This is a genomic window from Vibrio sabulosilitoris, from assembly GCF_055391395.1.
Window position 1 is genome coordinate 3,279,040 of the sequence record NZ_AP029599.1, and the last position, 57,671, is coordinate 3,336,710.

52 protein-coding genes and 1 other RNA gene (2 of these 53 only partly in view) are annotated in these 57,671 nt (G+C 49.9%); 14 read left to right on the plus strand and 39 right to left on the minus strand.

Annotated features, from left to right (window positions below; genetic code table 11):
• Positions 1-102, minus strand: the 5' portion of a protein-coding gene (gene nagZ / locus ACZ5R2_RS15370; protein ID WP_464900182.1) for a beta-N-acetylhexosaminidase. 885 nt of this gene lie to the left of the window's left edge; the window shows 102 of its 987 coding nt (coding positions 1-102); it begins with the start codon at positions 100-102; its stop codon lies beyond the left edge, outside the window.
• A gap of 99 nt (positions 103-201) precedes the next feature.
• Here nagZ and ACZ5R2_RS15375 point away from each other — a divergent pair, with 99 nt between their 5' ends.
• Together ACZ5R2_RS15375 and murQ are read left to right on the plus strand one after the other, a co-directional pair.
• Positions 202-1,323 carry an anhydro-N-acetylmuramic acid kinase gene (locus ACZ5R2_RS15375; RefSeq protein ID WP_464900183.1) on the plus strand — a complete coding sequence of 374 codons (1,122 nt, stop codon included), beginning with the start codon at positions 202-204 and terminating at the stop codon, positions 1,321-1,323.
• Positions 1,313-2,236, plus strand: a complete 924-nt coding sequence (gene murQ, locus ACZ5R2_RS15380; protein WP_464900184.1) for an N-acetylmuramic acid 6-phosphate etherase — start codon at positions 1,313-1,315, stop codon at positions 2,234-2,236. The genes ACZ5R2_RS15375 and murQ overlap by 11 nt, the downstream gene beginning before the upstream one ends.
• 88 nt (positions 2,237-2,324) lie before the next feature.
• Here murQ and ACZ5R2_RS15385 read toward each other — a convergent pair whose 3' ends face one another.
• Entirely contained in the window at positions 2,325-2,663 is a 339-nt protein-coding gene (locus tag ACZ5R2_RS15385) for a DUF2799 domain-containing protein (RefSeq protein ID WP_464900185.1), read from the minus strand.
• Between the two features lie 226 nt (positions 2,664-2,889).
• Here ACZ5R2_RS15385 and ACZ5R2_RS15390 point away from each other — a divergent pair, with 226 nt between their 5' ends.
• Both ACZ5R2_RS15390 and ACZ5R2_RS15395 read left to right on the plus strand, forming a co-directional pair.
• Positions 2,890-4,374 (plus strand): carbon starvation CstA family protein, encoded by a 1,485-nt coding sequence (locus ACZ5R2_RS15390; RefSeq protein WP_464900186.1) that lies wholly within the window; start codon positions 2,890-2,892, stop codon positions 4,372-4,374.
• Between the two features lie 123 nt (positions 4,375-4,497).
• Entirely contained in the window at positions 4,498-4,977 is a 480-nt protein-coding gene (locus ACZ5R2_RS15395) for an arsenate reductase/protein-tyrosine-phosphatase family protein (RefSeq protein WP_464900187.1), read from the plus strand.
• Positions 4,978-5,014: 37 nt separating this feature from the next.
• On the opposite strand, the gene ispH is transcribed toward ACZ5R2_RS15395, so the two are convergent.
• The 6 genes from ispH to murJ form a co-directional block, all read right to left on the minus strand.
• Positions 5,015-5,965: a 4-hydroxy-3-methylbut-2-enyl diphosphate reductase gene (gene ispH, locus ACZ5R2_RS15400; protein WP_464900188.1), complete on the minus strand. Its 951-nt coding sequence runs from the start codon at positions 5,963-5,965 to the stop codon at positions 5,015-5,017.
• A 32-nt stretch (positions 5,966-5,997) separates the two neighbouring features.
• Positions 5,998-6,429, minus strand: coding sequence for an FKBP-type peptidyl-prolyl cis-trans isomerase (gene fkpB, locus ACZ5R2_RS15405; RefSeq protein WP_464900189.1), 432 nt, complete (start codon positions 6,427-6,429; stop codon positions 5,998-6,000).
• A gap of 86 nt (positions 6,430-6,515) precedes the next feature.
• Positions 6,516-7,022 carry a signal peptidase II gene (gene lspA, locus ACZ5R2_RS15410; protein ID WP_464900190.1) on the minus strand — a complete coding sequence of 169 codons (507 nt, stop codon included), beginning with the start codon at positions 7,020-7,022 and terminating at the stop codon, positions 6,516-6,518.
• A gap of 62 nt (positions 7,023-7,084) precedes the next feature.
• Positions 7,085-9,913, minus strand: coding sequence for an isoleucine--tRNA ligase (gene ileS, locus ACZ5R2_RS15415; protein WP_464900191.1), 2,829 nt, complete (start codon positions 9,911-9,913; stop codon positions 7,085-7,087).
• 55 nt (positions 9,914-9,968) lie between these two features.
• The gene (gene ribF / locus ACZ5R2_RS15420; protein ID WP_464900192.1) at positions 9,969-10,913 is read right to left on the minus strand and encodes a bifunctional riboflavin kinase/FAD synthetase; all 945 of its coding nucleotides are present in this window, start codon (positions 10,911-10,913) and stop codon (positions 9,969-9,971) included.
• 78 nt (positions 10,914-10,991) lie between these two features.
• Positions 10,992-12,554, minus strand: a complete 1,563-nt coding sequence (gene murJ, locus ACZ5R2_RS15425) for a murein biosynthesis integral membrane protein MurJ (RefSeq protein WP_464900193.1) — start codon at positions 12,552-12,554, stop codon at positions 10,992-10,994.
• 260 nt (positions 12,555-12,814) lie between these two features.
• On the opposite strand from murJ, the gene rpsT reads away from it, so the two are divergent.
• Entirely contained in the window at positions 12,815-13,075 is a 261-nt protein-coding gene (gene rpsT, locus ACZ5R2_RS15430) for a 30S ribosomal protein S20 (protein ID WP_164647432.1), read from the plus strand.
• An 80-nt stretch (positions 13,076-13,155) separates the two neighbouring features.
• On the opposite strand, the gene ACZ5R2_RS15435 is transcribed toward rpsT, so the two are convergent.
• Together ACZ5R2_RS15435 and nhaR are read right to left on the minus strand one after the other, a co-directional pair.
• Positions 13,156-13,449, minus strand: coding sequence for an ArsR/SmtB family transcription factor (locus ACZ5R2_RS15435; RefSeq protein WP_464900194.1), 294 nt, complete (start codon positions 13,447-13,449; stop codon positions 13,156-13,158).
• 18 nt (positions 13,450-13,467) lie between these two features.
• Positions 13,468-14,358: a transcriptional activator NhaR gene (gene nhaR, locus ACZ5R2_RS15440; RefSeq protein WP_464900195.1), complete on the minus strand. Its 891-nt coding sequence runs from the start codon at positions 14,356-14,358 to the stop codon at positions 13,468-13,470.
• Between the two features lie 469 nt (positions 14,359-14,827).
• Here nhaR and ACZ5R2_RS15445 point away from each other — a divergent pair, with 469 nt between their 5' ends.
• Positions 14,828-15,976, plus strand: coding sequence for a Na/Pi symporter (locus ACZ5R2_RS15445; protein ID WP_464900196.1), 1,149 nt, complete (start codon positions 14,828-14,830; stop codon positions 15,974-15,976).
• A gap of 659 nt (positions 15,977-16,635) precedes the next feature.
• Here the strand turns inward: ACZ5R2_RS15445 and carB are convergent.
• The 5 genes from carB to secA all read right to left on the minus strand — a co-directional run bounded on the left by carB (position 16,636) and on the right by secA (position 25,700).
• Positions 16,636-19,860: a carbamoyl-phosphate synthase large subunit gene (gene carB / locus ACZ5R2_RS15450; RefSeq protein WP_464900197.1), complete on the minus strand. Its 3,225-nt coding sequence runs from the start codon at positions 19,858-19,860 to the stop codon at positions 16,636-16,638.
• Positions 19,861-19,877: 17 nt separating this feature from the next.
• On the minus strand, positions 19,878-21,035 hold the full coding sequence (gene carA, locus ACZ5R2_RS15455) for a glutamine-hydrolyzing carbamoyl-phosphate synthase small subunit (RefSeq protein ID WP_464900198.1): 1,158 nt from the start codon (positions 21,033-21,035) through the stop codon (positions 19,878-19,880).
• Between the two features lie 480 nt (positions 21,036-21,515).
• Positions 21,516-22,325 (minus strand): 4-hydroxy-tetrahydrodipicolinate reductase, encoded by an 810-nt coding sequence (gene dapB / locus ACZ5R2_RS15460; RefSeq protein WP_464900199.1) that lies wholly within the window; start codon positions 22,323-22,325, stop codon positions 21,516-21,518.
• A 173-nt stretch (positions 22,326-22,498) separates the two neighbouring features.
• The gene (gene mutT, locus ACZ5R2_RS15465; protein ID WP_464900200.1) at positions 22,499-22,906 is read right to left on the minus strand and encodes an 8-oxo-dGTP diphosphatase MutT; all 408 of its coding nucleotides are present in this window, start codon (positions 22,904-22,906) and stop codon (positions 22,499-22,501) included.
• A 64-nt stretch (positions 22,907-22,970) separates the two neighbouring features.
• Positions 22,971-25,700 carry a preprotein translocase subunit SecA gene (secA, locus tag ACZ5R2_RS15470; protein ID WP_464900201.1) on the minus strand — a complete coding sequence of 910 codons (2,730 nt, stop codon included), beginning with the start codon at positions 25,698-25,700 and terminating at the stop codon, positions 22,971-22,973.
• 373 nt (positions 25,701-26,073) lie between these two features.
• On the opposite strand from secA, the gene ACZ5R2_RS15475 reads away from it, so the two are divergent.
• Positions 26,074-26,532: a DUF721 domain-containing protein gene (locus ACZ5R2_RS15475; RefSeq protein ID WP_464900202.1), complete on the plus strand. Its 459-nt coding sequence runs from the start codon at positions 26,074-26,076 to the stop codon at positions 26,530-26,532.
• A 120-nt stretch (positions 26,533-26,652) separates the two neighbouring features.
• Here the strand turns inward: ACZ5R2_RS15475 and lpxC are convergent, their stop codons facing one another.
• The 16 genes from lpxC to rsmI form a co-directional block, all read right to left on the minus strand.
• Positions 26,653-27,570, minus strand: a complete 918-nt coding sequence (lpxC, locus tag ACZ5R2_RS15480; RefSeq protein ID WP_438460957.1) for a UDP-3-O-acyl-N-acetylglucosamine deacetylase — start codon at positions 27,568-27,570, stop codon at positions 26,653-26,655.
• Between the two features lie 118 nt (positions 27,571-27,688).
• Complete coding sequence (gene ftsZ, locus ACZ5R2_RS15485) at positions 27,689-28,939, minus strand: cell division protein FtsZ (RefSeq protein WP_464900203.1); 1,251 nt, start codon at positions 28,937-28,939, stop codon at positions 27,689-27,691.
• A 32-nt stretch (positions 28,940-28,971) separates the two neighbouring features.
• A complete protein-coding gene (ftsA, locus tag ACZ5R2_RS15490; RefSeq protein ID WP_464900204.1) occupies positions 28,972-30,234 on the minus strand; it encodes a cell division protein FtsA in 1,263 nt (420 codons plus the stop codon).
• Positions 30,227-31,009, minus strand: coding sequence for a cell division protein FtsQ/DivIB (locus tag ACZ5R2_RS15495; protein ID WP_464900205.1), 783 nt, complete (start codon positions 31,007-31,009; stop codon positions 30,227-30,229). Before ACZ5R2_RS15495 ends, ftsA begins: the two co-directional genes overlap by 8 nt.
• 137 nt (positions 31,010-31,146) lie before the next feature.
• Positions 31,147-32,610, minus strand: coding sequence for a UDP-N-acetylmuramate--L-alanine ligase (murC, locus tag ACZ5R2_RS15500; protein WP_464900206.1), 1,464 nt, complete (start codon positions 32,608-32,610; stop codon positions 31,147-31,149).
• Positions 32,611-33,684 carry an undecaprenyldiphospho-muramoylpentapeptide beta-N-acetylglucosaminyltransferase gene (gene murG / locus ACZ5R2_RS15505; RefSeq protein WP_464902387.1) on the minus strand — a complete coding sequence of 358 codons (1,074 nt, stop codon included), beginning with the start codon at positions 33,682-33,684 and terminating at the stop codon, positions 32,611-32,613.
• Entirely contained in the window at positions 33,671-34,855 is a 1,185-nt protein-coding gene (ftsW, locus tag ACZ5R2_RS15510; protein ID WP_464902388.1) for a cell division protein FtsW, read from the minus strand. The genes murG and ftsW overlap by 14 nt, the downstream gene beginning before the upstream one ends.
• Positions 34,856-34,878: 23 nt before the next feature.
• Positions 34,879-36,207: a UDP-N-acetylmuramoyl-L-alanine--D-glutamate ligase gene (murD, locus tag ACZ5R2_RS15515; protein ID WP_464900207.1), complete on the minus strand. Its 1,329-nt coding sequence runs from the start codon at positions 36,205-36,207 to the stop codon at positions 34,879-34,881.
• A 1-nt stretch (position 36,208) separates the two neighbouring features.
• Positions 36,209-37,291: a phospho-N-acetylmuramoyl-pentapeptide-transferase gene (gene mraY, locus ACZ5R2_RS15520; RefSeq protein WP_464900208.1), complete on the minus strand. Its 1,083-nt coding sequence runs from the start codon at positions 37,289-37,291 to the stop codon at positions 36,209-36,211.
• Positions 37,288-38,655, minus strand: coding sequence for a UDP-N-acetylmuramoyl-tripeptide--D-alanyl-D-alanine ligase (locus ACZ5R2_RS15525; protein ID WP_464900209.1), 1,368 nt, complete (start codon positions 38,653-38,655; stop codon positions 37,288-37,290). Before ACZ5R2_RS15525 ends, mraY begins: the two co-directional genes overlap by 4 nt.
• Positions 38,652-40,142 (minus strand): UDP-N-acetylmuramoyl-L-alanyl-D-glutamate--2,6-diaminopimelate ligase, encoded by a 1,491-nt coding sequence (murE, locus tag ACZ5R2_RS15530; protein WP_464900210.1) that lies wholly within the window; start codon positions 40,140-40,142, stop codon positions 38,652-38,654. Before murE ends, ACZ5R2_RS15525 begins: the two co-directional genes overlap by 4 nt.
• 12 nt (positions 40,143-40,154) lie before the next feature.
• Positions 40,155-41,927 carry a penicillin-binding transpeptidase domain-containing protein gene (locus ACZ5R2_RS15535; RefSeq protein ID WP_464900211.1) on the minus strand — a complete coding sequence of 591 codons (1,773 nt, stop codon included), beginning with the start codon at positions 41,925-41,927 and terminating at the stop codon, positions 40,155-40,157.
• A complete protein-coding gene (ftsL, locus tag ACZ5R2_RS15540; RefSeq protein WP_464900212.1) occupies positions 41,924-42,241 on the minus strand; it encodes a cell division protein FtsL in 318 nt (105 codons plus the stop codon). The genes ACZ5R2_RS15535 and ftsL overlap by 4 nt, the downstream gene beginning before the upstream one ends.
• A gap of 17 nt (positions 42,242-42,258) precedes the next feature.
• Positions 42,259-43,209, minus strand: coding sequence for a 16S rRNA (cytosine(1402)-N(4))-methyltransferase RsmH (gene rsmH, locus ACZ5R2_RS15545; RefSeq protein ID WP_464900213.1), 951 nt, complete (start codon positions 43,207-43,209; stop codon positions 42,259-42,261).
• A 211-nt stretch (positions 43,210-43,420) separates the two neighbouring features.
• Positions 43,421-43,812, minus strand: an RNA gene (gene rnpB / locus ACZ5R2_RS15550) — RNase P RNA component class A.
• Between the two features lie 88 nt (positions 43,813-43,900).
• Complete coding sequence (gene rsmI, locus ACZ5R2_RS15555) at positions 43,901-44,767, minus strand: 16S rRNA (cytidine(1402)-2'-O)-methyltransferase (protein WP_438460944.1); 867 nt, start codon at positions 44,765-44,767, stop codon at positions 43,901-43,903.
• Between the two features lie 62 nt (positions 44,768-44,829).
• Between rsmI and ACZ5R2_RS15560 the strand changes: the two genes are divergently transcribed.
• Genes ACZ5R2_RS15560 through ACZ5R2_RS15575 form a run of 4 tightly spaced genes read left to right on the plus strand, consistent with a single transcriptional unit; the run spans position 44,830 to position 48,229 of the window.
• Entirely contained in the window at positions 44,830-46,641 is a 1,812-nt protein-coding gene (locus ACZ5R2_RS15560) for a penicillin-binding protein activator (protein ID WP_464900214.1), read from the plus strand.
• A complete protein-coding gene (locus ACZ5R2_RS15565; protein ID WP_464900215.1) occupies positions 46,628-47,050 on the plus strand; it encodes a YraN family protein in 423 nt (140 codons plus the stop codon). Before ACZ5R2_RS15560 ends, ACZ5R2_RS15565 begins: the two co-directional genes overlap by 14 nt.
• 15 nt (positions 47,051-47,065) lie before the next feature.
• Complete coding sequence (locus ACZ5R2_RS15570; protein ID WP_438460941.1) at positions 47,066-47,656, plus strand: phosphoheptose isomerase; 591 nt, start codon at positions 47,066-47,068, stop codon at positions 47,654-47,656.
• A 3-nt stretch (positions 47,657-47,659) separates the two neighbouring features.
• The gene (locus tag ACZ5R2_RS15575) at positions 47,660-48,229 is read left to right on the plus strand and encodes a BON domain-containing protein (RefSeq protein WP_464900216.1); all 570 of its coding nucleotides are present in this window, start codon (positions 47,660-47,662) and stop codon (positions 48,227-48,229) included.
• Positions 48,230-48,617: 388 nt separating this feature from the next.
• On the opposite strand, the gene sspB is transcribed toward ACZ5R2_RS15575, so the two are convergent.
• The 8 genes from sspB to zapE all read right to left on the minus strand — a co-directional run bounded on the left by sspB (position 48,618) and on the right by zapE (position 54,962).
• Entirely contained in the window at positions 48,618-49,091 is a 474-nt protein-coding gene (gene sspB / locus ACZ5R2_RS15580) for a ClpXP protease specificity-enhancing factor (protein ID WP_464900217.1), read from the minus strand.
• An 11-nt stretch (positions 49,092-49,102) separates the two neighbouring features.
• On the minus strand, positions 49,103-49,738 hold the full coding sequence (gene sspA / locus ACZ5R2_RS15585; protein ID WP_464900218.1) for a stringent starvation protein SspA: 636 nt from the start codon (positions 49,736-49,738) through the stop codon (positions 49,103-49,105).
• Between the two features lie 111 nt (positions 49,739-49,849).
• Positions 49,850-50,587 carry a cytochrome c1 gene (locus ACZ5R2_RS15590; protein WP_464900219.1) on the minus strand — a complete coding sequence of 246 codons (738 nt, stop codon included), beginning with the start codon at positions 50,585-50,587 and terminating at the stop codon, positions 49,850-49,852.
• Positions 50,584-51,849: a cytochrome b gene (locus tag ACZ5R2_RS15595; RefSeq protein WP_438460936.1), complete on the minus strand. Its 1,266-nt coding sequence runs from the start codon at positions 51,847-51,849 to the stop codon at positions 50,584-50,586. Before ACZ5R2_RS15595 ends, ACZ5R2_RS15590 begins: the two co-directional genes overlap by 4 nt.
• On the minus strand, positions 51,849-52,442 hold the full coding sequence (petA, locus tag ACZ5R2_RS15600; protein WP_438460935.1) for a ubiquinol-cytochrome c reductase iron-sulfur subunit: 594 nt from the start codon (positions 52,440-52,442) through the stop codon (positions 51,849-51,851). Before petA ends, ACZ5R2_RS15595 begins: the two co-directional genes overlap by 1 nt.
• 309 nt (positions 52,443-52,751) lie before the next feature.
• Complete coding sequence (gene rpsI / locus ACZ5R2_RS15605; protein WP_464900220.1) at positions 52,752-53,144, minus strand: 30S ribosomal protein S9; 393 nt, start codon at positions 53,142-53,144, stop codon at positions 52,752-52,754.
• A gap of 15 nt (positions 53,145-53,159) precedes the next feature.
• Positions 53,160-53,588 carry a 50S ribosomal protein L13 gene (rplM, locus tag ACZ5R2_RS15610; protein WP_438460933.1) on the minus strand — a complete coding sequence of 143 codons (429 nt, stop codon included), beginning with the start codon at positions 53,586-53,588 and terminating at the stop codon, positions 53,160-53,162.
• Between the two features lie 255 nt (positions 53,589-53,843).
• Complete coding sequence (gene zapE / locus ACZ5R2_RS15615; RefSeq protein ID WP_464900221.1) at positions 53,844-54,962, minus strand: cell division protein ZapE; 1,119 nt, start codon at positions 54,960-54,962, stop codon at positions 53,844-53,846.
• A 126-nt stretch (positions 54,963-55,088) separates the two neighbouring features.
• On the opposite strand from zapE, the gene zapG reads away from it, so the two are divergent.
• From zapG to degS, 3 genes are all read left to right on the plus strand, one after another.
• On the plus strand, positions 55,089-55,559 hold the full coding sequence (gene zapG / locus ACZ5R2_RS15620) for a Z-ring associated protein ZapG (RefSeq protein ID WP_464900222.1): 471 nt from the start codon (positions 55,089-55,091) through the stop codon (positions 55,557-55,559).
• 134 nt (positions 55,560-55,693) lie between these two features.
• On the plus strand, positions 55,694-57,061 hold the full coding sequence (locus tag ACZ5R2_RS15625) for a DegQ family serine endoprotease (RefSeq protein WP_464900223.1): 1,368 nt from the start codon (positions 55,694-55,696) through the stop codon (positions 57,059-57,061).
• Between the two features lie 158 nt (positions 57,062-57,219).
• On the plus strand, positions 57,220-57,671 hold the beginning of the coding sequence (degS, locus tag ACZ5R2_RS15630; protein WP_464902389.1) for an outer membrane-stress sensor serine endopeptidase DegS. The gene runs 625 nt beyond the window's last position; 452 of the gene's 1,077 nt are visible here — the first part of the coding sequence; it begins with the start codon at positions 57,220-57,222; its stop codon lies beyond the right edge, outside the window.

Sequence of the window (57,671 nt, forward strand, 5' to 3'; positions counted from 1 at the left end):
GCGTGAGAAGAGAATCACCCCACCCACAGTCGGGTGTTCAATGACTTCGCGATCTTCTGCTGTCAGCTCATAGCCATCCACGTCGATCCACAATGGTCCCATTTTTTATCTCCCAGTCGGCAATTTTTCTCTGCTCAGTGAGACTATTCAGTTTAGGAATGCTTTACAATGGGTTTTTGCTTTCAGGTGGGGAAACCTAGCATGCGTGAACTCTATATCGGTCTGATGTCCGGTACCAGCCTTGACGGTATCGATGCCGCGGTAGTTGCGATTGATGATACTAGCATTGAGCTTTTGGCAAGCCACGAACATCCGATCCCGAACTCTATTCGCCAGCAAGTTCTCACCATGTGTATCGGACAGCCAACCTCACTGCCCGCCGTCGGTTTACTCGACCACCAACTTGGCCACTTGTATGCCGATGCCGTCAACGCTTTGCTCACGCGCAGCGGGCTGCACGCTGAACAGATCACGGCGATCGGCAACCATGGGCAAACCGTCTACCATCAGCCTAGCGGCGAATACCCGTTCACTATGCAACTTGGTGATGCCAACCTGATTGCCGCTATCACGGGGATCGATACCATCGCTGACTTTCGCCGCCTCGATATGGCACTCGGTGGTCAGGGCGCGCCTCTGGTGCCTGCCTTTCATCAGTTTCTATTTGGCCAACAAGACTCGACCAACATCGTGCTCAATATCGGCGGCATAGCTAATCTCTCGGTCTTACCCGCCAAGGGAGAGGTGATTGGCTTTGATACTGGGCCAGGTAATATGCTTATGGATGCCTGGTGCGAAAAGCATATAGGAGCCCCTTTTGACCAAGATGCCGCATTGGCGATGCAAGGTAGCCTCATCCCGCGCTTGCTGCGCCAGTTACTGTCGGACCCATACCTGAGCATGCCTGCGCCAAAAAGCACCGGTCGTGAGCATTACAACCTGGCTTGGCTCGAGGCGCAGCTTGAGTCTGGTGATAGCGCTGCCGATGTGCAGCGGACCTTGTGTGAATTTACCGCTCAATCAATAGCCCTACATGTCATTCCCTACCAGCAAGGCCTACAATGCAGGCTATCTTTATGTGGCGGTGGCGCGCACAATCCGTTATTAGTCGAGCGACTAAAGGCACTTCTTCCAGATTGGCAGCTCAAACTAACCTCTGATTTAGGTGTGGACGCCGACTTTATGGAGGCAATGGCCTTTGCTTGGCTAGCGCGGCAAAAAGTGCATAATCTTCCCAGTAATCTACCCGCGGTTACCGGCGCTCGATGCCCGGCCTCGCTCGGGGTGATCTATCCCGCTATTAAGGATTGTTATGAGTCATAATCCCCTACTTAGTACCCTCGCTAACTTAGTCTCTGAGGGACGCAACCCCGATACTATGGACCTTGATACATTAAGCAGTCTTGAGCTGGTCAAAGCAATCAATCATCAAGATAAGTTGGTCCCCATTGCGGTAGAGCAACAATTGCCACAGATCGCGCAAGCCGTGGATGTGATCAGCAGTGCCTTTCAATCTGGTGGCCGATTGATGTACGTTGGTGCCGGCACGAGTGGACGTCTAGGGATCCTCGATGCCTCAGAGTGCCCGCCTACTTTTGGCGTGGATGAATCCATGGTGGTTGGATTGATTGCCGGTGGCCATGAGGCCATTTTTCGCGCTCAAGAAGGGGCTGAAGATTCAGCTCAATTAGGTCAACAGGATCTCATTGATAACCAGCTCAGCTCTGCCGATGTGGTTGTCGGTATCGCAGCCAGCGGTCGTACCCCATATGTTATTGGGGCCTTAGAGTACGCAAACCAGATGGGTGCTGCCACCGTTGCGTTATCCTGCAACCCTACCTCACCGATAGCCAGCTGCGCTGATATTGCCATTTCACCGGTGGTCGGCCCCGAGGCTCTGACAGGTTCAACCAGAATGAAGTCTGGCACCGCACAAAAACTGGTTCTGAATATGCTGACCACCGCGAGCATGGTCAAGATAGGCAAGAGTTATCAGAATCTCATGGTGGATGTTAAGGCCACCAATAAAAAGCTCGAAGCACGAGCGGTGCGCATTGTTATGCAAGCAGCGGAGTGTTCTGAGAGCGATGCGGTTGCCGCGCTTGAGGTGAGTCAATATGAAGTCAAACTGGCTATCTTAATCCAACTAACCAGTATGGGCGTTGACGAGGCTAGGCAACGCCTAAGCGAGTGTAAAGGTTTTTTGCGCCCTGCGATCACCCCCACCGATGACTAACTTAATCAGTATCCAAGTAATCTCGTGATACTAAATCAGCGAGATTTGCTTGGATATAAAACTGGGCGCTCATACCGCACCCTGCCCCTTAGTCTTGGTCTGCCCAACCTCGCTTCCATTCAAGCAGAAATTTTTGGCTATCTTCTCGGCCTTCACACACGCCGTGGTAATAGACACCCGAAAATCCAATCATATAAGCCATCTGAGGGTTACAAAACTCTTCGTTACCCTCAGAGTAGCCACGCTCGTAGTCGGCGCGATTTGCCTCGCTACCCAACTCATCTGCGTGTCTTACCAAACGCGAGACTTGGCCTCGCACCGCTTCTTCATAGCCGGCTTGATACCAATTAATCTTTGTATTTAGACCACCAGTGCCTCCACTGCAGCCTACGAGCAAGACTGCCAAACCTAGTCCTAGCCGTTTCATCGAATTTACTGCTCCTTGTCTAGCGAGTGTTGTCTTTTTCACACTGCAGCCAAACCTATCACTCCGCTGTGGCAAAAACCACTCAATTAGACGAATTACCGCTTAATTTGAGCTATTACCACTAAAAAGGTCATGCAACCACTAAGGCAAGCGGTGGGCGAAACCTCAGGTAAGAAACCTTACTATAGATTGCATAATTCAATAACCTCAAGAAAGGATATAAACTATGATGTGGTTTCTGACCTGTGTCGCTCTACTCATTGGTGGCTATTTCTTCTATGGTGCCTTTATCGAAAAGATCTTTGGCATCAACCCTGCTCGTCAAACCCCTGCTCACACCAACGCTGATGGCGTCGACTACGTGCCGATGTCAACCGGAAAGGTTTACCTGGTTCAACTGCTCAATATCGCCGGTGTTGGCCCAATCTTTGGCCCAATCATGGGGGCTCTCTACGGCCCTGCAGCCATGCTTTGGATTGTGTTGGGCTGTATCTTTGCCGGTGCGGTACACGACTACTTCTCAGGCATGCTTTCAGTCCGTAATGGCGGTGCATCGGTCCCTACTATAACCGGTCGTTACCTAGGCAATAGCGCCAAACACTTTATGAACATTTTTGCTATTGTCCTGTTGCTCCTAGTTGGAGTGGTATTCGTTTCCGCCCCTGCTGGTATGCTGACCAATTTGATCAATGAACAAACTAGTCTCAGTGTCTCTATGGGTACCATGGTGATGATCATCTTTGGTTACTACATCATCGCAACCATTGTGCCTGTAGACAAAATCATTGGTCGTTTCTACCCACTGTTCGGTGCGCTATTGATCTTTATGTCGGTCGGTCTTATCAGTGCTATCGCGTTCTCTAGTGAACACAGTGTGATGGGTGGTTTTGAGGTGAGCGATATGTTCACCAACATGAATCCAAACGATCTACCGCTGTGGCCTGCACTCTTCATCACCATCGCTTGTGGTGCGATCTCAGGTTTCCATGCTACTCAGTCACCACTGATGGCGCGCTGTATGGAGAATGAGAAAAATGGTCGCTTTGTCTTCTATGGAGCCATGATTGGCGAAGGCATTATCGCCCTGATCTGGTGTGCTATCGCTCTGTCATTCTTCGGCTCAATGGAGCTGCTTAATGAAGCCGTAGCAAGTGGCGGCCCAGGTAACGTGGTCTATGGAGCATCATTCGGACTGTTGGGTGTTGTAGGCGGTATCATTGCTTTCCTTGGCGTGGTTATCCTACCTATCACTTCTGGTGATACTGCATTCCGCTCAAGCCGCTTGATCCTTGCCGAGTACTTCAATCTTGAGCAGCGCTCGATGCGCAACCGCCTAATGATGGCAATCCCACTGTTCGTTATTGGCGCAATTCTTACTCAAGTCGACTTTGGTGTTATCTGGCGTTACTTCGGCTTTGCCAACCAAACCACCGCAGTGATGATGCTGTGGACAGCCTCGGCTTATTTACTGCGTCATAATAAACTGCACTGGGTCACTACGGTACCTGCAATGTTTATGACCACTGTGGTTGTGACCTTTATCCTTAACAACAGCACGTTAGGCTTCGGTCTACCAATGGTGGTATCAAGCATTGCTGGCTGTCTGTTCACCCTTACGGTGACTTACACAGTAATCACGCGCTCTAAGGGCAAAGGCGAGGATGATCTTGCGGATGATAAGCAGGCTAAACCTGTGACCAAAACCGCCTAAATTCAGGTAAGTTGGTGTAAAGGCTCCCAGTGGGAGCCTTTTTGCTATCAGAGACACGCAACTCACATCAGCTACAGCTAAACTTAGGGTAGATTTCACATCCATCACCATGGAGGGGAAGCTATGTATAAAGTGCTGTTTGTCTGCAAACACAATGCGGGGCGCAGCGTGATCGCTGAATCAGTGAGTATCAAACACCTGCCACAACACCGCTTTGAGGTCGCCAGTGGCGGGTCGCACCCGACCGGCAAAATCAATCCTATGGTCAAGGCCTATTTACAGGATCACGATCTCCCCATCCCACACAACTATGCCCACTCTTGGGACGAGCGATCAGAGTTTGCGCCTGATATTGTCGTCGTCTTATGCGATAGCCTGCACAATGAACCGGCACCGGTATGGTTAGCCGATGGCCTAAGGATCAACTGGCAGGTTGACGCCTTTCCCTCAGGCTATGAGGCGAATAAGGGCAGTCTCTACCAACATGCACACAAGGTCCATCAATCGCTCGAGCGACGGATTTTGAGAATGGATGACCTACTTAGGGATGGGATGCCCAGTGCCTTAGTCAGTGAGCGCATGCTGGAGTTAAGCGAGATGTAACAAGCATAAAAGTGGGCAGCGAATGCTGCCCTTGGAATTAGTCGACTTGTTTCACTTGCAGCTCGCGCGGCACCTCGAAGAACATGTTTTCTTCGCGGCCTTGGATCTCTTCGACCTTATCAGCGCCAAGCTCTTGAATGCGGTTGAGGATCTTATTAACCAACTCTTCTGGTGCAGAGGCACCCGCCGTCACGCCAATCTTATGCTTGTCCTTGAACCACTCTTCCTGTACGTCCTCTGGACAATCGGTCAGATAGCTCTCTGTGCCAAGCTTCTCAGCGAGCTCTTTGAGACGCGTTGAGTTTGAGGAATTTTTCGAGCCGACCACCACCAGCAGATCAACCTTCGCAGCGATGTCTCGTACCGCGTCTTGACGATTTTGGGTCGCATAACAGATATCGTCTTTGCGTGGTCCTTGGATCTCTGGGAAGACTCGACGCAGAGCTTCAATCACATCGGCTGTCTCATCAACCGAGAGAGTCGTTTGGCTAACATAGTGCAGGTTCGACGCGTCCTTAACAACACCAACCAAACGCTCCACATCATGGGGTTTTTCGACCAAATACATCCCGCCCGTCTCGCTGTAATACTGGCCCATAGTGCCTTCAACCTCTGGGTGACCAGCGTGACCAATCAGTACTACTTCCATATTCTTGCGGCTAGCACGAGCCACCTCCATATGAACCTTAGTCACCAAGGGGCAGGTGGCATCAAACACGGTCAATGCGCGTGACTTTGCCTCTTTGCGCACCGCTTGTGATACACCGTGAGCCGAGAAGATCACGATATTGTCGTCTGGCACTTCATCCAACTCTTCAACGAAAATAGCGCCACGTTGCTTGAGACCTTCAACCACAAAACGGTTATGCACCACCTCGTGGCGGACATAGATAGGGGGCTGATACATTTCTAGGGCGCGCTCGACGATGCTAATCGCACGATCAACACCGGCACAAAAGCCACGTGGGTTGGCTAATAGGATTTTCATGTTATTGCTCACGGAGGTTCTCTTACTAACGCTTATTCTACTGACAAAATTTCCACTTCAAAAGTCACATCTTGTCCCGCCAGAGGATGATTAAAATCGACCGTCACTGAGTCCCCTGCAATTTCAGTGATAATGCCCGGTATCTCTACCCCATCGGCACCAGAAAAGGCCATGATACTACCAACCTCAATATCCACATCGCCGACAAATTTATCGCGATCCATATGATGGATATTGTCTGGATTTGGCATACCAAAAGCATCCTCAGCGATGAGCGAGATGCTTTTCTGTTCACCGGGGCTAAGCCCTAGCAAGCAACGCTCAAAGTTCTCACTTAAACTACCATCGCCAATGATGCATTTAGCAGGCTTACCCATACTGTGGGTACTATCAGCGACCGAGCCATCGGCCATCTTGATAGTAAAGTGCAGAGTGACTGCTGAGTCTTTCTTTATGATTGTCACGGGACTACTTCCTTGTCAGTTCTGGTTATATAAAAAAGCGCCGACCGAATCAACGGACAGCGCTTGTGGTTATTGCATTTGTATAATCAGCTCGCGCTCTTATTATTACGAAAACTGTCCAAAATGATCATCGCAGCACCAATACAAATGGTTGAATCAGCGAGATTAAACGCGGGCCAGTGGTAACTGCCGACATAAAAGTCCAGATAGTCGACCACAAAGCCATACACAATCCGATCGAAGACATTGCCAATCGCGCCACCAATGATCAGCGCATAAGCGATATTGTTCCATTTTTCTTTCGCCGGTAGCTTGCTCATCCAATAGCCGAGCGTTGCAGTCACAGCAATCGCTATCGCGGTAAAAAACCAGCGTTGCCAGCCCGATTGATCACTCAAGAAGCTAAACGCCGCACCATGATTGTGAACATACAACAGATTAAAAAATGGCAGAACTTCAATGCGGTTCGACCAGCCATAACCCATGTTCTCCATGACAACAAACTTGATGGCAATATCTGCCACAAAGATCACTGCAGCTAGCCAAAGCCAGCGGACACCTGAATTCTTCAACGTTAGCGTTTGTTCACTCATTATTCTTCCTAAAAACAACCCCAGTAAAAACTGGGGTTGTTACTCCGTTTAGTCCTAGCCGATTAAGCGAACTTACGAGCTTCGCCTTCACCATCAACGTTCGATACACAGCGGCCACAGATCTTCTCGTGACCCTCGATAGTACCTACGTCTGGTGTGTGGTGCCAACAACGGTCACACTTCTCGTTTTCCGTCGCTTTCACTTCAACAAACAGACCTTCAATGTCCGTCTCTTGGGCCGCTTCAGTCTTCTCGCTCAACGGCTTCACTGTCGCAGCAGAAGTCAGAAGTACAAAGCGTAGCTCGTCTTCAAGCTTGTTGATCTTCGCCGCAAGCGCATCATCAGCAAACAGTGTCACTTCCGCTTGTAGCGCACCACCAATGGTTTTCTCGCTGCGCGCCGCTTCAAGCAGCTTGTTCACTGCGCCACGAACTGCTTGCACCTCAGACCAGAACTCGTTGCTTAGCTCTTCACCTTCCGCTAGGCCAAATAGCCCCTCAAACCACTCGCCGGTAAACACGAAGGTATCGCGCTCGCCTGGCATCTGGTTCCAGATCTCATCCGCGGTGAACGACATGATTGGCGCCATCCAGCGCACTAGCGCTTCAACGATGTAGTACAGTGCGGTTTGACAGCTGCGCTGAGCGTGGCCGCCTTTCTTCGCTGTGTACTGACGGTCTTTGATCACGTCTAGGTAGAACGAACCCATTTCAATCGAGCAGAACTGCATCAGGCGCTGAGTTACTGCGTGAGTGTTGTACTCGCCGTAAGCTTTTACAATCTCTTCTTGAGCAGCAAGCGCGCGGCCTACAGCCCAACGATCCAGTGCCACCATCTCTTGTGCAGGAACGATGTCTGTCTCTGGGTTAAAGCCATTTAAGTTCGCTAGGAAGAAGCGCGCCGTGTTACGGATACGACGGTAGGCATCGGCCGAGCGTTTTAGGATCTCATCCGATACCGCAACTTCGCCAGTGTAGTCAGTTGACGCCACCCATAGGCGCAGAATGTCGGCACCTAGCTTGTTAGTCACATCTTTTGGCGCCACAACGTTACCGATTGATTTCGACATCTTGCGGCCTTGGCCATCAACAACGAAACCGTGAGTTAGCACTTGCTTGTATGGCGCTTCATCTTTCATCGCAATCGATGAGATCAGAGAAGACTGGAACCAGCCACGGTGTTGGTCAGAACCTTCTAGGTACAGATCCGCTGCATTGCCGCTGTACTCTTCGCGTGAGTCAACCACAGAGAAGTGCGTCACACCTGAGTCAAACCATACGTCTAGCGTATCAAGGACTTTCTCGTAGTTGCCTGCGTCTGCGCCAAGAAGCTCAGCTGCATCCACATCCCACCAGGCTTGAATGCCCTTCTCTTCCACCAGCTTGGCGACTTTTTCAATCAGCTCAAGCGTATCTGGATGAAGCTCAGCGGTCTCTTTGTGGACAAACAGAGCAATAGGCACACCCCAAGTACGCTGACGCGAGATACACCACTCAGGGCGACCTTCAATCATGCCCTCAATGCGGCTCTCGCCCCACTCCGGCATCCACTCAACGTTCTTGATTGACTCAAGCGCTTTCGCACGCAGACCCGCTTGATCCATCGATACAAACCACTGTGGCGTTGCACGGAAGATGATTGGCGTCTTGTGGCGCCAGCAGTGCGGGTAGCTGTGCTCGTACGCGTGGTGGTGCAGTAGTGCACCGCGCTCTTTAAGTACTTCAACAACCGCATCGTTGGCTTTGAATACATGTTGACCGGCAAATAGCTCAGTATCTGGCAGGTAAACACCGTTTGAACCTACAGGGTTCGCCACCTCTAGACCGTACTTCTGGCCGACTGCGAAGTCTTCTTGACCGTGGCCAGGTGCCGTATGAACCACACCAGTACCTGAGTCTGTCGTCACGTGATCACCAAGGATCGCAGGGACGGTGAAATCGCAGAATGGGTGGTTGAACTGAGACAGCTCAAGATCTGCACCCTTAGCAAAACCAAGGTTGTGGAAGTGCTCGATACCGGCGCGATCCATCACATCCTTCGCTAGCTCTGAAGCCACGATGATACGCTCAGGGTTGTCGCCCTCAGTTTGGATCAGCACGTACTCAAGATCGTCACGCAGACACACCGCACGGTTCGCAGGTAGCGTCCATGGCGTGGTGGTCCAGATGATGATCGAGATATCGCCTTGACCTTGGTGATCGCCAGCTAGAGCAAATTTAGACAGCACAGCCGCTTCATCTGCCGCTTTAAAGCGCACGTCGATAGACGGTGATACCTTGTCTTTGTACTCTACTTCCGCTTCAGCAAGTGCCGAGCCACAGTCAGTACACCAGTGAACAGGTTTAAAGCCTTTTAGCAGGTGGCCATTTGAGGCAATCTTGCCTAGCGCACGGATGATGTTCGCTTCGGTATCGAAGTCCATTGTGCGGTATGGCTTGTCCCACTCACCCATGATACCCAGGCGCTTAAAGCTCTCTTTTTGACCCTCAACCTGGCCTGCCGCGTACTTGCGACACTCTTCACGGAACTCAGCCGCAGAGATCTTTTGACCTGGCTTGCCTTTCTTCTTTTCTACCATTAGTTCAATTGGTAGACCGTGACAGTCCCAACCAGGAATGTACGGCGCATCAAAACCAGAAAGTGTTTTGGATTTAATAATAATGTCTTTAAGAATCTTGTTTAGCGCGTGACCAATATGGATGTCACCATTCGCGTATGGAGGACCATCGTGTAGAACGAAAGATTTCTTGCCTTTCTTCGCTTTACGGATCTCGCCGTAAAGGTCTTCTTTGTACCAACGCTTCAGCATCTCTGGCTCACGATTGGCCAGATTACCGCGCATTGGAAACCCTGTTTCAGGTAAGTTCAGGGTATCTTTATAATCACTCATCGATTCTTGATTCCGTTGTGTTGGGTGACAGTTAGACATTATGCCAAGCAGCGAACTAAACCACTTGGTCTTCAAGCTGACGCAGCCACACCCTTGCTGCCTCAGCATCCAATTCAATTTGTTGTTTGAGAAGGGCAAAAGACGCAAACTTTTGCTCATCTCTAAGCTTATGCAGAAGCGACACCTCAAGCTGTTTTCCATACAGATTGGCATGGAAATCAAACAAGTGCACTTCTAATTGTTGGCGCACACCATTCACAGTCGGGCGTTGGCCTATGTTGGCAACACCGCCGATAGGTGTGTCTGCTATCCCATGGACCTCAACCACAAACACTCCAGAGACTGGCGATACGCAGCGCTTGAGTGGAATATTCGCGGTAGGAAACCCTATGGTTCGTCCTAGCTTTCGCCCGTGGGCAACGCGACCGCTGATGCTGTAATCTCGACCCAGCATCTGCTTTGCCGCAGCGAGGTGGTTGCTCGCCAGTGCTTCACGAATAGCGGTACTACTTACGCGCTGCTCCTGAAGACAAAAACTTTGTGTGCTCACCACCTCAAATCCATACTCTTGTCCGGCCTGCTGGAGCATGGCAAAGTTGCCCTCTCGTCCCTTGCCAAAACAAAAGTCATCACCAACGACTAGGAACTTTACCCCCAATCGTTTGATCAGCAGTTGTTGGATAAACTCATCTGCCGACAGGCTGGCAAAGTGGCGGTTAAAGTTGACGCACAGCAGCCGATCAATATCCAACTTACTCAGTTGAACAAACTTATCACGCAATCGAGTCAGACGCGCTGGCGCTTTATCGCGCGCAAACAGCTCCAAAGGTTGTGGCTCAAAGGTCATTACCGTTGATGGCAACCCCAGCAATTTTGCTTGCTGTGTCACTTGCTCGAGCACTTTTTGGTGCCCAAGATGTACGCCATCAAAGTTTCCTATCGTCAACACACTGCCGTGATGTTGCGGGGAAAGGTTATGAATACCACGAATTAATTCCATTGGAATCTACTATGACCTGTTAATCGCATTACGTGAAACTGCCGGATTATATACTAAACACCGCCGACCTGTCTTGTATCATTCAGTGATTGCCTTTAAATGATGCAAACGAACACCGAGTAAGCCCAATGAGACGAGGTAACTCACCGCTCCCATGGCAATGAGCAGACCCAATGAGAGCACTCGATGAGCCAACGACCACTCAAGCCACACCGTCATCTCTTCTAAGCGCCAGAGCAGCAATGCCACCATCACTGTACCGGCAATGACTAACTTAGCAGCGAAGATTAGCGTCAGCTCGGTCAATTGGTAGACCTTATCGCGATGCAGCCCCCAGTAGAGCAAGGTCATATTGACCAAGGCAGAGAGGGCTGTGGCGATCGCAAGGCCTACGTAGCCAAAGAACCAAGCAAAGATGGCATTAAACACCATGTTCGATGCCATGGCGATGATGCCAAACTTAACCGGCGTTTTGGTATCTTGGCGCGAATAGTAGCCCGGCGCTAATACCTTAATCAGCATAAAGTTGAGCAGACCCGCCGCATAAGCGGTCAAAGACAGTGACGCCTGATGGACATCCTGTGGGCCGAATTCACCGCGCATAAACAGCACCATCAGCATAGGCTTAGCCAGTACGATCAAACCGAGCATGGCAGGGATACCGAGCAGCAGTACCATTCTCACCCCCCAGTCCATGGTGTGAGCGAAACCCTCACCCTGCGCATCCACATGCTTGCGTGATAGTGCGGGCAAGATAACTGTTGCAATGGCAATACCAAACAGGCCTAAGGGAAACTCAAGCAGGCGATCAGAATAGTACAGCCAGCTTATCGAGCCAGTCTGAAGGAAACTGGCAATAAAGGTATCAAACAGCAAGTTGATCTGGCTGACCGAGACACCAAATAAAGCGGGGATCATCAGCGTACGGATCTTAACCACACCAGGATCGTGCCACCCCCACTGAGGCTTGACCATCACACCCGCCTTGATCAAAAAGGGGAGTTGAAACAGAAACTGAGCCAGACCACCTAAGAAGACCCCAATGGCTAGGCCAACCTCTGGCTGGGCAAGTTGCGGCGCAATCAACCAGGCACTAAGGATAATCATCACATTCAGGAAGACTGGTGTGAATGAGGAGACGGCAAATTTACCTAAAGTATTGAGGATTGCCCCTGACAAAGCGACAAAGGTGATAAACCACAGGTAAGGAAAGGTGATCTTCAACATGAAGCTCGCCAGTTCAAACTTACCCGCCGACGGACCATCATTCACCCAATCAAGAAACCAACCAAAGCCAAACAGCGCCGTGACCAGCCCAGAACCCAGTACGCCTAACAGGGTAACAATAGAGACAATCACGCCCAGCGTGCCTGCCGCACGGGCAATCAATTGGCGGGTTTTGTCCATATCACCACTGGCGTGATATTCGGTTAATACCGGAACGAAGGCTTGTGAAAAGGCGCCCTCGGCAAATAAACGTCGTAGAAAGTTGGGGATTTTGTTGGCGAAGAAGAACACATCCGCACTGGCTCCGGCGCCCATCAAGTTGGCCACTACGACATCGCGGACCAGACCCAAAACACGCGATATCAACGTCATGGCACTGACAATCATGCCTGACTTGAGAAGACGTTTACTCACTTTTACCTCTATTTATTAATAACTTTACCCAGCAACTCTTTCTATAGTGACATGAATCTCCAGCGAAGAGCAGATAAGTATTAGCATTGGTGTAAAAATACTGATAGAATCCCCGCCATCTTAACCGTGAAGACCTTTTCTTACCAAAATTTGTTTGGTAGCGAGTGGTTTTTGCACAAATCATTTGACATTTAAGCGCGTATGAGGGATAGTCCCTGCCCTTAAATTGTCACCGAACTAAGTTTTTGGGAGTTAGACCCTTGGCAAATAGTAAATCTGCTAAGAAGCGCGCTATCCAAGCTGAGAAACGTCGCCAGCACAACGCTAGCCGTCGTTCTATGATGCGCACTTACATGAAGAAAACTGTTGCTGCTATCGAAGCAGGCGACAAAGAAGCTGCAACTGCTGCATTCGCTGCAGTTACACCTCTACTAGACCGCATGGCGACTAAAGGCCTTATTCACAAGAATAAAGCTGCTCGTCACAAGTCTCGTTTCGCTGCACAAATCAAAGCTCTTTAATAGAACTTCGATTTCCAGTGAAGAAAAAAACCGGCCTTGGCCGGTTTTTTTATATCTAAATTTTGCCCAACCTGTGCAGCCTACTGACAGTAAAGCTGATGTAAGGTGGCGATAAGCGCTTTCACCTCACTACTTCTCAAGGTGTAGTAAACCGTTTGGGCCTCTTTACGTGTTGCCACCAAGTCGTCACGCCTTAGCCAGGCGAGATGTTGAGATAACGCTGATTGACTCAGCGCCATCTGCTGACAAAGCTGCCCTACCGATAGCTCTTGCTCATGCAGTAGACAAAGTATCTGCAAGCGACGCTCATTGGCCATCGCCTTGAGTACCACTACCGCGGCGGCAGACTGCTGCTGCATCAGCTCGATATCCATCACTGCTCCTTGCGCGCTTTATTGGAATAACGCCGAATAATCGGCATCACAGATATTCTTAACAGCTGGATGCTGGATCATACGTTCAGCGAAGATCACGTAGTATTCCTCACGGATCTCATCGAAATGTCCGACGATCTGCAGTGGTGTTTCTTTCTCTACCTCCGAGCGATAGACGGTCGGTGCCAAGAACAATGCATCGTTATGATAGGTCGCAAACGCTTTCATCAGCGCCGCATCGTCAAACTCACCTAAGATATTTGGTGTCAATCCTTGGCGGTCAAACCACTGGATCACCTTGCGTCCCATTGAGGTACGGCTGCCTGGAATAAGCAGTTTCTTCTCCTCCAAAATCGCTGGGAAGTTACTGATATCGATCTCTCCGATCGAGAAGAAGCTCATCTTAGTCTCACCCAGCTTCTTACTAAACAGGCCAGGGCTTTGACTTGAGTCCACCGGACAGTCAGACAAAATCATATCCAACTTGTGCTGAGATAACTGCTCAAGCAGCATCTCATGGGTTGACTCAAAACAGCGCAGGTGAATGCTGTTGTCATCAGGCACCGTGGACATCAAGATCTTACTCACCAAGCGCTTCGATAAGGCATCCGCAACCCCCACATCAAAAAGCAGGTTAGAGCGCTGACTGTAGTTGACGATATCCAGCATCTCATAGCTCAAACCAAACATGCGATCAGCATATTTAAAGATCAGCTGCCCAAGCTCTGTCGGCTCAACGCTGCGGCCGTTTCGCTTGGTCAACTTACCGTCTAGACGCTCTTCAAGCGCCTTGATTTGACCGGTAACCGTTTGTGGGGTCAAAAACAGTGCGTCGGCGGCTTTGGTAACGGAGCCTTGTTTGCAAACCATCCAAAAATAGTAGAGGTGATTGTAATTGAGGTGTGACATTTACTGCGAAGCCGCTCTGCTGGTCAAAAAGATAATCAACATTATACCTATCAATGAGAATTAATCAGCCAACGATAGGTAACATATCAGTTTTGCTGATACTTATGATGGTTATTTAACCACTTTAGGTGCGAACATAGCGCTTGTTGTCGCTGAGTTGTTTTACCCATTATCGATATGACAGCTAATAAATCGAAATATACGAAATAATGACCATAAACAAAGATAAAAACCGAACTTAACTAAGTGTATACGTCATAATTTACAGATTAAATCCCTAAAAAAACTGGCTAATAATTCCATTATTTAACCAATATAAACAGCATCTTATATACACAGTCCGTTGCGCAACAAACTTAATCTCTTCCTTACTTATTTCTGTCATATAAATGACACATTCATTGCCTAACATCGCCACAGATTAAACACACGGTCACAAACAAAGCACATTGGCCACACGGAGATAATTATGATTAACCAAGCGAACACGACAGCGATACCAGTGTCAGCAAAGTCTAACCTGATGCGCTGGGCAAACTTGGCATTCATGTTGTACTTGCTACTTGTATCAGTATCGATGGTTGGTAGCGGCTTTAAACTCGCAACTGGCGATCAAGCGAAAGCGCTATTTGAATTTGCATCTCACCCGATTGCGGGCCTAATGATTGGCCTTGTGGCCACTGCCCTAACTCAATCATCGAGCACAGTAAGCTCAATCATTGTTGGTTTGGTTGCTGGCGGCCTACCAGTACAGATCGCTATCCCGATGGTTATGGGTGCGAATATCGGTACCACGATGACCAATACGCTCGTGAGCCTTGGTCACGTTCGTTGCAATACCGAGTTTAAGCGCGCGTTCTCTAGTGCGACCATTCACGACATCTTCAACTTGGTCGCAGTATTGATCTTCCTACCACTTGAGATCATGTTCGGAATTCTGGATAAAATTTCTCATTGGTTGGTATCACCATTTATGTCGACGGGCGATATCAGCATGAAAGGCCTAAATTTTATTGGCCCACTGACCAAGCCTGTTGTTTCTGCGGTACAAGCTCCACTTGAGGGTCTAGGTTCGACGACCGGTGGTATCGTACTGATTGCCTTGGGGATTGTGACCATCATCTGTGCTATTACCGTGATGGGCAAACTGATGAAGAAACTGATGGTTGGTCGTGCACGTGACATTCTAAAGAGCGCGATTGGTCGTGGCCCGGTTCACGGTATCGCATCAGGCACTGTGGTAACGGTTTTGGTTCAATCTTCCTCAACCACAACCAGCCTTATCGTTCCACTCGTTGGCTCAGGTGTACTCAAAGTACGTGAGGTATACCCATTCACTGTTGGTGCGAACATCGGTACCTGCATCACAGCACTACTCGCAGCAACCGCGGTTACCGGTGAGTTTGCCGTCTTCGCCCTGCAAATCGCTCTGGTTCACTTGGTGTTCAACGTATTGGCAACTTTGGTTATCTTCGTTGTACCAGTACTGCGTGAAATCCCAGTCAAAGGCGCAGATTACATCGCTGAACTCGCCGTGAAGAACAAACTGGTTGTTGCAGGTTACCTACTGTCAATCTTTGTCCTTCTACCTGGTCTGATTCTCGCGTTAACTGCTTAATCAACCACACGTATATAGAAGCCCACCTTACATATAAGGTGGGCCTTTTTTTTGCTTTTCGCTCAAAGAGATGAGAAGCGAGAAAAGTCTGCAGCTTGCTACAAGCTAGTCAAAAGCCTCTGCGCTATTTGCTGATGGCAACAGCCCCTATCTCATTGCTAATCAATATTATCGACTTAATTTCTCCCCCTTACGTCTAGCACCTCTTGAGACTTTAACGCCCTTTACTCAATACTAACGCTTGGTACTGGCAAGCAACGCTGTATCACGCTTTAGACCACTGGCGTATTCAATAATAAACGGCGACAGCACTTTGAACTCTCCTCTTTTTACTGAACTTCAGCCCAGCAAATAGCAAAATATGAGCTCTACTCAGCTCGAAAAAGAGCAATCTCCAGTGATGTTCCCAACCAGTTAGTCGAGGGTTGCAAACTAGGAAGGTATGAATCAGACGACACCAAAGCTCACCCTGTGCCGGCACGAACTTAATTGTGTGGTGTAATAACTGGAAGTGAGGGCATTGAAGCGCAAAGAATACTCGCACCTCGGAACGAAGTGTAACCCGTCCCTCGCCCCTGAGCGGTTCTGAGCACGTCCCTTCTTAGATAATAAAAAACCCGCTCACAAGGAGCGGGTTTGATTAGTCAGTCTTAAATGACTTACGCTTTGTTCACCTGAGCGTGCAGCTCTTGAACAGAAGTCACTGACACTTTAGCGTCAGCCGTGTGAGCCATACAAGTTGCAAACGCCGCGTTTAGCGTTGTGGTGTAGTTCACTTTCTCTGCTAGGGCGCCACGACGAAGTACTTTTGAGTCTTCAATCGCTTGACGGCCAGCAGCCGTGTTAACGATGTAGGTGTACTCGTTGTTCTTGATACGGTCAAGAATGTGTGGACGACCTTCGTGTACCTTGTTAACTAGGCGTGGGTTGATGCCCGCTTCGCCAAGGATAACTGCAGTGCCGTGAGTCGCATCTAGCTGGTAGCCAAGTTTAGTCAGCTTAGACGCTAGGTCTACAACGCGCTGCTTGTCGCCTTCACGAACAGACAGTAGTGCACGGCCACCCTCAGGGTAAACATTGCCACAACCAAGCTCTGCTTTTGCGTACGCTTCAGCAAACGTTGCACCAACACCCATTACCTCACCAGTAGAGCGCATTTCAGGGCCCAAGAGTGGGTCAACACCTGGGAACTTGTTGAACGGTAGAACCACTTCTTTCACTGAGTAGTATGGTGGAATGATCTCTTTGGTAAAGCCTTGAGACTCTAAAGATTGACCTGCCATTACACGAGCAGCAATTTTCGCTAGTGGTGCGCCAGTCGCTTTTGATACGAACGGTACGGTACGTGCAGCACGCGGGTTAACCTCGATTAGGTAAACCTTGTCGTTCTTAACCGCGAACTGAGTATTCATAAGACCACGAACACCAAGCTCAAACGCCAGCTTCTCAACTTGCTCACGCATCACATCTTGGATCTCTTGGCTTAGCGTGTAAGCTGGAAGAGAACATGCCGAGTCACCTGAGTGAACACCCGCTTGCTCGATGTGCTCCATGATGCCGCCGATCACAACGCGCTCGCCGTCACAGATAGCGTCAACGTCAACTTCTACCGCATCGTCTAGGAAGCTATCTAGAAGGACTGGAGACTCGTTAGAAACGCTTACTGCTTCGTTGAAGTAGCGACGTAGGTCTTGCTCATCGTACACGATTTCCATAGCACGACCACCCAGTACGTAAGAAGGACGTACAACCAATGGGAAGCCGATCTCACGCGACTTCTCAACCGCTTGGTCAAGCGTCGTTACCGTCGCGTTCTCTGGCTGTAGCAGACCCAGACGGTCAACAGCCACTTGGAAGCGCTCACGGTCTTCTGCGCGGTCGATAGCGTCAGGGCTAGTACCAATGATTGGCACGCCAGCCGCTTCTAGTGCACGAGCCAGTTTCAGTGGTGTCTGACCACCGTACTGAACGATAACGCCCTTTGGCTTCTCAACACGTACGATTGACAGCACATCTTCCAAAGTAACTGGTTCAAAGTACAGACGATCTGAGGTGTCGTAGTCGGTAGAAACTGTCTCAGGGTTACAGTTAACCATGATGGTCTCATAGCCGTCTTCACGCAGCGCTAGTGATGCGTGTACACAACAGTAGTCAAACTCGATACCTTGACCGATACGGTTTGGACCACCGCCAAGAACCATGATCTTGTCTTTGTCAGTTGGCTGCGCCTCACACTCTTCATCGTAAGAGGAGTACATGTAAGCCGTATCTGAAGAGAATTCAGCCGCACAGGTATCGACGCGCTTGTATACTGGGTGAATGTCGAACTGGTCGCGTAGACGACGAATTTCGCTCTCAGACACACCTAGGATTGACGATAGACGCGCATCAGAGAAGCCTTTGCGCTTCATCTTGCGCAGAACGTCTTGAGTTAGACCAGCGAAACCACCTGTCTTCACTTCGTTCTCTAGGTTAACTAGCTCTTCAATTTGAACTAGGAACCAACGGTCGATAGCGGTTAGGTTGAACACGCCTTCTACAGACATGCCGGCACGGAATGCATCCGCGATGTACCAGATACGCTCTGCCCCTGCTTCTTTCAGCTCGTGACGAATCTTAGTCAGTGCGTCAGGTGCATCAAGGTCAACCATCTCGTCAAAGCCGTTCACGCCAACTTCTAGGCCACGTAGTGCTTTTTGCAGTGACTCTTGCTGGTTACGACCAATCGCCATTACCTCACCCACAGATTTCATCTGCGTGGTTAGACGGTCGTTAGCACCCGCGAATTTCTCGAAGTTAAAGCGAGGAATCTTAGTCACAACGTAGTCGATGGTTGGCTCAAATGAAGCTGGAGTCGCGCCACCTGTGATGTCGTTTTGTAGCTCATCTAGGGTAAAGCCCACTGCCAGTTTCGCCGCAATCTTCGCGATTGGGAAACCGGTCGCTTTAGACGCTAGCGCTGAAGAGCGAGATACACGTGGGTTCATCTCGATGATAACCATACGGCCATCTTTCGGGTTGATACCAAACTGTACGTTTGAACCACCTGTCTCTACACCGATTTCGCGTAGTACTGCTAGCGATGCGTTACGCATCAGCTGGTACTCTTTGTCGGTCAGGGTTTGTGCTGGCGCCACAGTGATTGAGTCACCAGTGTGGATACCCATTGGATCGAAGTTCTCGATAGAACATACGATGATACAGTTGTCCGCTTTGTCGCGTACGACTTCCATCTCGTACTCTTTCCAACCGATCAGAGATTCATCGATTAGAAGCTCGTTGGTTGGAGATAGGTCTAGACCGCGACGACAGATCTCTTCGAACTCTTCTTTGTTGTACGCGATACCACCACCGGTACCACCCATAGTAAATGAAGGACGAATGATACATGGGAAGCCAACCATATCGAGGACTTTGTAAGCCTCTTCCATGGTTTTGGCTGTATCTGCGCGAGGACACTCAAGGCCGATAGACTTCATCGCTTTATCAAAGCGAGAACGGTCTTCAGCTTTATCGATAGCGTCAGCTGTCGCACCGATCATCTCTACGCCGAACTCTTCCAGTACGCCGTGCTTCTCTAGGTCAAGAGCACAGTTAAGTGCAGTCTGGCCACCCATGGTTGGTAGAACCGCATCTGGACGCTCTTTCTCGATGATCTTGCGCACAACTTCCCACTGGATTGGCTCGATGTAAGTTGCATCCGCCATATCAGGGTCAGTCATGATAGTCGCTGGGTTCGAGTTAACTAGAATTACTCGGTAACCTTCTTCGCGTAGTGCTTTACAAGCTTGAGCACCAGAGTAGTCAAACTCACACGCCTGGCCGATAACGATCGGGCCAGCACCTAGAATTAGAATACTTTTTAAGTCAGTACGTTTTGGCATTCTCTTACTACTCCAACTTACGCTTTACTTTGCTTGTTTGAAACAAACGGTTTGATGAGTTCAATGAAGTGGTCAAATAGCGGCGCTGCGTCGTGTGGACCTGGGCTCGCTTCTGGGTGACCTTGGAAGCTAAATGCTGGCTTATCAGTGCGGTGGATACCCTGCAGTGAGCCATCAAATAGCGATACGTGAGTCGCACGTAGATTCTCAGGTAGGCTTGCTTCATCAGCCGCAAAGCCGTGGTTCTGAGAGGTGATCATAACCACGTTGCGGTCAAGATCTTTAACCGGGTGGTTAGCACCGTGGTGACCGAACTTCATCTTCACCGTCTTCGCACCAGACGCAAGTGCTAGGATTTGGTGACCTAGACAGATACCGAAGATTGGCAGGCCTTTTTCTAGGAACACCTTGGTCGCTTCAATCGCGTAAGTACATGGCTCAGGGTCACCAGGGCCATTCGATAGGAATACGCCATCTGGGTTCAAAGCAAGCACCTCTTCTGCTGAGGTTTCAGCAGGAACAACGGTCAGGCGACAGCCACGGTCAACCAGCATGCGCAGGATGTTACGCTTAGCACCGAAATCATACGCCACTACGTGGAATGGCAGTTCGCTGTCACTTTTCGCTTCTGGTAGGCCGCCAGTCAGCGTCCATGAACCTTGCTTCCAAGGGTAGGCTTCTTTAGTTGTCACAACTTTCGCCAAGTCCATGCCTTTTAAGCCAGGGAACTCTTTGGCTTTCGCTAGTGCCAATGCTTCATCGATGTTGTTACCAGCAACGATGCAACCGTTTTGAGCACCCTTCTCACGTAGAATACGCGTTAGCTTACGCGTATCGATATCTGCGATACCGACAATGTTTTGTGATTTAAGGTAATCAGAAAGAGATTGTTCACTACGGAAATTAGAAGCGATAAGAGGAAGGTCGCGGATCACAAGGCCTTGGGCATGGATTGAAGAAGATTCTTCGTCTTCGGAAGTGGTTCCGGTATTGCCAATGTGAGGATAAGTAAGGGTAACGATTTGCTGAGAATAAGAAGGATCAGTGAGGATCTCTTGATACCCCGTCATTGAGGTATTAAAAACGACTTCGCCAACGGACGAACCATCTGCGCCAATGGAAACTCCGTGGAACACTGTCCCATCTTCTAGGACCAACAGTGCTGAATTGCTCAAGACAACCTCCAGAATAAATATGCAAAGAAAAAAGATTTAAATGCTAATCCGTCTTCGTTCTCGCGATAACGCATCAGAATCAGGTAATGCAGACAAATTGGCGGTATTCTAGTGACCGACCTCACACCTGTCAAGAAAAAGCCCAAATAAAAACCCTCATTTCATCGCTAATGAGACCAAATGCCTTATAGCTACTAAAAAAGACACTTTTAGACGATCAAAAGGTCAATTTCATGAATATTTGGTGAAGCACACGGGTATTTATCACTCTACAAAGAGTTATAACAATCAAACCAGAATAGCAAACGTTGGCTTTAATAGTTTATTGCTAGTTTTGGAGACTTAACAACAAAAAACCAACTAAAGCAAAGAAATAGACATTAAGTGATGCGAAAATAGGCAAAGGGAGAAGGAGCTTTGGCGATAAATACAACAGGAAGAGGAATGTGCGCCAACCACTGTTAGCGCATAGTTATGTAATTATAGATTGTTCAAATCTAACACATCAGTCATGGTGTAAAAGCCAGCAGGTTTGGCATCTAGCCATACCGCTGCTTTGACCGCGCCGTTAGCAAAGGTCATGCGGTCGGTCGCTTTGTGAGAAATCTCGACGCGCTCGCCAATGTCAGCGAACATTGCAGTATGCTCACCAACGATATCGCCAGCACGGATGGTGGCAAAGCCGATCTCATCTTTGGTGCGCTCACCGGTAATACCTTCACGCGCATACACGGCAACATCGCTAAGCTTATTACCCATTGCTCCAGCGATCGCTTCACCCATGCCGATCGCGGTTCCCGATGGGGCGTCGACTTTGTGTCTGTGGTGTGCTTCAACGATCTCAATGTCAGTGTAATCACCCATCACTTTGGCCGCTTTCTCAAGTAGCTTAAACACGAGGTTCACACCAACACTGTAGTTCGGAGCCATCACCACTGGAATTTGCTCAGCATATTGGTCTATCAGCTGGCGCTCTTGCTCACTAAAGCCTGTGGTACCAATCACAATCTTCTTGCCGTGTTTCTTACACAGTTCGAGATTAGCGAGTGTGCTCGCTGGTGTGGTAAAGTCGATAATCACATCAAAAGCGTCGACACTATTTTCTAAACTATCAACCAAAGCGATATCCAGTTTACCCTCGCCACACAGTTCACCGACATCAACACCAATCAGTGATGATTCTGGACGCTCAGAGCCACTGCCCAAGCGCGCTTGTTGGTTACTCAAGGTTGCTTTAACCAAGTTTGTGCCCATGCGACCTGCAGCACCTGCAACTGCAATTTTTACCATTGCTTTTTCTCCATTCTTATCATCTACACCAGCTTAATCCATTGCTGCGTATTGTACGCCGATGGTCATGGCTATTCATGCCATCAATTCGCTCAGTCAACCAACTTTCCATTTGGGGGATCCTGACGTGCCATCTAACCTAACAACAAATCTGTTGCCTGGCTAGTGGTGAGTTAGCTTTCAGGCGTGAATTGTTCTATTACCTGATGCAAAATGGGCACATTAGCCTCCGGAAAGGTGTAGTTGGCCAGCTCATTTATCCTCACCCATAGCCCCTGTTGCCCTTCTTTGCCATAAGGCTGCCCTTCAAACTGCTCAACTGAGATAAAATCAAACATTAGTGACTTCTCTGGGTAGTCATATTCGAGATGCTGGAAATGGGTCTGCTCCGTCACGCGAATACCGATCTCTTCATCAAGCTCACGCGCAATCGCCTGCTCGATGCTCTCTCCGCTCTCGACCTTGCCGCCAGGAAACTCCCAAAAGCCTCCCTTGTGTTTATCATCGGGTCGTTTGGTTATATAAATCTCGGTTTTGTCGTGATTAAAAATAATCCCAGCCACTATATGAGTGCGTTTCATCATTTCTCCTGATACAAAAAGAGCCGCCTAGGCGACTCTTCACAATATGGACATCAAGTGTCAATTAGCTGATTTTACCGTGACACTGTTTGTACTTCTTACCGCTACCACATGGGCAAGGCTCATTACGGCCCACTTTACGCTCTTCGCGAACCACAGGTTGATTGCCTTCCACTTGCTCTTGCTCACCGTCTGCCAGTTGGTTCTCAGCAGTTGCGTGCTGGGCTTGGGCAAGGCGTGCTGCTGCTTCTGCTTGAGCACGGCGCTGAGCTTCCATACGCTCCACTTCATCTTGACGCTGCACGCGAACACGAGAAAGCACTTGGATAACGTCCATCTTCAGCGTATCCAGCAGGCCTTCAAACAGCTCAAACGACTCTCGCTTGTACTCTTGCTTCGGATTCTTTTGCGCGTAACCACGCAGGTGAATGCCTTGGCGTAGGTGATCCATTGCCGCAAGGTGCTCTTTCCACAGCGTATCTAGGGTCTGAAGCATGACTGACTTCTCAAAGTTGCGCAGCACTTGTTCGCCAACCACGCTCTCTTTCTCTTTGTATGCCTCAACCGCTGTCTCAAGGATCTTCTCGCGAAGTGCCTCTTCATACAGTTTGTCGTCATCATCCAACCACTGCTTAACTGATGCATCGAGATCAAAGTCGTTCTTCAAGCGCTCTTGCAGCCCTTCAACGTCCCACATATCTTCAAGAGATTGCGGCGCAATGTACTCATCAATCACGCTAGTGATCACATCCTGGCGGTTATGGGCAATCATGTCACTGATGTCGTCGGCGCTCATCAACTCATCGCGTAGTTCGTAAACTACTTTACGTTGATCGTTCGCCACATCATCGAACTCAAGCAACTGTTTACGAATATCGAAGTTACGACCTTCTACTTTACGCTGTGCTTTTTCAATTGAACGAGATAGCATCTTACTCTCAATCGCTTCACCCTCGTCCATGCCGCTTTGGATCAAACTTGCCATGCGATCAGAGGTGAAGATACGCAGCAGTGAATCTTCCATCGATAGGTAGAAGCGCGATGAACCTGCATCACCCTGACGACCAGAACGACCACGTAGCTGATTATCAATACGGCGAGACTCATGACGCTCAGTACCGATGATGTGTAGACCACCTGACTCAAGGACTTGGTCGTGAACCACTTTCCAGTCAGCCTTGATCGCATCAATCTGCTCTTGTGATGGATTATCGAGCTGATCAACTTTCGCCTGCCAGCTACCACCTAGCACGATATCGGTACCACGACCGGCCATGTTGGTCGCAATAGTCACCGCACTTGGCATGCCAGCCTCAGCAACAATTTCAGCTTCTCTCTCGTGGAATTTAGCGTTAAGAACGTTGTGCTTAATGCCCGCTTTTTTCAGTGCGTTTGACAGCAGCTCCGATTTTTCAATCGATACAGTACCCACCAAAGACGGCTGACCTTTTTCAACACGCAGTTTGATGTCTTCGATGATCGCGGCAAATTTTTCCGCTTCAGTACGGTAGACTACATCCGCCATATCATCGCGGATCATCGGCTTGTTGGTTGGGATAACCACGGTCTCTAGACCGTAGATAGATTGGAATTCGAAGGCTTCAGTATCAGCAGTACCTGTCATGCCCGAGAGTTTTTCGTACAGACGGAAGTAGTTCTGGAAGGTGATCGATGCCAGTGTCTGGTTTTCATTCTGGATCTTCACGCCTTCTTTGGCTTCTACTGCCTGGTGCAGACCTTCAGACCAGCGACGACCCGGCATGGTACGACCGGTATGCTCATCAACGATCACCACCTCGCCTTCATCGGTGACGATGTAGTCGACATTGCGCTCAAATAGCACGTGGGCACGAAGCGCTGCATTTACGTGGTGAAGAAGGCTGATATTCGCTGGTGAATAGAGAGTATCACCCTCTTCCATCAGACCGTTTTTGATCAGTAGCTCTTCAACGAACTCTTGACCCGTTTCGGTTAGGTGAACCTGCTTGGATTTTTCGTCAACCGTGTAGTGGCCGTCACCGCGGTACTCTTCTGAGTCCTCTTGATCTTGCTTCTCAAGCGATGGGATCAGGGTATTGATGCGCGTGTACAGCTCAGAGCTATCTTCAGCAGGACCTGAGATGATCAGCGGTGTACGCGCCTCATCGATCAGGATGGAGTCCACCTCATCGACAACCGCGAAGAAACGCTCGCGCTGCACGCGATCTTCACTGCGAAACGCCATATTGTCACGCAGGTAGTCAAAACCAAACTCATTGTTGGTACCGTAAAGAATGTCCGCTAGGTAAGCTTCTTTCTTCTCTTGCGGCGCCATGTTTGGCACGTTAACGCCAACAGACATGCCCAAGAATTCAAATAGAGGTCGGTTGGTCTCAGCATCGCGCTTTGCAAGGTAGTCATTCACGGTTACGACGTGAACACCTTTGCCCGCTAGCGCGTTCAAATAGGCAGGTAAGGTCGCAGTCAGCGTCTTACCTTCACCGGTGCGCATCTCTGCAATTTGACCGGCGTTAAGCACCATACCACCAATGAGCTGGACGTCGAAATGACGCATACCGTAGACACGCTTTGATGCCTCACGTACGGTGGCAAATGCCTCAGGAAGAAGTTGATCCAGTGACTCACCTTTTTCTATACGCTCGCGGAACTCTACCGTTTTCGCTTTCAGCTCATCATCACTTAGGGCTTCAAAGCTCGGCTCGTAGTTATTGATCTCTTTTACAATTTTTCTTAAACGACGCAAGGTGCGATCGTTGCGGCTACCAATAACTTTGGTCAGTAACTTAGTTATCATTTTCTGTGAATCTCTCGTTGTCCAATCCCAATTGGATCGCTTAAAGCCTTGAGTCTCTGTCCGTTGTCGTCATTTCTCTATTCTCGCGTCACGAGCAATGCAAAACTAACAATACTGAGATATACCATATAACGACCATATGGTGACAAGGGGCATTATTTTCAAGGCATCAAATCAAAAAGTGATGACAGTTTAAGGAAATTTTGACTTAACGACCAATTCTGCGTGCATTTGTTTGACTCACAATTAGTTTTCAGCCGATAACTGCTGCGATTATAAACAGTGGTTCTGGTTTGACGTGCCTGAAGCTAGTGGTTTTCGCGATTGTGGCGTAACATGACAAGGGTATATAGTGACAAAGCAAAGGATTACTATGCGTGACCACCGCCCCACCTCGACATCCGAGATCGCCAGTAGCGACACGCTAAAAAAGATCCAAGACAAGGCACAACAGATCTTAGCCGTTCAACAGATGATCAAAACGATCTTGCCTAAGGGAGTGGAAGATCACTGCCGTGTTGCCAATATTGATGACAACGTTTTGATCATTGAGGCGGCCTCAGCCGCGGTGAAGATGCGACTTGACTATGATCGACTCAATATCCTCAACCAGGCCCGCCACTTAGGCTATGCGCGATTGATGGCCATCGAGGTTAAAATCAATCCAGAGATCTATCGCCAGCGTCACCAAGCGCCTGTGGCGAAAAAACGCGAGCCGATCTCAGAAAGCGCTGCCAATAATCTCATGCATATCGCTGCCAATGCACCGGATAAAGTCCGTGTCCGCCTCGAACGGATCGCTCAACTGTCTAAGCGACGCAGTGACCAATAAGCGAGGTTGAACGGTGCAATTATCGATGAATGTGCAGAACTCTTCTAAGTAGAAAAGAAACAACCAGAAAAGAAAAAACCAGGCGAACGCCTGGTTTTCAATGATTCTATTTTGGCTTGCTTATGCAAAGACCAAATTTGGCTCGCCGAAGGCAACAGGTGAGCCCACCTCTTCTTCAAAGGTTGCCCACTCCCACGCTTCTTGGTCAGCAAGCACTGCACGCAGTAGTTGGTTGTTCAAGCCGTGACCTGATTTGTAAGCACGCAGCTCACCAACAATGGCATGACCACACATGTACAGGTCACCGATCGCATCAAGTACCTTGTGAGTAACAAACTCGTTTTCAAAACGTAGACCTTCTTCGTTAAGAATACGGTACTCGTCCAACACGATCGCGTTGTCGAAGCTACCACCTAGGACTAGGTTTTGCGACTGAAGGTATTCGATGTCGCGCATAAAACCAAAAGTACGTGCGCGAGAGATCTCTTTAACAAAGCCTTGAGATGAGAAGTCAAACAACAGACGTTGCTCATCGCTATCAATTGCCGGATGGTCAAAATCGATCTCGAAGTCCATACGAAAACCGTTGTACGGCACAAGCTCTGCCCACTTATCCCCATCTTCGATGCGCACAGGCTTCTTGATGCGAATAAAACGCTTGGCGATGTTTTGTGTCTCAACACCGGCTTGCTGGATCAGGTACACAAACGGGCTCGCACTGCCATCCATAATTGGGATCTCAGGCGCGTCTACTTCAATAATAACGTTGTCGATCCCCATACCCGCAAGCGCTGCATTCAAGTGCTCTACGGTTGAAATACGCACCCCTTGGTCATTAACCAAAGCAGTACACAGCATGGTATCGCGAACAGATTCCGCATTTGCCGGAAAATCTACTGGTGGATTCAAGTCAGTACGACGGTAAACCACACCGGTATTAGCAGCGGCTGGACGTAGCGTAAGCGTGACTTTACGACCAGAGTGGAGACCCACACCAGTTGTTTTCACAATTTCTTTTAATGTACGTTGTCTAATCATCTGCTTGCCTCTACAACAATATTACAAACGGCGTTTGTGTCCGTTAGCAGCTAGTGATCGTACCAGCTTCTTGACCAAAGTCAAATTTTGACTCTGGCAAGAAGTTGACGTGGTTCAGTTAGTCTGCTTGGCGACGCAAGAAAGCCGGAATATCTAGGTAGCCATTTTCCTTCTCTTGCTTCGGCGCTGCAGCGGTTTGGCTGCTGGCGTTGCCAACACTTGGTGCCGCTGGTTGCGCTGCCGCTGGGTTTACTTCAGGGGCACTTGGCTGCACGCTTGGTTGCTGTAAATTAGGCGCAACTTTCTCTTCTTTCGCCATAACGGTCTGCTGCTGAGCCGCAACAGGTGCCGCTTGTGGTGCAGCGGCCGCTTTCGCTTTGCCGCCCGCAACCAGTGTGATGTCTGGTTTACGCTCGTTGCCGATGCCTGTAGCCACTACTGTCACACGGATCTCGTCGGCCATATCTGGGTCTAGAGATGTACCGATAACCACAGTCGCATTGTCAGAGGCAAAAGCCTTAACCGTGTTACCAACGATTTCAAATTCATCCAGACGCATATCAAGGCCAGCGGTGATGTTCACCAACACGCCTCGAGCACCGGCCAAATCGATGTCTTCAAGCAGTGGGCTTGAGATAGCCATTTCTGCCGCTTCTTCGGCGCGGTCTTCGCCTCTGGCGATACCACTACCCATCATTGCGTGGCCCATCTCAGACATCACAGTACGCACGTCGGCAAAGTCGACGTTGATCATGCCAGGACGGGTGATTAGCTCTGCAATACCCTGAACCGCATTTTTTAATACATCATTCGCGCTGGCAAAAGCTTCAAGGAGCGTAATGCCACGGCCAAGGACTTTAAGCAGTTTTTCGTTTGGAATCGTGATCAGAGAGTCGACGTGCTTTGATAGCTCATCGATACCCTGCTCAGCAAATGCCAAGCGCTTTTTGCCTTCAAAGCTAAATGGCTTGGTTACGACAGCAACGGTCAGAATGCCGAGTTCTTTCGCGACCTCAGCAATCACCGGTGCCGCACCAGTACCCGTACCACCGCCCATACCGGCAGCGATAAACACCATATCAGAGCCAACCAACTCTTCCTTGATACGCTCTTTGTCTTCCAATGCTGCGTCACGACCCACTTGTGGGTTGGCGCCAGCACCTAAGCCTTTAGTGATATCACCACCAATCTGGATAACACTATTTACAGTGGTCTTGCGCAGAGCCTGTGCATCGGTGTTTACAGTCATAAACTGCACACCTTCAATAGACTCTCTCACCATGTGTTCAACAGCATTACCACCGCCGCCGCCAACACCTACGACTTTAATTACCGCATCGTCTGACATTTCATTCATCGGTTCAAACATTTGTTATCTCCGTTTTGTCCCTGTTGTTCAGGTTAAAACTCTTTTTGTATCCAATTACGCAAACGACCAAATAGATTCGAGACTGACTGACGTCTTGGCTCGCTGAACTCTACTTCGTCCCCTACTTGGCTATCCTTTGCATAATGAAGTAATCCAACTGCCGTCGAGTGGTACGGCTCTTTGACATAATCAGTCAGGCCGCTGACCTCTAGGGGTTTACCTACTCGGACTTGGTTACGGAACACACGTTCCGCACACTCAACTAATCCCTCAATCTGCGCAGCACCACCGGTGAGTACTACACCAGCGGCGAGGTGGTGTTTAATCCCCTCGTCACGCAGCTTAGCTTGAACTGAATCAATAGTTTGATTAACCAACCCCATCAATTCAGTGTAGCGTGGCTCTATCACTTCCGACAGCGTTTGTCGCTGTAAACTTCGAGAAGGACGTCCCCCAACACTTGGGACATTAACCGTATCGTCTTTGCTGACTAATTCGCTCAGCGCACAACCATACTTGACTTTAATTTCTTCGGCATCGCCAACTGGGGTGCCAAACGCAAAAGCTATGTCACTGGTCACAGCATTACCGGCATAGGTAAACACTTCGGTATGGCGCAATGCACCGCCTGTCCAGATGGAAATATCCATCGTGCCCGCACCAATATCGACTACACACACGCCCAGTTCGCGCTCATCTTCAGTGATAACAGCATTACTTGCGGCGTAACCAGAATACACGAGGTGTTCAACTTTCAGTCCACATCGCTCTACGGCTTTAATGATATTTCGCGCCATGTCATTGTGGCAGCTGATTAAATGAACGCTGACTTCCATACGGACACCGGACAAACCAAGTGGGTTTTTAATCCCTTCTTGATAATCAATGGTGAATTCCTGCGGAATAACATGCAAGATCCGTTGCTCTTCACCAATTTTAATTGATTTTGCGGTATGGATGGCGCGATCCATGTCATCTTGGGACACTTCTTCATCAGAAATAGTTCCCATTCCCTTCTCGATTCGACTCGCAATATGGCGGCCAGAGAGGGAAAGGTACACTGAGCTGATCTGATACTCAGACATCAACTCGGCTTGATCAATCGCACGCTGTACCGACTTGACCACGGATTCAAGATCGTTCACGCCGCCCTTGTCCATACCACGAGATGGACTTGTACCGGCACCGATAATATTGATTTGCCCATCAGGAAGCACTTCGCCCACCAGAGCAGATACTGTCGCTGTACCGATATCCAAACCAACAATAATGTTGTCGTCACTGGCCTTAGTCATTGGTTATCTCTTGTTCTATGTCCTGTGGTGGGAACCAGCCTATCGCGGCTCCCGTGTCATATCGTAAGTCGATGTAACTCACGCGCTGTGCCTGCTCACCAAGCTGGTGATAAAGAGACACAAAGCGCGCTATACGCTCATCGAGAGACTCTTTACCTAACTCAAGCCGCATACCGTTATCCAGTATGATCTGCCATGCGCGCCGCTCGTTGAGCACCAGCGAGGTGATCTCTAAATCTAGTCTGGTGAAAACCTGCATCAAATGTCGCCAAGTCTCCATCACCTCTACCTGAGTACCCATCGGCCCATATAACTTGACCTTGTCTTCTCTGAGTAAACCAATGTCACCATCAAACAGCTCCCCCTGCGGGTTCAGTAGCACTTGACCGTTCCAAATGGCCTCTGCACTGTGTTCAGTGAGAAAGACTTTGATCGTATCGGGCCACTGCTTGCGAATTGAGGCTTGAGCTACCCAAGGCAGGGCTTGAACCGACTGCTGGATAACATCCACATCTTGAGACATAAACGTGCCAATATGATCAATATTCGACAGCGCTTTTTGGACGTCTTTCGCGGTCACGTAGTTCATCTCTCCCTGTAAAAGGAGCTTCGACAGAGGGAGGCGATGCTCATCCCACATCCAGGAAACTACGGAGTGAAGTAGAAAGGAAAACAACAACAAAACCACCAGCAAAAACGTCAGCCCTGGGGCGTGTTTTTTTACTAGTGATCTGTTTGTGTGGCTCTCTTCCGTTTGAAGGGTGTCTAGCAACACTCTGGCAATCCTTTCAAAGACGCCCCTTTTCTCAAGGGTTTATTCACTTGCTTTAACCTTGGGATTATACAAAGGCATGAAAAAGTAGCAAACAAAGATAGCAATAAATCACAATGGGATGTGATTTATGGCTCGATTCAATCACTGGCTGCCATTTTATTGACATTCAGTTCAAATTTTGCCAATTTTTTCGCCACTTTACCGACATCACCGGCACCCTGTGTCAATACTAGGTCACTGTCTTGAATGATGTTTGCTAGCACATTTGGTAGAGAATCTTGCTCAGCGACAAAAATTGGGTCGATTCCACCGCGAGCACGAATCGTTCGGCACAAAGATCGACTGTCGGCACCCGCAATAGGTTGTTCGCCCGCAGAGTACACATCAAGCATGATCAGCACATCGACTTGAGACAGAACATTAGCAAAGTCATCATAGAGGTCGCGAGTACGGCTGTAGCGGTGCGGCTGAAAAATCATCACCAAGCGCTTATCCGTCCAACCATTGCGAGCTGCCTTAATGGTCACATCGACCTCGGTTGGGTGATGGCCGTAATCATCCACTAGCATCACCTCACCACTGCCGGTGTCGAAGCTGCCCAAGTGCTCAAAGCGGCGTCCTGTGCCCTGAGTGCCAACCATCGCGGCTAAGATAGCCTGATCGGAAATATCATCCTCGGTGGCCACTGCGATGGCCGCCGCAGCATTAAGGGCGTTGTGACGACCTGGAATATTCAAGGTAATATCCAGATCAGCGCGACCACGGCGTGTGACGGTAAACATGCCTTGCTGACCTTGTTGGCGATAGTTGGTGATCTTGACGTCAGCATCATCAGAAAAACCATAGGTGATCACCTGGCGACTCACTTGAAGGATCAATTCACGCACGACTTCGTCATCAACACACATGATGGCCTGGCCATAAAATGGCAAGTTATGCAGGAAATCGATAAACGTCTGCTTGAGGGTCTGGAAATCACCACCGTAGGTGTCCATATGATCCGCTTCGATATTGGTCACGATGCTGACCATTGGCTGGAGGTGCAAGAAGGAGGCATCACTCTCATCCGCCTCAGCGATCAGAATACGACTTGAGCCAAGACGCGCATTGGTGCCGGCGCTTTTTACCAGACCGCCGTTAACGAATGTCGGATCAAGACCCGCCTCTGAATAAATCTGGGTAACCAATGCTGTAGTCGTGGTTTTACCGTGCGTACCAGCCACGGCGATACCATGGCGAAAGCGCATCAGCTCAGCCAGCATCTCTGCGCGGCGAACAACTGGGATACGCGCCTCACGAGCAGCAATGATTTCTGGGTTTTCTTCGTTAATTGCCGTCGAGACCACGACGACACTGGCCTTAGCCACATTACTACTCTGGTGGCCGATAAACACCTCGGCCCCTTTTTTAACCAAACCCTGAGTGACTGCATTCTCGGCGATATCTGAGCCCGTGATCGTATAACCCTCATTGAGCAGGACTTCGGCTATCCCGCTCATGCCTGCGCCACCAATACCGATAAAGTGAATGCACTTCACCCGGCGCATCTCTGGCACCATGGCACGAATCTGAGCTAAATCTTGTTTATGTTTGATGGTCATCTATTTATCTCGTTGTTCAGTTATATCGACGATAGCCTTGGCCACAACCTCATCGGCGTTAAGCAAAGCTGCTGCACGTGCTTTTTGCGCCATATCAAGCAATGCCGAGCGATCAAGGTTGCGAATAGTATCAGCCATTTTGCCAACTGTTAAATCTGGCTGCTCAATCATGTACGCACCGCCCACTTCTACAAGGTGATCGGCATTGAGTGCCTGTTGACGATCTTTATGCATAAAGGGGACAAACACCGCACCCACACCGGCAGCAGACACTTCAGACACCGTTAGGGCACCTGAACGACAAACCACGAGATCGGCCCACTGATAAGCATCAGCAACGTCATCAATAAACTCACTCACGGTAAATTTCTCGACCTGAGCTTGTTGATAATCCGCTTCCACTTGCGCCTGGTTGCCTTTTCCTACTTGATGAAAGGTTTCAAAGCCCTGACCGAGCTCCGCCATCACTTTGGGCAAGGTTTGGTTGAGTATCCGCGCGCCCTGACTGCCTCCCATCACTAGAATGCGAATATCGCCGTCCCGCTCAATCAATCGACTATCAGGATGGGAAATACTGGCCACATCGCTACGTACCGGATTCCCCACCACTTGTGCATCAGTAAACGCACCGTCAAAAGCCTGAAACACTCGCGTCGCAATCTTAGATAGCCACTTGTTGGTCAACCCAGCGACGGCATTTTGCTCATGCAGCACGACAGGCACCCCTGATAACCAAGCCGCAACACCACCAGGCCCACTCACATAGCCCCCCATACCAAGCACAGCGTCAGGCTGCCAACGCCTGATGTAGCGGCGTGCCTGAAGTATCGCGTTAGCGATCTGCCATGGCGCTTGGAGCAGCTTAAGCACGCCCTGACCGCGCAGGCCTTTGACCTTGATAAAATCAATCTCAATACCGTGCTTGGGCACCAAATCGGCTTCCATTCGGTCGGCGGTGCCAAGCCAGCGAACCTCCCAGCCTTGCTGTTGCAATTGCTTAGCGACAGCCAATCCAGGGAAGACGTGACCGCCGGTTCCACCAGCCATCACTAATAATCGTTTATTTTTTTTCATCATGTTGTTCTTTTTGTTGCTCTGTATCGCCAATCGCCGCCACGCGACACTCGAAGTCGATTCTTAATAGGATTGCGACGGCGATGGCCATAATGATAAGACTTGAGCCACCGTAACTGATAAGAGGCAGGGTTAACCCCTTGGTCGGTACCATCCCCGCTGCAGCGCCGACATTGATCAGGGTTTGAAACGCAAACCAAATGCCGATACCAAACCCTAAATAACCGCCAAAATTCTGCCCTTGCTCGAGTGCCCGTTTACCGATAAACACCGCTTTTAACACTAGGCTAAAGATCAACATTAGGATCAGCACAACACCAATAAAGCCGAGCTCCTCAGCCAGCACGGCAAAAACGAAATCGGTATGCGCTTCGGGAAGATACTCTAACTTTTGAATAGAGTTACCTAAGCCTTGACCCGACCACTCACCGCGTCCAAACGCCATGAGTGATTGGGTGAGCTGATAGCCGCTACCAAATGGGTCTTGCCAAGGGTCTAGAAAGGAGGTGACGCGACTCATGCGATACGGCTCAATCCAGATCAACACACCAACGACAAGCAAGCCTGCGAGCATTAAACCAATAAATTGAATCAGCTTGGCACCTGCGACAAACAGCATGCCAAACAGGGTCACTAACATCACAACAACCGTGCCCAGGTCAGGCTGCCTCAGCAGCAGTGCCGCAAGTAAGCCAAAGATAAAGATAGGTTTAAAGAAGCCGCCAAAAAACGTTTGCCGCACTTCACTGTGCTTTCTGACCAGATAGCCAGCCATGTAGATAAACAGCGCCAGCTTAGCCACCTCAGCCGGTTGGAGGTTGAAAAGCCCCAGCGGGATCCAGCGAGAAGCACCATTGACCGACTTACCGACCAGCAACACCACGAAAAGTAGTAAAAACGCCACCCATAGCAACCAGTGGCTATAGCGCATCCACCTGTCGAGCGGGATTTGCAGCGTCACGGTTGAGACGCCTATGGCAAGTATCAGGAATATCGCATGACGAATCATAAAATGGAACGGTTGATCCGTAAGCCGGTAACTGACCGGAAAAGAGGCTGAGGTCACCATAACCAACCCGACGACCATTAAACTCAGTGCAATCCACACCAGTTGTCGGTCATAGAGGGGCGGTTGATTATCAGAGGTAAACCAGGTCGTAACGCGCTCCATTCGTTCCTTCACAGCGAACTCCATTAGAAAGAGGTGTGCTCCAATGCTAGGCGGGTAAACGCTTCTCCACGTGCAACAAAGTTGGCGTACTGATCAAAGCTCGCACACGCCGGTGAAAGCATCACGATATCACCCGGTTTGGTCAGCGGAGAGATTTGGCCGATGGCTTGCTCCATAGTCTCAAAAAGCTGTGCACTTGGGTGCAACGCCGTAAACTGCTGTGCATCTTGTCCGTAGCAACACAATGAAACATCCAGTTCACGCAGTGCCGGTTCCAGTGGCGAAAAGTCGGCGCCTTTGCCTACCCCGCCCACCAGCAAGTACAGGTGCCCATCACATTTTAGGCCGGAAAGCGCAGCTAGGGTACTCGCTACATTGGTCGCTTTGGAGTCGTTTACCCAACGGACCCCCTGATGCTGCGCCACGACCTGACAGCGATGACCTAATCCATTATAGCGCTGCAATGTCGCTTGGTAAGCTTGGCGTTCAACACCAGCGCTGTCGAGTAGTGCCACCACCGCCAACACGTTAGCAATATTATGTCGCCCCACCAGCGCGAGTTGATCGACCGCTATGAACGGCTGCGCGTCGATAACGATCCACTCCGCGCCATTGATCGCTTCCACGCGATAGTGCGCCTTGCTATCAGTGAGAGAAAAGTTTTTTTGAATGAGATCGAGCTGTTCTGGCAGTGTCTGCGGATCATCAAGATTGACGATAGCATGCTCGGCGTGAGCAAAGATTCTCTGCTTGGCAGCGAGATAATCCCCCATCCCCTGGTAGCGATCCATATGATCTTCGGTCAGATTGAGGAAAGCGGCGCCTTTGAGCTTTAAGCTGGATGTCGTTTCAAGCTGAAAGCTAGAGAGCTCGAGCACATACAAATCGACATCGGCAGCAATAAGATCCAACGCTGGCACACCGATGTTGCCACCCACCGCGACATTCCAGCCAGCGGCTTTCGCCAGTACACCGGTTAAATCGGTCACCGTACTCTTACCATTCGAGCCAGTGATCGCAAGCGTAGGCGCGCTAACATGCCAAGCAAACAGCTCAATATCCCCTACCACTTTCACGCCACAGGCGATCGCCTGCTGCAACTCGGGTGTCGCAAGCGCAATGCCAGGGTTAGCTACAATCAAGTCGGCCTCGTTGAGCCATTGCTGTTGCCAACTGCCAGAGTGCAGGCGAGTCTGTGCATCGAGCTGGTCTGCATTCGGCGGCGTCTGACGGGTATCAATCACGCGCACCGCAATGCTCGGATGATATTTCTTCAGGTAATTAACCACCGAGAGCCCAGTAATACCAAGCCCAACCACAACAACGTTCGAGATACCCTGCCAGTGATTCATATTAACGCACCTTCAAGGTTGCAAGACCGATCAATACCAAAACGATAGAGATGATCCAAAAGCGCACAATCACGCGTGGCTCAGGCCAGCCTTTGAGTTCGTAGTGGTGGTGGATTGGCGCCATACGGAAGATACGTTGACCACGCAGCTTGTAGGAGCCAACTTGCAAAATAACCGACAAGGTCTCCATAACGAACACGCCACCCATGATCACCAAAACAAACTCTTGGCGAACCAATACCGCAATGGTGCCCAATGCGCCGCCAAGCGCCAGTGATCCGACATCGCCCATAAATACTTGAGCTGGGTAGGTGTTGAACCACAAGAAACCCAGCCCGGCCCCAACGATCGCGGTGCAGACAACGACCAGCTCTGAGGTGTATGGGATGTAAGGAATGTTCAGGTAAGCCGCAAAGTTTACGTTTCCAGTCGCCCAGGCAATAATGCCAAAACCGGATGCCACTAGTACAGTCGGCATGATCGCTAAACCATCAAGACCATCGGTCAGGTTGACCGCATTACTGGTGCCAACAATTACAAAGTAAGTCAGGACGATATACAGCAGGCCAAGCTGCGGCATAATGTCTTTAAAGAAGGGTACTACAAGCTGAGTCGCGGCAGTGTCTTTACCATGTGCGTAGAGCGCAAAGGCAACAATCAATGCAATTAATGACTGCCAAAAATACTTCCAGCGAGCAATCAGACCATCAGTGTTCTTACGCACGACCTTGCGATAATCATCGACAAAACCCACGGCACCATAACCGCCAAGGACAAACAGCACCGCCCAGACATAAGGGTTAGATAGATCAGACCAAAGCAATACCGTTACCACGATAGCGGTCAGGATCATCACCCCACCCATGGTCGGTGTGCCGCGTTTACTGAAGTGCGACTCTGGGCCTTCTTCGCGCACCACCTGACCAATTTGCAGCATTTGCAAGCGCTTGATCAGACGAGGTCCCATCCACAGTGAGATGGTCAGTGCGGTTAAAATACTAACGATCGCGCGAAACGACAGGTATTCAAACAGACGAAAAAAGGAAAAATATGGCTGGAGTAACTCAGCAAGCCAAATAATCATGCAACTCTCTCCTTCAGAGCATTTGCTACCTTGAACATGCCAGCACTATTGGCCCCTTTGACAAGCAAGGTATGTTGTTCTGTTTTATCTAATGACGATGAGAGCTCGTGTCGAATAAACTCAATCATCTGCACGTGGGAATCAAAGTGGTGACCTTGGCACTCTTCGCTGATCACTCGTGCATCATCACCATATGTCAAAACGTAATCAAAATTGAATGGTGCAGCATGTTGTCCAAGTTGACGGTGAAGTTCAAGACTTTGTTGACCTAATTCCGCCATATTCCCCAAAATTAGCCAGCGTTTACCCTGCAGCTGGCCAAGTAAATCGATTGCGGCGCCCATTGCAGGAACACTGGCATTGTAGCTGTCATCGATTAAGCGAATGTGTTCACTCAGCTCGATCGTCTCCACACGCCCTTTCACCGGCGCCAATTTACCCAATCCGCTGGCGATCTCGTCCAAACCAACACCAAATTGCATGCATAGCGCACAGGCAGCCAGCGCATTAGCTACATTATGCTGACCAATCAAGTTAAGCGTCATCGCTATGCAACCTTTTGGTGTGTGCAAGGTAAAGCTTGGGTAACCCTCAATGTCGACTTGCACCGAGCTGGCATACACATCCGCCTCTTGACTTGATACGGAAAAAGTCACCACGCGCTTGTTATCCAGCAGTGTTTTCCATAATGCCCCACCGTGACTATCGAGATTAACAATCGCCACCTGATCGCCGACCAAGCCTTGATAGATCTCACCTTTGGCCTGCTTTACACCATCTAATGAACCAAAGCCCTCTAAGTGAGCGGCAGCGACATTATTGACCAAGGCCACACTCGGCTTAACCAGTTGAGTGGTGTAAGCAATCTCACCGATATGGTTGGCGCCAAGCTCAATCACTGAGTAGTCGTGTTGATAGGTGGTGCGTAGCAGAGTCAGCGGCACGCCAATATCATTGTTAAAGTTACCGGCGGTAAACAGGACCTGACCTTTTTGCTCTAAAATGGCAGCGCACATCTCTTTTACTGTGGTCTTGCCACAGCTTCCGGTAATGGCCAGGGTTTGGGTCTCACACTGCTGATGGACCCATGCTGCCAAGCGCCCGAGCGCCAACTTGGTATCTTGCACCACCACCTGAACAACATCAGCGTCAACTGGGCGCTCAACCAGCACCGCACTCGCCCTTTCGGCCAATGCGGCATCAATAAAGTCGTGGGCATCAAAGCGCTCACCAACCAAAGCAATGAACAAGCACAGCCCTTCAATGCTTCGCGAGTCGGTAGACACCGTGTCAACTGGCCCATCTTGTCCATACAAGCGGCCATCGACAATCTGAGCCACTTGGCTGAGGCTAACTTGGATCATAGCGTCACTCCGAGTAATTGCGCCGCGGTCTCGCGGTCTGAGTAGTGCACCTGACCATGAGCAAAGACTTGGTAGTCCTCATGACCTTTACCGGCAAGCAATACGATATCTTGCGCGGTTGCATGTTCGAACGCATACTGCGCCGCCTGAAAACGGTCATGCTCAACCACCACCGCTTGAGGCGCGCGCAAACCGGCACGCATATCTTCAATAATTGAGTGAGAGTCTTCGCTGCGTGGGTTATCGTCAGCCAAAATCACATGATCGGCGAGACGCTCTGCTGCTGCCGCCATCATTGGACGCTTACCTTTGTCTCGATCGCCCCCGCAGCCGACCACCACCCATAGTTTGCCCTGGCAATGAACGCGCAAGGCCGCAAGGGCTTTTTCTAGCGCATCAGGGGTGTGTGCATAGTCAACGACAAATTTGGCATGTTGAGGGTGGCAGAACAACTCCATGCGACCAAGCACAGGTGTCAAGCGAGGTGCGGTCTCAATCAAGGTATCGATATCAATGCCCAAGCTCAGTAGGGTAGTAAGGGCCAATAGCACATTACTGGCATTGAACTCGCCAATTAGGGGCACTATTAGCTGACCATTGCCAAACTGACCACCGAAGGTAATCTTAATGCCACTGGTCGCATAGTCTACCTGAGTGGCATACACCCCTTGCTGATTCGCCTCAGTGCAAGATAAAGACACCGGAATAGCATCCCTCAACTGGGCAGCCCACGCTTTGCCTACCGCATCATCAATATTGATCACTGCGTGTCGACAATCGTGCTCAGTAAACAGTTGCAACTTGGCAGCCGCGTACTCTTGCATGGTGCCGTGATAATCAAGGTGATCACGGCTGAGATTGGTGAAGACACCAGCGGCAAATTTGAGCGCCTTTACCCGACCTTGAACCAAGCCATGAGAAGAGATCTCTAACGCGGTGTACTCAGCGCCCTGCGTATTGAGCTCGGCTAAGGTTCTTTGGATCTCAATCGCACTGCCAGTGGTGTTGATGGCTGGCTGCAATTGATCAAGAAACCCATTACCTGTGGTGCCCATTACCGCGGTCTTGTTACCAACCAAGGTCAGCCACTGAGCAATCAATTGGCTAATTGTCGTCTTGCCATTGGTACCAGTAATACCAATCAATTGCATGCCCATATGGCGATAGAGGCGGCCCGATAATTCTGATAAGCAGTGTTGTAATCCATCGATATACACCACTAGGGCCTGCTGATGTTGCTCACAGCGACCATGTTCCTCTTGGGTGGACGCTTGAGCCAAAACCAGTTTAGCCCCCGCAGCCACTGCTTGCGGGATATAGTCTCGGCCATCCATGCTGTGGCCTTGGATGGCAACAAAGCAATCGCCAGAACGAACCTGACGACTGTCGAGATGCAAGTCACCAACCGTACGCTGTGCGTAGGGTGACTGCGAAAGATCAAACCATGGCGCAACGAGATGCGCCAAATCTACAGATTGAGTTTGCACCTGAGATTACCTTTACTCGTTCTTAAAACGATTTTCATCTGGCGTCACATTAAGGATCTGCAACGCGCCTTTCATAATATCGGCAAACACCGGCCCTGCGACCGAGCCACCATAGTAGTTATCGCCCTGTGGTTCATTGACCACCACCACAAGTGCAAGTCGTGGATCACTCGCCGGCGCAACACCGGCGGTGTAGGCAAAATATTCATCGGTATAACCACCAGCCGAGGCTTTACGAGAGGTACCAGTTTTTGCTGCGACTCGATAGCCGGGAACGGCGGCTCTTGTCGCGGTACCACCAGGCTGAGTCACCGTTTCTAGCATGGTCAGGACATTCTTCGCATGGTTGGGATCCATCACCTGCTGTGACAGATCAAGCTGGTTATTTTCGATAATGTGAACCGGCTGATATAACCCATAATTGCCCAGTGTCGCATAAGCATGAGCGAGCTGCAGCGGCGTGATCGATAGACCGTAGCCAAAGGCGAGTGTCGCGATCTCAAACTGTGACCAGCGGCGACGGTTAGGGAAAATACCCGTGCTCTCACCAATCAGGTTAAGCCCTGAGGACTGGCCAAATCCGACCCCACTGTACATATCAAGTAGCGCCTCAAGTGGCATATCCAGGGCTAATTTAGCGACCCCGATATTACTCGACTTCTTCAAGATGGTGGTGAGATCGGCCTCGCCGACCTTGGAAATATCACGCACACGACTGCCACCAAGCTGCATAATGCCATTACCCGTATCGATAACGGTATCATAGTCGGCACTGCCATTTTCCAGCGCCGCAAGCACCACAAAGGGTTTGACGGTTGAGCCGGGCTCAAAGGCGTCGGTGATGACTCGGTTACGCATCTTAAAACTTTGCAGGTCATTGCGATTATTTGGGTTGTAGGAGGGGGCGTTGACCATGGCTAACACCGCACCCGACTTGACATCAATCAACACGGCTGAGCCGGAGGTCGCGCGGTGATCCGCCACCGATTGCTTAATTGCACGGTAGGCGATGGCTTGCAGACGCTGATCAATGGTTAGCGTCAGTGGCTTACCCTCTTCACGCTCCTCTAGCGCAATGTTTTCCACCACACGCCCATAACGATCCTTGCGAATGATCCGCTTACCCGCTTCACCTGACAGCCATTTATCGTAGCTGCGCTCTACCCCTTCAAGACCTGAGCCATCAATACCAGTTACACCAATCAGGTGGGCACTGACCTCACCAGAGGGGTAATAGCGGCGAGACTCTGCACGCAGACCAATACCAGAGAGCTTCAACTCGCGCACATAGTTGGCCATTGCTGGGCTCACTTGGCGCTGCAGATAGATAAAACGGCGACTCTTGTTATCGCTGATGCGCGCGAGCATTCGCTCACGATCAATGCCTAAAACATCCGCCAAAGCATACCAGCGATCGAGGTTAGCAAAGCCCCCCTCACGAAAAATAACCACAGGGTCTGCCGTCACCGCCTGGACCGGGACACTCACCGCCAAGGGCTCATCATTGCGATCAGAGATAATGCCGCGGGCAGAGTGCAGGGTTTTGGCACGAACCGAGCGCATATCACCTTGCTTGATAAGGTTATCCGGCTCAACAATCTGAATATAACCAATGCGTCCGACTAGAGCGACAAACACGACAAAAACCGCGAGCAGCACAACGTAAAAGCGCCACTTGATCAATGGTGGCTCTTCTTTATCGGCTACTTGTTTATCAGCAACTTGTTTATTGGCGAGTTGCTGCTTGGTCTTTTTGTTGGCGGTCGACTTGGACTTTGTGGTCATTTTAGTGATACCAGGACTTCCTTATCTGCGTCAGGTCGCCTCATCTCGAGCTCTTGGATAGCCAGTTGCTCAACTCGGCTGTGCTCAGCAAGGGCGGTTTCTTCAATCAACAAGCTGCGCCACTCATTATCGAGGCGCTCACGCTCAATTAAAGCATGATCCTTCTCACTGATTGCGCTCCGTGCCTGATGAGTCACAAACACCACCGCCATCGCACTGACCAAAATCGTCACGAGCAGCACCAGAGGAACTCGTCCCGCAGTGAGCACATCGACAGCTATGATCTTGGCTAGGTTAGGGGTATTGTCACTCATCGCGTTCAATTATTCAGTTAGAGTTTCTCTGCCAGTCTTAATACCGAGCTGCGCGAGCGAGGGTTAATCTCGACTTCCTGCGCAGAGGGTTTGATGGCCTTGCCGACCGCTTTCAGGTTGGCACTGCCAAGTGCTTTAATTTGAGCTTCCGTCATCGGAATGCCGTGCGGCACCTGTGGGCCTTGGCTCTCCTTACGGATAAATCGCTTGACCATACGATCTTCAAGCGAATGAAAGCTGATCACAGATAAACGACCCTGTGGTGCCAGGATACTCGCCGCACCCTTAAGCGCCGTATCGATTTCTTCTAGCTCACTATTGATATAGATACGAAATGCCTGGAACGCGCGCGTGGCCGGGTGCTTCTTCTCTTTGAAGCTCTTTGGTGCCGCCTCTGAGATCAACTGAGCCAGCTGGCCAGTGCGCGTCAGAGGTTCGTTTTCCTCATTCTCACGATAGGCCACAATCGCCTTGGCAATGCGACGAGCGTGTTTATCTTCACCAAATTCGCGGATCACCCAAGTAATGTCATCCAGGTCTGCCTCGAGTAGCCACTGTGACACCGGGATCCCTGACGTAGGATCCATCCGCATATCCAGCGGACCATCTTTCATAAAGCTAAAGCCACGCTCTGCATCATCGAGCTGAGGAGAAGACACACCAAGGTCAAGCAAAACACCGTCGACCTTACCTTCTAAATCATATTGCTTGGCATACTCAGCCATACCAGAAAAAGGCCCATGAATAATGGTAAAGCGCGGGTCATCAATTTTATTTGCCTCAGCGATCGCTTGTGGATCGCGATCAATACTATATAGACGACCATTTTCCCCTAACTTTGAAAGAATTGTGCGGCTGTGTCCACCACGACCAAAAGTCCCGTCGATATAAGTACCGTCAGGCTTAATCGCGAGGCCGTCAATCGACTCGTTAAGGAGAACTGAAATATGTTGGAAAGATTCGCTCATGGTTGTCTCATTGGCTAGTGCCTCGCCCTATCACAGGGAGATGCGGCAAATTTTTAATTAGTTGTCATCAGTGTACTGATTTAAGCCTATATCGCCACTATTAGCATTACCCAGGTCGTGATTTAACACTAAGTTTACGGCTTATCAGGATTCATTAGTCAGTAAAAAGCAAAAAACCCACCACAACTTGATGTCATGGTGGGTCTCGAATAGGTGGAGCCGACTATAAGCCGGGTTCTGTTCCGCTTGCGCGGTGGTAGCCATTCGTCTAGGCCAGCAATCGCTCACTGGCTCGAGCAACCTACCCGCCTCCTTACGCGAGCAACGCAATGTGGAGGCCTATTTGGTCTTGCTCCGGGTGGAGTTTACCCTGCAGCGAACTATTGCTAGTCGCCCGGTGCGCTCTTACCGCACCCTTTCACCCTTACCTGTGCCCTAAGGCCATCGGCGGTCTTCTCTCTGCTGCACTTGTCGTGGGCTTGCGCCCCCCAGGCGTTACCTGGCACCCTGCTCTATGGAGCCCGGACTTTCCTCCCCTCCATCAGTCTCCCCCTCCACGTGGAAGAGGGACATCAATGAAGCAGCGACTACCCAGTCAACTCCGGTGGCGGATTGTATAGAGTTCTCGCTAGGGTGTCTAGGTAAATGTGACAATCTGCACCGTTTGCTGGTTGATTGGTCAATCGAGCACCTAGTTAGCCAAATTTTCTAAGCCCCACTTATACAGTGCATTTTTCTTCAGGTTGTAGATCTCAGCACACAGCGCCGCGGCTTTTTTCAGCGGCAATTCCGTGACTAAAATACCTAAGGTTCGCGTCGCCTCATCAGGCAGTGTATCGCTCACCTCTTCACGATAGCCGTGCACCAAGAGTACCATTTCGCCTCGTTGCTGATTTTCATCGCTTCGCACCCACTCAACCAACTCCCCCAAGGGCAGGTTTTGGATGGTTTCAAACGTCTTGGTCAACTCTCGCGCCAAAGCGACCTCACGCTCGGGGCCCAAAATCTCCAGCATGTCATCAAGCGAATCTAGGATACGATGCGGCGACTCATAAAAGATGCACGTGCGCTCCGCCTTGGCTATCTCTAAAAATTTATCTTTGCGCCCTTTGCTCTTGGCAGGGAGGAAGCCTTCAAAACTGAAGCGATCCGATGGCAAGCCTGACGCGCTCAGCGCCGTGATCACCGCACACGCACCCGGTAATGGCACAACCCTTACATTGGCTTGACGACATTGATTGACAAGGTGATACCCTGGATCACTGATCAGTGGGGTGCCCGCGTCAGATACCAACGCAATAGACATGCCCTGCTGCAATTTTTCGACTAAAACTTGCGCTTTTTGTTGCTCATTGTGATCATGAAGGGCATAAGTTTTGGTATTAATTGCGAAGTGAGACAATAATTTACCTGTATGGCGGGTATCTTCCGCCGCGATCAGATCCACTGAAGAGAGCACTTCGATAGCCCGTTGTGTGATATCCGCTAGATTACCAATTGGAGTTGGTACAATATAGAGCGTAGGAATGTCGTTAGGGATTGTTTTACTGTCGGTCATTTGTTTACCATCACATCAACGATTACTATAGAACTAATTTAACACGCACAAGAATAGAGCGCATGGCAAAAAAGAATCCTAAAAGATGGAGTGTACCACGCCTACTCACTCCTGTAGCACTCGCATTGACGATTGCCGCTTGTTCCACGACGCCACAAGCACCTGAAAGCGTCGATATTACTCAAGATCCGGTTCAAGACTCGCAAACCTATCTGATTCGTGCAGACAGCTCACAAGACAGCCTGCAGGTCGATTGGTTGATTATGGCGCTCAAGGCGGCAATTCAAGAGCAAGACGCAGATTTGGCTGATCGCTTGAGTACCCGCATCCAACGCCTTTCACTGACCGACATTCAGCAAGCCGAGTGGCGACTCACTCGCGCCGAACAGGCGCTGTCACAGGGCCAATATAACTCCGCATTGCAAGTGCTCAGCTTCGACAACAGCTGGTCTCTGCCTCCACAACAGTGGGAGGAGTATTTCCAATTGCGTGCTCAACTGCTTGAGCTTCAGGGACGCTTCTTCGATGCCAATCGCGAGTTGATTGCGATGAGCCGATTTGCGCCTACCTCAAGCCAGTCACTGATTTCTGAGCGTATCTGGAGCAACTTTGGTCAATATCAAGCAGCGCAGTTGTTAAGTCTACCCACTGAAGGCGAAGAGGAAGTCCTTGCCGGTTGGATTGAACTTGCTCAGCTCTATCAACGCCAGCAGGCCAATATTCCGAGCCTCAAGGCATCTCTTGAGCAATGGCTAGAGTTCAATAGCCAACACCCTGTCGCCTTTTATACCCCGCAGGTGATCAACGGTATCTTAGCTCTCGATATCAGCCTACCGACCAAAACCGCACTCTTGCTGCCACTGTCGGGTAAATACCAACCTCAAGCCGAGCTGATCCGTGATGGTTTTCTGCTTGCTATGATGAACGATGAAGGGCGCGAACCGGATAATCAGTTGACCCTGATTGACACTACTGGCATCTCAGGTGAAGAGCTTGAAGACAAGATCGTTGCGCAGCAAGTCGACTTTATTGTGGGTCCGCTGACCAAGAGCAGTGTCGAGATGCTGCAAGATGTCCAAGACATCCTGCCTAAACCGATCCCAACCTTGTCACTCAATATTCCCGAGGATATCGAGCCAGGCTTTGGCACCTGCTATCTCGCCCTGTCCCCAGAGCAAGAGGTTGCTCAAGCAGCGAAATACTTCGCCGAACAAGGTTATCAGTTCCCACTGCTCATCGCGCCGAACAACAATCTTGGTACGCGCGTCAGTGAGGCCTTCGAGGCCGAATGGCAGGAGTATGCAACCACCCCAGCCGCAATCGATTTGTTTGATAATCGCAACCAGCTGCAGCGCAATATCAACAGTGTCTTAGGTCTGCAGGAGAGCCAGCAGCGCATCGCACAAATGACGACTATCCTGGATAGCGAGCTGGAATCAGAGGCGCGCAGTCGTCGTGATGTCGACGCGGTCTATATCGTGGCAGACAGCGCTGACTTGACCCTGATCAAGCCGTTTATCGAGGTGGCCATTAACCCAGATACCACACCACCAAAACTGTACTCTAGCTCGCGCAGTAACAGCAGCTCGAAACAGTATGAGGATTTAACCGGGGTTACCTTCAGTGATATTCCACTGCTTTTGCAACCTGAGGCAGAGCTCAAGGCACAAATGGAAGAGTTATGGCCAGAGAGTTCTAAATCGCAACAGCGACTGCAAGCCTTGGGCATGGACGCGTACCACCTCATGGTTGAGCTGCCTCAGATGAAGGTGACGACAGAGGCTCGTATTCAGGGTCAAACAGGGGTGCTCAGTATCGACGAAAACTGCGTAGTTGAGCGAGAAATCAGCTGGGCGGAGTATGGGACTTTTTAGTCGCCTCTCGCGTCGAAGCTCATCTCAGGCGGATTCATCTCGCGTGAATAATCCGCCGCGGAGTGTCGGCGAGCACTATGAGACCTTGGCGCTCGAGCACTTGACTCGGCAAGGTCTTGCTCTTGTCGAGCGCAATTTTTCCACCAAGTGGGGAGAAATCGACCTAATTATGCGCCAAGGGGAGACATGGGTGTTTGTTGAGGTAAGATATCGCCACCAGGCTGACTTTGGTCACGCCGCAGAGACCGTAACGCGCACTAAAGCTCGCAAGATCATCAAGACGGCACAGATTTGGTTGGCGCGGCACAATCTACCACTGCACAGTACCGATATCCGCTTTGATGTCATCGCCTTACATCAGCAGGGAAAGCAACTAGAGTGGTACCCCAATGCAATTACAGAAAACTAATTAGGATCACAACCGATGCTCGAAAGCATTAATGACAGTTTTAAAGAAAGTATCCAGATTCAAATCGCCGCTGCAGAAGCCCTGCCTGATGCGATCACCCACGCCGCTCAAGCAATGGTGAGCAGCTTGCTCAACGGCAACAAAATCCTGTGTTGTGGTAATGGCGGCTCCTCCGCTAACGCGCAGCTCTTTACCTCGTGCTTGGTCAACCGCTTTGAAACCGAGCGCCCAAGCCTACCTGCGATTGCCTTAACTGCAGACAACACCACCCTAACCGCGGTTGCAAACGACTACCACTATGAAGAGATATTCTCTAAGCAGGTACGTGCCTTTGGCCAACCGGGAGACATACTGCTGGCCATCTCCACCAGTGGTAACAGCAAGAACATTATCAAGGCAATGGAGGCCGCGGTGACCCGAGATATGACCATCATCGCCTTTACTGGTAAAGATGGTGGCGAGATGGCCGGCCTACTCGGCGAAAATGATGTTGAGATCCGCATCCCGTCTCATCGAACCGCTCGTATTCATGAGGTGCATATGGTAACGCTACACTGCCTGTGTGACCTTGTTGATCAGGTACTTTTTCCAGCCCACGAAGAGTAAACAATGACGTTGACCAAGCTTCTTCTTACCCTAGCCGTAACAATCAACCTTGCAGGATGCGCCGGGCTATTTGTTGCTGGCGCCGCGACCACTGCCAACATTGCGACCGATACCCGCTCAACTAGCGAGATCTGGCGAGATAATAATATTGAGTTTGAGGTGGCCTCGATCACCAATCAACACCCTTATGTAGAGCGCGTGCGAGTCTCTAGTAGCTCGCACCGAGGTACAGTGGTGCTGATGGGACAATCGAAAGAAGAGGACTTGGTTGCCACATTGATTGACGAAGTACAATCGATCGAGGGCGTAACAACCGTCTACAACCAAATCCGTGATAAAGAGCCGTTGAGTGTATCCGGGATCAGCCGAGACAGCTGGCTTACCACCAAGGTAAAATCCGCGCTACTGACCGAGAAAAAGCTCAATGGAGTTAAAGTAAAAGTGATCACTGAAGATGAAGAGGTGTTTCTGCTTGGCAGCGTCTCGCATCAGCATGCCGATATCGCCACCGAGATCGCCCGCAATATCTCAGGTGTGAAAAAAGTCGTCAGAGCCTTTCAATACGCCGACTAGCCGGGAGAGGTTCGAGTTTCGGGGACGGGCTTCGCCCTGCGAGAGGCGAGAGGCGAGAGGCGAGAGGCGAGAGGCGAGAGGCGAGAGGCGAGAGGCGAGAGGCGAGAGGCGAGAGGCGAGAGGCGAGAGGCGAGAGGCGAGAGGCGAGAGGCGAGAGGCGAGAGGCGAGAGGCGAGAGGCGAGAGGCGAGAGGCGAGAGGCGAGAGGCGAGAGGCGAGAGGCGAGAGGCGAGAAAATTCTCCAACTCTGCTAACCGCTGTCAAGTATTTCACCACCTCGAGCGCAGCGTTCTCGCAGTGAAACGATCTCGATTCTCGACTCTATAAAAAAAGCCAATGGCTTTCACCATTGGCTTTAATATAGATACGATAACTAGAAACAAGCTCGATTATTTTACAACACGCAAGCTAGGTCGGCCCTTCGGTCTTGGAGCAGGCACCGGCTCTTCTTCAGCCATTACCTCTTCCGTTGCAACCGACAGGTGCTCTTCAGCAGCATCTTGTTGATCTTCATCCTCAACGATGCTCCCCATGTATGCCTCTTCAGGCTCAAACATAGTACCGGCACCATTCTCACGAGCATAAATCGCCTGCACGGCGTACAAGGGTACGATCACTGAGTGTGGGCGACCACTGAAGCGCGCATTAAACGTGATCGCTTCATTGCCCAGCTCGAGGTTACCAACTGCTCGTGGCGCCACGTTTAAGATGATTTGACCATCTTGGACAAACTCCATCGGTACACGCACGCCCGTCATTGTTGCATCAACAACCAAGTGAGGGGTTAGGTCATTGTCAACCAGCCACTCATAAAACGCCCTTAGCAAATAAGGACGTCTTGGCGTCATATTTGAAGCATCCATCCGACCGCCTATTAACGAGTAAGACGCATTTCACGTTCAGCTTCAGTCAAAGAAGCAAGGAATGAATCACGCTCAAATACGCGGTTCATGTAAACCTTGATCTCTTTTGAGCCAGGACCGCTAAGCTCGATACCCATTGATGGCAGACGCCACAACAATGGCGCTAGGTAGCAGTCGATCAAGCTGAATTCTTCACTCATGAAGTACTCGTATTCACCAAAGATTGGACCAAGCGTCAGCAGGTCATTACGCAGTTTGTTGCGCGCTGCTTCCGCTTCTTCTGGACTACCTTTCACTACTTTGTCAGCTAAAGAGTACCAGTTGCGCTCGATACGGTAGATCATCAGGCGGCTACTACCACGAGCCACTGGGTATACTGGCATTAGTGGTGGATGAGGAAAACGCTCATCGAGGTATTCCATGATAATTTTAGAATCGTACAGAGCCAATTCACGGTCCACGAGTGTCGGGACAGTTTTGTAAGGGTTTAGCTCGGCTAGCTCTGCAGGTAGATTAGTTTCATCAACCAGCTCGACTTCCACGCTGACACCTTTTTCAGCGAGAACGATACGAACCTGATGGCTATACAAATCAGATGCACTTGAAAATAGCGTCATCACAGAACGTTTATTGGCAGCTACAGCCATGGAGCCCTCCAGCACACTTAACTTAAGAAGAAAAATTCAAATAAAAAATAATGGAGGCTAGGCCTCCATTATTTATAACAATTCGGAAATTAGCACGGTATGATAGCACAATTAATGCACATCACGCCAATACTCTTTCTTCAACAGCACCACAATGATGGTAAACAGCACTAAGAAGCCCATCACCCACCAACCGAGTTTATGCCGCTCCAATTTCACTGGATCGCCAGAGTACTCAAGGAAATTAACCAGATCACGGATGGCATCATCGTACTCTTCCTGGTTGAGCTCCCCGGTCCCATCAGTGCGCACTGCCACAACGACCTGCTGCTCCTCACCGTCAACCACTCGCGTGCCATAGACTGGTTCAGGTACCCCTTGTAGCTCCTCAAGCACATGAGGCATGCCGACGCTTGGGAACACATAGTTGTTGACACCAAAAGGACGTGCCTCATCGATGTAGAACGCACGCAGATAGGTATAGAGCCAATCCGTGCCCCGCACTCGGGCAACGAGTGTCAAGTCCGGCGGCGGCGCGCCGAACCACTGTGCGGCTGCCCCTTGCGGAATCGCATTGACCATCAAATCACCGATCTTACTCTCAGGGTCAAACACCAGATTATCCATCATCAAGTCATGTGGAATACCAAGATCATCAGCTACTCGTTCATAACGCTGATACTGCTGAGCGTGACAGCCAAAGCAGTAGTTCATAAACAACTTCGCACCATTTTGCAGTGAGGCGGTGTCAGACAGGTCGTTATTGGCTTTATCGAGTGGGACACTGACGCCCGCGGCGAAAACCAATGTTGGCAGCATTGCAAATAGAACTAAAATCCATTTTTTCATTTGAATGTCACCCTCTCTGGCAGTGGTTTTGTTGCCTCATGTTTGCTGTAGAAGAACAGCAAGACAAAGAACATGAAGTAACCCAAACTGAAAATTCTCGCCATAATGGTATACACGGGTGTCGCAGGCAGCGCACCGAGGATCCCCAAGGCGATAAAGCACACGGTAAATTGAGCAATATTGATCAGATGCCACTTGCTTCGGTAACGGTACGAACGCACCTTGCAACGATCTAACCAAGGCAGCAAGAACAAGACGACGATCGCAGCGCCCATAGCGACAACGCCTAACAGCTTATCGGGTACAGCACGCAAAATGGCGTAAAATGGCGTGAAATACCATACTGGTGCGATGTGATCGGGTGTCTTAAGTGGGTTTGCCGTCTCAAAGTTTGGTGGCTCGAGGAAATAGCCCCCCATTTCTGGGTTGAAGAACAGCACGTAACAGAACAAGAACAAAAACCCTGCCACACCGATGAGATCTTTTACCGTCCCGTATGGATGGAAAGGAATTGAGTCGATGATGTCGTATTTTTTGGTGTAGTCCTCATGGAACTTGAACTGAGTTTTGTAATCGGCACCCATACTGCCTTTGGGTAGCTTTGTCTCGATACCATCCGGGTTGTTTGACCCAACCTCATGCAGCGCTAACACATGCAATACCACCAGCAACAACAGCACGATCGGCAAGGCGATAACGTGCAATGCAAAAAAGCGATTCAGCGTTGCCCCTGAGATCACATAATCTCCGCGGATCCACAAGGTGAGATCATCACCAATAAACGGTATCGCGCCGAACAGCGAGATGATCACCTGTGCCCCCCAATAGGACATCTGTCCCCATGGAAGCAAATAGCCCATAAAAGCTTCAGCCATCAGCACCAAAAAGATCAACATACCGAACAGCCATAGTAGCTCCCGGGGTTTCTGGTATGAGCCGTAAATCAGGCCGCGAAACATATGAAGATAGATGACGACAAAAAACGCCGAGGCCCCCGTTGAGTGCATGTAGCGCAGTAGCCAGCCATACTCAACATCACGCATGATGTACTCAATCGAGGCAAATGCCCCCTCGCCTGACGGTACGTAGTTCATTGTCAACCAGATACCGGTAAGGATCTGATTGACCAGCACCAACATCGCAAGTGAGCCGAAGAGATACCAAAAGTTGAAGTTCTTTGGCATGGGGTATTCTGACAGGTGCTTGCGATACGCATTCATTGCGGGCATGCGCTTTTCTACCCAGTCTAGTAGTGCTTGCATTAGGCTTCCCCTTGTTCATCGACACCGACTAAAACCTTGGTGTCGCTAACATACATATGTGGTGGTACAACTAGGTTGTACGGCGCCGGCACCCCTTGGAACACCCGTCCTGCCATATCAAACTTAGAACCGTGACATGGGCAGAAAAAGCCAGATTTCACCCCTTGAACTTGTTCACCAAAGGTATCGGGTAGGTAAGTTGGTGAGCAACCCAAATGGGTACAGATGCCGACCGCAACAAAGTACTCGGGTTTGATAGAACGATAGGTATTAACTGCGTAGGTTGGTTGCTGCTCTTCCTGAGAGCCCGGATCTCGCAGCTGACCATCTAACTCAGACAGGCCATCGACAATGGCTTGAGCACGACGAACAATCCATACTGGTTTGCCTCGCCATTCGACACGAACCATTTGCCCTTGTTCGAGCTTACCGATATCGACTTCAACCGGAGCCCCCGCAGCTTTCGCCTTGGCACTCGGATTCCACGACTTGATAAAAGGTACAGCGACAGCGACGGCACCTAACCCACCCACAACAGCAGTTGTGGCGGTCAGAAAGCGTCGACGGCCGTTATTTAGTGGCGCATTGCTCATCCAAACATTCTCCCTTTGACTCCTTTCGGGCTGGTGACGTCCCTTATCAGAGCACGGCTAACAATTCCAATTTGTTTTGTCTCTAATTGTTATCAAATGATAAAGAAAAGCCCACTTTTTGACAAGGTAAAGCTACTTTTTTGTAACATACATCAAGGGATTTGTGCTAAGCGAGTAATTTATTGATAAAACTGGGCGGATAGAGAAGAGATAAAGTCTGGGAAGGAATGCTAAGTAATAAAAAAGCCTGGTAAAAACCAGGCTTTTGCAGATTTGCTCTTGCGAACAAGTAAAACGATAATCGTAAGATTAACGCTTTGAGAACTGTGGACGACGACGTGCTTTGCGTAGACCAACTTTCTTACGCTCAACTTTACGAGCATCACGAGTAACATAACCCGCTGCACGAAGAGTTGGACGTAGAGACTCATCGTACTCCATAAGAGCACGAGTGATACCGTGACGGATAGCACCAGCTTGACCAGAGATACCACCACCTTTAACAGTGATGTATAGGTCAAGTTTCTCAGCCATTTCAACTAGCTCAAGAGGTTGCTTAACAACCATACGAGAAGTTGGACGACCGAAGTACTCATCAAGGCTACGCTTGTTGATTACGATGTTGCCGCTGCCTGGTGTAATGAAAACACGTGCAGCTGAGCTTTTGCGACGGCCAGTGCCGTAGTATTTATTCTCTGCCATTTCCTAAATCCCCAATTAGATGTCTAGTACTTTTGGTTGTTGAGCAGTGTGGTTGTGCTCAGCGCCAGCGTAAACTTTAAGCTTACGGTACATAGCACGGCCTAGAGGACCACGTGGAAGCATGCCTTTAACAGCTAGTTCGATAACCATTTCTGGTTTACGATCGATTAGCTTGTCAAAAGTGATTGACTTAAGGCCACCTGGGAATTCAGTGTGACGGTAGTAAGTCTTAGCTGCAGCTTTGTTACCAGTTACAGTAACTTTCTCAGCGTTAACAACGATGATGTAATCACCAGTGTCAACGTGTGGAGTGTACTCAGCTTTGTGTTTGCCACGTAGGCGAGATGCAATTTCACTTGCTAGACGGCCAAGAGTTTTACCTTCAGCGTCTACAACGTACCAGTCGCGTTTTACAGTTTCTGGTTTAGCAACGAAAGTTTTCATGCTAATAATCCGATAATTTAGATTTACACTTAAAGGAGCATTGCTCCCACTGACTAAGAGCCCAGTCATCACCCCTTCGAGTGGATGGCACTCTCGACCTTTAGGTTCTTTGGAACAAGTCCGCAAAACAGGTCTGCAGTAACGGTGGGTCGCAGGATTATAGAGAAGTAAGATGAAAAAATCACCTCTTTTTTCGGCAAAGTACTATTTTTTTCTTAGCCTTGCTTCTAAACGGTGTCATTCGCATCCAATCGCCTAGCCTAGGTGCTCGCGCGCAAGGTAATCGTGACTCTGCATCTCTACTAAGCGCGACTGGCAGCGAGCAAACTCAAAGCTCAGCCTGCCCTGGGTGTAGAGTGCATCAATCGCCACTTCGGCCGAGATTATCAAGGTCACGTTGCGCTCATAAAACTCATCAACCAGCGCGATAAAGCGTCTTGCCGCATCATCATTGGTCGCCCCCATCTGCTTAACCCCCTTGAGCAGAACCGTATGGTAGAGACGCGACAACTCAATGTAGTCGTTTTGGCTACGGGCAGATAAACACAACTGCTCAAAACTGGCAAACAAGACTCCCTCACAACTGGCCACAACCTCAAGCTGGCGATGATTGACCTCGATGACCTGCTCTCGTTCATCGGGCGGGCAATGCACGGTCAGTTCGGCAAAGTAACGCTCTAGGTTGCTGTCGGCCTGGGCATCGAGGGGCGCGTGATAAATCTCGGCCTGCTCTAGCGTTCTCAGGCGAAAGTCGGTGCCGCTATCGACATTAAGGATCTGACAATGGGCTTCTATCAATGCAATGGTTGGTAAGAAACGTGCGCGCTGCAGGCCATTACGATAAAGATCTTTCGGCGCAATATTGGACGTTGCCACCAAAATAATCCCTCGAGCAAATAAAGCATTAAACAGCCCAGCTAAAATCATCGCATCGGTAATGTCTGAGACATAAAACTCATCAAAGCAGATAATATCGGTCTCACTGGCGATTTGATCGGCAACGACCTCAAGCGGATCCTCAACTTCACCGAGCGCTTTGAGTTCGTCGTGGACCCGATACATAAAGCGGTGAAAATGCACTCTAAGCTTGTTTTCATTGGTTAACGCATGAAAGAAGGTGTCCATCAGGTAGGTTTTGCCCCGCCCGACACCTCCCCAGAGGTAAAGACCTTGCGGCACTGGCGACGTCACCGGCGAGCGGCCAAGCAACTTATCTATCAAACTTTGAGGTTCGGGCGTATAGCTTATGTACTGCTGGTATTCGAGAAACAGTCGATTCAATGCCGTTATCGCCACTGACTGAGCCGCATCTTTGACAAAACCATTATGAGCGACGTCATGTTGGTAACGCTCCTGCGGAGACTGCACGACCATACTCTTCTCCATCCTCAACTGAGCTATTTCACTTTATTGACTGTAAATCTCATAGTAACATGGGATTGCACCCCGTTGTAACTTACTGGTTGCAAAAAGGTTAAATAATTACAAAGAGGAAATCATATGCCTTGGATTTATGCAATTGTTGGCGTGTTAGTCGGTGCATTGGGTGGCTTTCTAGCTGCACGTTACACAGCACCAAACGAAAAGAAACAAAAAACTCTACAAAAAAACCTTGATACTGCTCAGTTTACTTTAGAGCAGCAGCGTCAAGAACTCACTGATCATTTTGCTCAAACTGCTGCTTTACTGGATACGATTGGCAAAGATTACACCAAGCTTTATCAACACATGGCTGAAACCTCACGTGAGTTGTTGCCCCAACAACCCGAGCAAGACAATCCATTTACCAAGCTTATCGGCACTAAAGAGCAAGCGAGCATTAAAAGCCCACAAAGTATCAACACAGCAGTGAATGCTGGTGAGATTGAACAAGCTCCCCGTGACTATTCGGATGAGGCAACCGGACTGCTTAAGGGTGAAGAAAAAGAGATTATCCATGCGCCTGAGATTCCAACCGCCAAGGCGTCCTAACATGTTTCTGACAATTAATTAGGAACTTAGCTAAGGTTTTTGAGTCGAAACTCGCGATGGCACGATAGATTTCCCATTTGAAAGCGCCTAGGCTATACCGATGGGAACTAAGCGTATAATTACAGGAGTTATCGATGAAAAAACCTTTACTCGCACTCACGGCATTATCTCTTAGCTTAGGGATGATCCTGTCCCCAGTCACCACACAAGCTGCCTTACCACATTCCGTTCAGGGCGAATCACTGCCAAGCTTGGCGCCAATGCTAGAGAAAGTCACCCCAGCGGTGGTCAGTATCGCGGTTGAGGGCACTCAACCCGCGCGCCAGCAGGTTCCTGAACCATTTCAGTTTTTCTTTGGTCCCGATTTTCCCGGAGAGCAACTTAGAGAGCGTCCATTTCGCGGCCTTGGATCTGGAGTGATCATTGATGCTAAGCAGGGTCATATCGTCACCAACTATCACGTTATCAGTGGCGCTGATAAGATCCGTATCAAACTCCAAGATGGGCGCGAGTACAATGCTGAGCTGATTGGTGGGGATGAGATGTCGGATATCGCCCTGCTTAAAGTCGATAAGCCGCGTGACCTGACCGAGATTTCGGTTGCTGACTCTGACAAACTTAGAGTCGGTGACTTTACCGTAGCGATTGGCAACCCGTTTGGGCTTGGCCAAACCGTTACGTCGGGGATCGTCTCGGCCCTTGGCCGAAGTGGCCTAAACCTTGAGAACTTTGAAAATTTTATTCAAACCGATGCCGCGATCAACAGCGGCAACTCGGGCGGCGCACTGGTTAACCTTAACGGTGAGCTTATCGGCATCAATACTGCGATTTTAGGTCCAAATGGCGGAAATATTGGTATTGGTTTCGCTATCCCAGCTAATATGATGACCAACCTAACCGATCAGATCCTCGAATACGGTGAGGTCAAACGCGGCATGCTCGGTGTTCAAGGTGGTGAGATCACCTCCGAGCTTGCCGAAGCGCTCGGTTATGATTCGAGCAAAGGCGCCTTTGTCAGCCAAGTGGTCCCCGATAGCGCGGCAGACAAGGCCGGTGTTGAAGCCGGGGATATCATCGTCTCAATCAATGAACGCAGCATCAGCACTTTCAGTGAACTGCGGGCTAAAGTCGCCACCTTGGGCGCTGGCAAAAAAATCAAACTGGGTGTGGTTCGTGACGGCAAGCAAAGAAGCTTTGACGTGACTTTGGGTGAGCAGAGCTCAGTCAAAACCTCCGCAGACAAACTTCACGAAGGGCTTACCGGCGCTGAGTTGACCAACACCACAGGACAAGATCCAGTTCAAGGGGTCAAGGTATCCAGTGTGGCGCAAGGCTCACCTGCTGAGAGTTACCAATTACAACAAGGTGATATCATCATTGGCGTCAATCGTCACCGAGTAGGCAATCTGGCGGAGCTGCGGAGCATCATTGAAGGCACTGAGGGTGTGCTCGCTCTTAACGTTCAACGTGGCGATCGTACGCTCTACTTGGTCATTCGCTAATCCGAGAGCAGAGCAACAACTATTGATAAAAAAGACACACAGTTGTGTGTCTTTTTTATTGTAAAAACAAATTGATATTATGGTTTGTCAGCACCCGCGGTGCTATTCTAAAGCGATCTTATCTTTTCATCGAACTCAGAGGCGACCGTCAGGTGCATATTGTTAGTTTTCTGCTGCGCTCAATTGGCTTAGGTTTAGCAACAGCGGCAATCTTGCTGCTCGTTATGCCATCTTTGCGCCAGCAGGTGTTACCAAGCCCCCATGTCCCTCAAACTGAGAATATTGATCGATTGCAAATCTCATTCAAAGATGCGGTGCGTCGCGCTGCACCTGCGGTGGTCAATATCTACAGCCGCAAGTATACCGAAAATACCCGTACTCAGCTCTCGACTCAAGGTTTGGGCTCCGGCGTTATTGTCAGTGAGAAGGGTTACATTATCACCAACTATCACGTAGTGGCTCAAGCCGACCAAATCATCGTCGCTCTACAAGATGGGCGCGTGGCTGCTGCCCAGGTAGTGGGTGTTGATCGTCGAACTGATATCGCCATCCTGCGAGTCGAAGGGGATGATTTACCCGTCATTCCACAAAACCCAGATTACAATGCCCA

Excerpts from the sequence above, each read along its gene's own strand:
- lspA (WP_464900190.1), bottom strand. The coding sequence starts at position 7,022 with ATGAGTGAACAAACGCTAACGTTGAAGAATTCAGGTGTCCGCTGGCTT.
- dapB (WP_464900199.1), bottom strand. The coding sequence starts at position 22,325 with ATGGTAAAAATTGCAGTTGCAGGTGCTGCAGGTCGCATGGGCACAAAC.
- ACZ5R2_RS15575 (WP_464900216.1), top strand. The coding sequence starts at position 47,660 with ATGACGTTGACCAAGCTTCTTCTTACCCTAGCCGTAACAATCAACCTT.
- secA (WP_464900201.1), bottom strand. The coding sequence starts at position 25,700 with ATGATAACTAAGTTACTGACCAAAGTTATTGGTAGCCGCAACGATCGC.
- sspA (WP_464900218.1), bottom strand. The coding sequence starts at position 49,738 with ATGGCTGTAGCTGCCAATAAACGTTCTGTGATGACGCTATTTTCAAGT.
- lpxC (WP_438460957.1), bottom strand. The coding sequence starts at position 27,570 with ATGATTAGACAACGTACATTAAAAGAAATTGTGAAAACAACTGGTGTG.
- ACZ5R2_RS15375 (WP_464900183.1), top strand. The coding sequence starts at position 202 with ATGCGTGAACTCTATATCGGTCTGATGTCCGGTACCAGCCTTGACGGT.
- ACZ5R2_RS15525 (WP_464900209.1), bottom strand. The coding sequence starts at position 38,655 with ATGATCCAAGTTAGCCTCAGCCAAGTGGCTCAGATTGTCGATGGCCGC.
- ACZ5R2_RS15570 (WP_438460941.1), top strand. The coding sequence starts at position 47,066 with ATGCTCGAAAGCATTAATGACAGTTTTAAAGAAAGTATCCAGATTCAA.
- ACZ5R2_RS15625 (WP_464900223.1), top strand. The coding sequence starts at position 55,694 with ATGAAAAAACCTTTACTCGCACTCACGGCATTATCTCTTAGCTTAGGG.
- zapE (WP_464900221.1), bottom strand. The coding sequence starts at position 54,962 with ATGGTCGTGCAGTCTCCGCAGGAGCGTTACCAACATGACGTCGCTCAT.
- ACZ5R2_RS15395 (WP_464900187.1), top strand. The coding sequence starts at position 4,498 with ATGTATAAAGTGCTGTTTGTCTGCAAACACAATGCGGGGCGCAGCGTG.
- rsmI (WP_438460944.1), bottom strand. The coding sequence starts at position 44,767 with ATGACCGACAGTAAAACAATCCCTAACGACATTCCTACGCTCTATATT.
- murG (WP_464902387.1), bottom strand. The coding sequence starts at position 33,684 with ATGAAAAAAAATAAACGATTATTAGTGATGGCTGGTGGAACCGGCGGT.
- carB (WP_464900197.1), bottom strand. The coding sequence starts at position 19,860 with ATGCCAAAACGTACTGACTTAAAAAGTATTCTAATTCTAGGTGCTGGC.
- nhaR (WP_464900195.1), bottom strand. The coding sequence starts at position 14,358 with ATGTCACACCTCAATTACAATCACCTCTACTATTTTTGGATGGTTTGC.
- ACZ5R2_RS15535 (WP_464900211.1), bottom strand. The coding sequence starts at position 41,927 with ATGACCACAAAGTCCAAGTCGACCGCCAACAAAAAGACCAAGCAGCAA.
- ACZ5R2_RS15385 (WP_464900185.1), bottom strand. The coding sequence starts at position 2,663 with ATGAAACGGCTAGGACTAGGTTTGGCAGTCTTGCTCGTAGGCTGCAGT.
- ACZ5R2_RS15390 (WP_464900186.1), top strand. The coding sequence starts at position 2,890 with ATGATGTGGTTTCTGACCTGTGTCGCTCTACTCATTGGTGGCTATTTC.
- ACZ5R2_RS15435 (WP_464900194.1), bottom strand. The coding sequence starts at position 13,449 with ATGGATATCGAGCTGATGCAGCAGCAGTCTGCCGCCGCGGTAGTGGTA.
- ribF (WP_464900192.1), bottom strand. The coding sequence starts at position 10,913 with ATGGAATTAATTCGTGGTATTCATAACCTTTCCCCGCAACATCACGGC.
- ACZ5R2_RS15595 (WP_438460936.1), bottom strand. The coding sequence starts at position 51,849 with ATGCAAGCACTACTAGACTGGGTAGAAAAGCGCATGCCCGCAATGAAT.
- sspB (WP_464900217.1), bottom strand. The coding sequence starts at position 49,091 with ATGGATGCTTCAAATATGACGCCAAGACGTCCTTATTTGCTAAGGGCG.
- zapG (WP_464900222.1), top strand. The coding sequence starts at position 55,089 with ATGCCTTGGATTTATGCAATTGTTGGCGTGTTAGTCGGTGCATTGGGT.
- ACZ5R2_RS15590 (WP_464900219.1), bottom strand. The coding sequence starts at position 50,587 with ATGAAAAAATGGATTTTAGTTCTATTTGCAATGCTGCCAACATTGGTT.
- ACZ5R2_RS15560 (WP_464900214.1), top strand. The coding sequence starts at position 44,830 with ATGGCAAAAAAGAATCCTAAAAGATGGAGTGTACCACGCCTACTCACT.
- rsmH (WP_464900213.1), bottom strand. The coding sequence starts at position 43,209 with ATGAGCGAATCTTTCCAACATATTTCAGTTCTCCTTAACGAGTCGATT.
- petA (WP_438460935.1), bottom strand. The coding sequence starts at position 52,442 with ATGAGCAATGCGCCACTAAATAACGGCCGTCGACGCTTTCTGACCGCC.
- rplM (WP_438460933.1), bottom strand. The coding sequence starts at position 53,588 with ATGAAAACTTTCGTTGCTAAACCAGAAACTGTAAAACGCGACTGGTAC.
- mraY (WP_464900208.1), bottom strand. The coding sequence starts at position 37,291 with ATGATTATTTGGCTTGCTGAGTTACTCCAGCCATATTTTTCCTTTTTT.
- ileS (WP_464900191.1), bottom strand. The coding sequence starts at position 9,913 with ATGAGTGATTATAAAGATACCCTGAACTTACCTGAAACAGGGTTTCCA.
- ftsW (WP_464902388.1), bottom strand. The coding sequence starts at position 34,855 with ATGGAGCGCGTTACGACCTGGTTTACCTCTGATAATCAACCGCCCCTC.
- murC (WP_464900206.1), bottom strand. The coding sequence starts at position 32,610 with ATGACCATCAAACATAAACAAGATTTAGCTCAGATTCGTGCCATGGTG.
- rpsI (WP_464900220.1), bottom strand. The coding sequence starts at position 53,144 with ATGGCAGAGAATAAATACTACGGCACTGGCCGTCGCAAAAGCTCAGCT.
- ACZ5R2_RS15565 (WP_464900215.1), top strand. The coding sequence starts at position 46,628 with ATGGGACTTTTTAGTCGCCTCTCGCGTCGAAGCTCATCTCAGGCGGAT.
- murQ (WP_464900184.1), top strand. The coding sequence starts at position 1,313 with ATGAGTCATAATCCCCTACTTAGTACCCTCGCTAACTTAGTCTCTGAG.
- ftsL (WP_464900212.1), bottom strand. The coding sequence starts at position 42,241 with ATGAGTGACAATACCCCTAACCTAGCCAAGATCATAGCTGTCGATGTG.
- mutT (WP_464900200.1), bottom strand. The coding sequence starts at position 22,906 with ATGAAACGCACTCATATAGTGGCTGGGATTATTTTTAATCACGACAAA.
- ftsA (WP_464900204.1), bottom strand. The coding sequence starts at position 30,234 with ATGACTAAGGCCAGTGACGACAACATTATTGTTGGTTTGGATATCGGT.
- ACZ5R2_RS15445 (WP_464900196.1), top strand. The coding sequence starts at position 14,828 with ATGATTAACCAAGCGAACACGACAGCGATACCAGTGTCAGCAAAGTCT.
- ftsZ (WP_464900203.1), bottom strand. The coding sequence starts at position 28,939 with ATGTTTGAACCGATGAATGAAATGTCAGACGATGCGGTAATTAAAGTC.
- ACZ5R2_RS15475 (WP_464900202.1), top strand. The coding sequence starts at position 26,074 with ATGCGTGACCACCGCCCCACCTCGACATCCGAGATCGCCAGTAGCGAC.
- ispH (WP_464900188.1), bottom strand. The coding sequence starts at position 5,965 with ATGAAAATCCTATTAGCCAACCCACGTGGCTTTTGTGCCGGTGTTGAT.
- murD (WP_464900207.1), bottom strand. The coding sequence starts at position 36,207 with ATGAATCACTGGCAGGGTATCTCGAACGTTGTTGTGGTTGGGCTTGGT.